Genomic DNA, 54,796 nt, shown 5'->3' on the forward strand with positions numbered 1-54,796 from the left:
ATGTTGCGGAAGAGCGCATAGGCCTGGAACACAAAGCCGACATTGCGGTCCTGCACGGATTTTGCGGACGCATCCTCCTCGCCAAAGAAGATCTGGCCGGCCGTCGGTGATTCGAGACCGGCAATCAGACGCAGCAGCGTCGTCTTGCCCGAGCCGGACGGCCCCAGCAGCGCGATGAGCTCGCCGCCTTCAATGTCGAGCGACACATCGTGCAGCGCCGGGTAGCGCGAGAATTCCTTACGGACGTGGCGGACCGAGATATCTTCCATGTCTTGCCTTTAGTGTCGCCGGGTCGCGGCGAGTTCGTCGCCGAAGCGCAACTCGAGGACAGTCTTGAGGACGAGGGTGACGAGGGCCAGGAGCGCGAGCAGCGAGGCCACCGCGAAGGCACCGGCGAAATTGTATTCGTTGTACAAGATCTCGATGTGGAGCGGCATGGTGGTGGTCTTGCCGCGAATGTGGCCGGAGACCACGGACACCGCCCCGAACTCGCCCATGGCGCGGGCGTTGCACAGCAGCACGCCATAGAGCAGGCCCCATTTGATGTTGGGGAGGGTGACGTGCCAGAACGCCTGCCAGCCATTGGCCCCGAGCGAGAGCGCTGCCTCTTCGTCGCCATTGCCCTGCGCCTGCATCAGCGGAATGAGCTCGCGCGCGATGAAGGGAAAGGTGACGAAGATCGTGGCGAGCACGATGCCCGGCACGGCGAAGATGATCTCGATATCGTTGGCCTTGAGCCAGGGCCCGATCAGGCCCTGCGCCCCGAACAGCAGCACATAGACGAGACCCGAGACCACCGGAGACACCGAGAACGGCAGGTCGACCAGGGTGATAAGGAAGGCCTTGCCCTTGAACTCGAACTTGGCGATGGCCCAGGAGGCGGCGATGCCGAAGACGAGGTTGAGTGGCACCGCGATAGCCGCAACCAGGAGCGTGAGCTGTATGGCCGCCACTGCGTCGCGCTGCGTCAGCGACTTGAGGAAGAACTCGCCCCCCTTCCGGAAGGCTTCCGAAAACACCAGCACCAGCGGCAGGACCAGCACCAGCAGCATGAAGGCGACGGCGAGTGCGATCAGGGTCATGCGCACCGAGGCCCGCTCGGTGGTCGCACTCACATGGACGTTGGGTGCGCTCGGCGCGGGACGGCTGTCATAGACCATCGCCATACCTCCTGCGGCTCCAGGCCTGGATGAGGTTGATCGCCAGCAACATTGCAAAGGCGATGACCAGCATGATCACGGCAATGGTCGATGCCGCAGGCTGGTCGAATTCCTCCAGGCGTATGACGATGAGAAGGGGTGCGATCTCGGAGACGTAGGGGATGTTGCCGGCAATGAAGATGACCGAGCCGTATTCCCCCACCGCCCGTGCGAAGGCCAGCGCGAAGCCGGTGAGAACCGCCGGCGCGAGGCGCGGCAGGATGACCCGGGTGATGGTTTGCCAGCGGGTTGCACCGAGCGTTGCGGCGGCCTCTTCGAGCTCCTGCTCGAATTCTTCCAGGATCGGCTGGACGGTGCGCACCACGAAGGGCAGGCCGATGAAGATGAGGGCGAGCGTGATGCCGGTCGGCGTGTAGGCGATCTTGATATTGAGCGCCCCGAACTGGCTGGCCCACCAGCTGCCGGGAGCGAAGAACTGCCCGATGATGCCGGCTGGGGCGAAGAGCGACCCCACCCACCCCTTGGGGGCATAGAGGGTGGACAGCGCAATGCCGGCCACCGCCGTGGGCAACGCAAAAGGTAGATCGACGATGGCATCGAGCAGCCGGCGCCCCGGAAAGCGATAGCGCACCAGCACCCAGGCCACGATCACCCCGAAGACGACATTGATCGCCGCCGCGATGAACGACGACCCGAAGCTGACCCAGAGCGCCGCCAGGGTTCGCCGGTCGGTGGCGATTTCCACCAACCGCTCGGGCGGCAGCGAAAAGGCCTTAAAGAACAAGGCCGCTATGGGGATCAGGACGATGATCGAAAGATAAAGAAGGGTGTATCCGAAGGTGAGCCCGAAGCCCGGGATGACGCTGGGTTTGACGAAGGACCAGCCCGCCCGGGCGGGCTGGTTCCCACGGTTACTGGCCGGGTGAGTAGAGCTTGTCAAAGATACCACCGTCCCCGAAGTGCTTGGGCTGAGCTACCTTCCAGCCGCCAAAGACAGGATCATCAATACTGACCAGCTTGATCGTTGGGAAGGCTTGCACCAGCGCCTGGTCGGTTACCAGCTCGGGCTTGGACGGCCGGTAGTGGTTCCTGGCGGCGATGGTCTGGCCCTCGGGCGAATAGAGATATTCGAGATAGGCCTGCGCCACTTCGCGCGTTCCGTGCTTGTCGACATTGCCGTCCACGATGGCCACCGGCGGCTCGGCCTTGATCGACTGCGGCGGGATGACGATGTCGAAATTGTCCGCCCCGAATTCGTCGAGCACGAGATAGGCCTCGTTCTCCCAGGCAAGCAGCACGTCGCCGAGTTCCTTCTGGGCAAAGGTGACCGTCGAGCCGCGCGCACCGGTATCGAGCACCGGCACGTGCTGGTAGAGCGCCTTGATGTAATCCTCGATCCTGGCTTCATCGCCCGAGAACTGGTCGTTGGCCCAAGCCCAGGCGGCGAGGTAGTTCCAGCGCGCGCCACCCGAGGTCTTGGGGTTGGGCGTGATGACTTCGACCCCGTCCTTGACCAGGTCGCCCCAGTCCTGGATCGCCTTGGGGTTACTCTTGCGCACGAGGAAGACGATCGTGGAGGTGTAGGGGGTGGAATTGTTCTCGAAGTGAGAACGCCAGTCCGGCTTGATGAGGCCGGATTTTTCGACGATGGCGTTGATGTCGCTTTCGAGCGCCAGCGTCACGACATCGGCTTCAAGCCCATCGATGACGGCCTGGGCCTGCTTGCCCGAGCCGCCATGACTGTTGTCGATGGTGACGGAATTGCCGGTCGTTTCCTTCCAGTGCGCCGCAAAGGCGTCGTTGAACTGCTGGTAGAGTTCGCGGGTGGGATCGTAGGAAACGTTGAGCAAGGTCTGGTCGTCGGCACGCGCCGTGACCGCAAACCCGATGATCAGCGCGGCTGCCAGCCCGCCATAGGCGAGAATTCGAGCGGTCGTCTTCATCTGTCCTCCAGGGCTCCTATCGGTGAAGATCGAATAAAGCCTACTGGATAGGTAGGCTTTTACAAGCCGGACACCTGCCCTCGAACCGACGACAAGGAGAAAAAGTTCCTTGCCAACCCTCGATGCGCAGAAAAAGTCCGCCGGGCACCACCCCGCCGGACAAGCTAGAGAGCAATCCGTTTCGGTTTGATCGAGACGGTCTAGAGCGTCTCGAGCTCGACATGGACCGCGTCGGCGAGCGTCGTGCGGTCGAGCACCTCGCGCGTCGCCTCGGCAACCCTGGCGAAGACATGGCGCACTTCGCAGCTTTCCTCTTCGCGGCAATCCTCGCAGCGGCGGTAGAACACCTTGGAGAGGCAGGGGAGCGGCGCGATCGGCCCGTCGATGAGACGCAGCACCTCCCCGAAGGTCACCTCGCCCGGCGTCTTGAGGAGGGCATAGCCGCCCGTGCGCCCGCGCTGGCTGGTGACAATGCCGGCGCGCTTGAGTTCGAGCAGGATCTGCTCGAGGAATTTCTTGGGGATGGCCTGCTCGCGCGAAATCTCGGAAATCATGCGCGTCGCACCCGGAGGCGCCCTGGTCAACGCGACCAGCGCCCTGAGCGCATACTTTGCCTTCTGAGAAATCATCGCCAACAGAACCTTGCGACGCCTGGCGCCGTGACCCGAGTAAAGCACATTATTGCCGCGCCGGTGAGAGGCGCAGCAATAAATTCGTCAGTCCGCTCAAGGTGTCCGCGAGGATTCGTCGTCCTGCTTCTCCTCGCCGGGCTCTGGCTCGCCCTCCTCCTGCTCGGTCTTGGGTGCCTGGGCTTGCGCCTCGCGCTCCAGAGCCTCCATCTCAGCAGGATTGTTTCCGGGCAACTCCTGCGGGCTCGGATCGACCGAAGGCAGCTCGACCGGGGTCGGCTCGATCTCGGCGGGCGGCACGGTGGGGAGTTCTGCCGGAGGCTGCGGAATCTCGGTCGGCGCGGGCACCGGCACTTCCTCGGGCGGCTTCACCGGTTCGGGCGCCGGTGTCGGTTCCGGGGACGGAGGCGGGACCGGCTCGGGGGTGGGCTCGGGTTCGGGAGCCGGCGGCACCGGCAGCGGCTCGGGAGACGGCTCGGGCTTGGGTTCAGGCGGCGTTTCCGGCGGCGGCACTGGCTCGGCCGGGTCGCCCGGCGGACCCAGGATAATCACCTCGGGCACGTCACTCTCGGGTTCTTGAGGGCTCGGTGCGACGATTACGGGTTCCTGCGAAGAAGGCGAAGCCGCCTCTTCGAGCGCAGGCTCAACCGCGAGCACCTCACCGACCGACGGCTCGGCCGCGACCGGTTCGGGCTCGACCGATTGGGCTGGCAGGTCGACCAGGGTTTCCTCGGTCACCGCAATCGCGGCCGGCGCGGCCACGGCGGCACCGGCCAGCGTGGGTTCGATGGCCTTGGTCAGGAAATTTTCCACCGGAGCCAGCTTGGGCCCGCTCGTCTCGGGCTCCTCGGGCGTGACCGGGCCGGCTTCCTCGGGACGCTTGCCCTCGAGGAAAGCCAGCATGCCCAAGCCGATCTCGCGTTCGCCCATCATTACCGTGTTGGCACCCATTCGCGTCAGATACTCCTGTTCCTCGTGCGAATGCGCTCTCACCACTATGTCGATCCCCGCATTGAGTTTGCGGCATTGCTCGACCGCCTGCCCGGCCTCGAAGGAGTTGCGCATCGCAATGACAAGGCGCCGCGCGCCCTCCACATTGGCGAGCGCCAGCACTTCAGGACTGGCGGCGTTGCCCACAACGACTTCGATGGCCAGGGCACGGGCTTCCGCAATCCTGCTATCGGAATCCTCGATGACGAGGAATGGTTCCCCGTCGGCCTTGAGGCCCTCCCCGATCACCGACCCGACCCGACCGAAACCGACCAGTATTGTATGGCCGGAAAGCGTGGTGGGCGTCGGCACGTCGTCAGGCTCCGGTGCGATGACGGGCTCTTCGGCGGCAACGCTCGCGCTTGCTTCCGTCGTGGGCTCGAGCGAAGGCTCGACCGGTGCCGACACGACCGGTTCAACGCCTGCCGGCTCGCCACGGCGCAAAGCGGCGCGGGCCTCGAGCCGTGGGCGCAGACGATCGGCGATGAAGAACATCAGCGGATTGAGAATGATCGAGATCATGGCGCCGGCCAGGATCAGGTCCCGCCCCTCCTCGGGCAGGATGTGCAGAGACACGCCCATTGCGGCGAGGATGAACGAAAATTCGCCGATCTGGGCGAGGCTCGCCGAGATGGTGAGGGCCGTCGAAACCGGCCGGCGGAACGCCAGCACGATCAGGAACGCCGCTACCGACTTGCCGATGAGGATGATGAAGAGCGCCCCCAGCACCGGGAGGGGATTCTCGATGATGACCATCGGATCGACGAGCATGCCGACCGAAACGAAGAACAGCACCGCGAACGCGTCACGCAGCGGCAAAGTCTCGTTGGCGGCGCGCTGGGACAATTCGCTTTCCGAAAGGATCATGCCGGCAAAGAACGCGCCCAGCGCCAGGGAAACCCCGAAGAGGTAGGCAGCGCCGAGCGCCACGCCGAGCGCGATGGCGAGAACGGCGAGCCGGAAGAGTTCGCGATTGCCGGTATGGGCGACGGCATGGAGCATCCAGGGAATGACGCGCCGCCCCACCACCAGCATGAAACCGACGAACGCGGCCACCTTGATGATGGTGATCGCGATGATGCCGACCACCCCGATATCGGCGCCGGTCAGCCGTTCGGCCAGCGAAACGAAGGAATCGTGCGGCACCGGCGCGGTATCGCCGCCCAGGATCGGGGCCAGCGCCGGGATGAGCACCAGGGCGAGGATCATCGCCAGGTCTTCCACGATCAGCCAGCCAATGGCCAGCTTGCCGCGCTCGGTGTCGATGAGGCGGCGATCCTGCATGGTCTTGAGCAGCACGACCGTCGAGGCGACCGACAGCGCCAGGCCCAGCACGATGCCGGCGCCGACGCCCCAGCCCAGTAAGAGGGCGAGACCCACGCCCAGGAGGGTCGCGAAGGCGATCTGAACCAGGGCCCCGGGGATGGCTAGGGTTTTGACCGTCATCAGGTCCTTGAGCGAAAAGTGCAGCCCCACGCCGAACATCAGCAGGATCACGCCGATCTCGGCCAACTGGTTGGCGATGGAGATATCGGCCACGAAGCCCGGCGAGGACGGCCCGACCAGGATACCGGCAAACAGATATCCGATGAGGGGCGGTAACCGCAGCCGGTTGGCAATCGAGCCGAAGATGAACGCCAGGACGAACGCAACGACGATCGTGGTGATCAGGGGCGTATCATGGGGCATTCAACAGGTCTCCGGCGGCGCCCGCCCGGGCGCCGTGTGTGGTCAAGAAAACGAAAATGAGGATTCGGCGGCTGCCGCGCAAGCGATAGCGCCAAAGGCATCGAACAAATTTGGCTTGTGTCGCATCGACTTCCCGCCAATCGTCCATGCGTCACTCTACCGGCAATTAGGTGCAAAACATGGCTGAACCAACCCTGCCCACAGCGATCGAAAGCCTTCGCCAGGCCATAAACCGCGGCGACACCGACGCCTTTCTCGCCTTCTTCCCGGAGGATGGGGTCGTCGAAGACTGGGGCCGGCGCTTTTCCGGCCACGCCGCCATCCTCGGCTGGAGCGACAAGGAGCTGATCGGAGCCAAGGGAACGCTGACCATCACCAAGGTGCTGTCCGTGTCACCCCAAAGGGTGGAAGTGATGACGGACTGGCAGAGCAGCTTCTTTTCGGGAACGAGCAAATTCACCTTCACGCTCGATGACGCGAAAGTGCGGGAGATGCGGATTTCGGAAAGCTAGCGAACTCCGCCTCGCTTTCCCGACAACGCCGGGGAAGTGAGGCTGGAGATGCGCCCGCTTACCCTTCGAAGACGTGCTCGATGATCGATTCGGGCTTCATCTGGATGGAGAAGCCCGGCAGCTTGGGCGGCATATAGGCGGCGTTGCGGATGTCGCAGGGTTCGATGAAGTGCTCGTGGAGATGGTCCACGAACTCGATCACACGCCCCTCTTTGGTCCCCGAAACGACCAGATAATCGATCATCGAGAGGTGCTGGACGTATTCGCAAAGGCCGACGCCGCCCGCATGCGGCCAGACCGGGAGCTTGTACTTGGCCGCCATCAGCAGCACCGAGAGCACTTCGTTGAGCCCCCCGATGCGGCAGGCGTCGATCTGGACGATGTCGATGGCGCCACGGGTGATGAACTGCTTGAAGATGATGCGGTTCTGGCACATTTCGCCGGTCGCCACCCGTACAGGGGCGATGGATTGGCGGATCTTGCGATGGCCCTCGATATCGTCGGGGCTGGTCGGCTCCTCGATGAAATAGGGGTTGAAGCGCTTGAGTTCGCGCACCCAGTCGATGGCCTGGTCGACTTCCCACACCTGGTTGGCGTCGATCATCAGGTAGCGGTCCGGCCCCATGATGGAGCGCACGATTTCGAGCCTGCGGATGTCGTCGTCGAGGTCGCGCCCGACCTTCATCTTGATGTGGTTGAACCCGGCGTCCACCGCCTCGGTGGCGAGGCGCGTCAGCTTCTCGTTCGAATAGCCCAGCCAGCCCGCCGAGGTGGTGTAGCAGGGATAGCCCTCGGCCTTGAGCCTTTCGATGCGCTCGGCCTTGCCGGTTTCCGCCTTGCGGAAGATTTCGAGGGCCTCCTCGGGGGTGATGGCATCGGTGAGGTAGCGGAAGTCGACGATCGAGACCAATTGCTCGGGCGTCATGTCGGCGACGAATTGCCAGACGGGCTTGCCCGCATCCTTGGCGAGCAGATCCCAGACCGCGTTGACCACGGCGCCGGTGGCCAGGTGCATCGCGCCCTTGTCCGGGCCGATCCAGCGCAGCTGGCTGTCGCCGGTCACATGCCGCCAGAAGCGGCCCGGGTTTTCGGCGATCCAGTCGAGGTCGAGCCCTGTCACCCGGCCCTCGAGCGCCCTGATGGCCGCGCACACCACTTCGTTGCCGCGCCCGATGGTGAAGGTCAGCCCGTGCCCCTCGTGCGGACCGTCGGTGTCGAGCACCACATAGGCCGCCGAATAATCGGGGTCGGGGTTCATGGCGTCCGACCCGTCCAGCGACTGGGAGGTCGGAAAGCGCAGGTCAAAGGTCTTGAGGCCGGTAATCTTGGTCATCGAACGAGGTTCCGCAAACGAAAAGCAATCAGCCGGTCCAGCCGCCGTCGATGACGTGGACCTGACCGGTCGTGTAGGTGGCGCCGGCGAGGTAGACGGCCAGGTCCGCCACTTCCTCGGGCTTGCCGATGCGCCCGATGGGCTGGCGCGCGATGAAGGCGGCGCGGGCGGCTTCGAAATCGCCGGTCGCCTTCCAGCGCTCGTGGAGCGAGGGGCTGTCGACGGTGCCCGGGGCGATGGCATTGCAGCGGATGCCCCTGGTCACGTAATCGGCGGCCACCGACTTGGTGAGGCCGATGACGGCGGCCTTGGAGATCGAATAGGCGGCCCGGTTCGGCACGCCCTTCACCGAGGAGGCCACCGTCGCCATGTTGACGATCGCGCCGTCGCCGCGTTCGAGCATGCCGGGCAGGATGGCCTTGATGGTACGCACCTGCGCCCAGACATTGAGGTCGAAGGCGAATTCGAGGTCCTTCTCGCTCATTTCGAGCACGGTGCCGTTATGGACGACGCCGGCGCAGTTGAAGAGCACGTCGATGCGGCCGATCTCGGCGACGGCGGCAGTGACGGCCTCGGCATCGAGCACGTTGAGCACGCGCGTGGTGACGCCGGCGAGCCCATCGAGCTCCTTGAGCTTGTCCGCATTGATGTCGGTGGCGACGACCCTGGCGCCGGCCCTGACGAAAGCCTCGACGGAGGCGCGGCCGATGCCCTGCGCCGCCGCGGTGATTAAGACGATTTTGCCGTTGAGATCGGCCATGCTGAAGCTCCCGCCCCTTAAGAAATAGAAACCCGCGACCCTTCGACGGCGAGCCTGTCGATCGCCTCGAAATCCCAGGCGATGCCGAGGCCCGGCGCGTCGCTGGGTATCGCCTTGCCATCTCGAATGGTCATTCGCGCGGAGGTCAAGTCGTCGAGTTGCGGAATGTATTCCACCCAGCGGGCATTCGGCACGGCGGCGCAGAGCGAAACGTGCAGTTCCATCAGGAAATGCGGGCAGACGGCGATATTGAAACACTCGGCCATGTGCGCGACCTTGAGCCAGGGCGTGATGCCCCCGATGCGGCCGACGTCCACCTGCACGATCGAGCAGGCATGGCGTTCGAGATATTCGCGGAAATGCAGGTGCGAGTAGAGGCTCTCGCCTACCGCGATGGGCAGGCTCGTATGCTCGACCAGCCGCTTGTGGCCCTCGATGTCGTCGGCCGGCAGCGGCTCTTCCAGCCAGCCGATATCGAGCGGCTCATAGGCCCGCGCCCGGCGGATGGCCTCGTCCACGGCAAAGGCCTGGTTGGCGTCGGTAAAGATCTCGAAGCCGGGGCCGACAGCCTCGCGGACAGCGGCGATGCGCCTGACGTCCTCGTGGATGGGCCGGCCGACCTTGAGCTTGGCGCCGGCAAAGCCATCGGCCTTGGCGCGCAGCGCGTCTTCCACCAGGGCCGATTGCTCGAGATGCAGCCAGCCGCCTTCGGTGGTGTAGAGCGGAATTTCCTTCTGCGCCCCGCCGGCCAGGATATGCAGCGGCAGCCCGAGTTTTTTGGCCTTGAGGTCCCAGAGCGCCGTATCGATGGCCGCCATGGCGATGGCGGTAATCGCCCCCACGGTCGTGGCATGGGTCAGGAACAGCAGATCGCGCCAAATCTTTTCGATGTCGTAGGCGTCCCGGCCGATGATGGCAGGCGCCAGGGTCAGTTCCAAAAGCTTCATCACCGACATGCCGCCGGTGCCGATGGTGTAGCTGTAGCCCACGCCCACCGCGCCATCGGCATCGGTGATGCGCACCATCGGCGTCTCCTGGGAGACGAAGGACTGGATAGCGTCGACCCGCTTCACCTTCGGTTTCAGGTCGACCATCAGCAGTTCGACGCGGGTGATCTTAGCCATGGCGGGCTCCGAGGGTGTGGTTGTCCCCCCACCCTTGTTCCCTCCCCACCAAGGGGAGGGAAACCTGCTGGCGCGATTCTCCCCCGGAGCCTCCCTCCCCCTTGTGGGGAGGGATCAAGGGTGGGGGTGGGCAAACCGCGCGGAGCTTGCGGCTCACCCCCTTGCGGGGGTGGGACAGGGAGGGGGGTGCCAGTTTCGCGAAAGCTGCCATCACGCCCTCAGGCTCTTTCCCGACGCCTTATCGAAGACATGCAGCCGCGTGAGATCGAGGGTGAAATCCAGCACCTCGCCCGAAGCCACATGGCGCGGATTGAGCATCTTGCCCTGGACTTCCTTGCCCCCGAGCTCGGTGAAGAGGATGGTCTCGGTGCCCAGCGGCTCGGCGATCAGCACCGGGCGGCGGAGATTTACCGTGCGCGATTCGTCGTGGAGCGCATGGCCCTTGGGCGCAAAGCTTTCGGGGCGGAAGCCGACGACGACTTCCTGGCCGGCCGTGACGGCGAGGCCCTCCGGCAGCGGCACGACCGTGCCGTCGCCCAGCCTGGCGCCGCCATCGGCGACCACCGCATCAAGCTGGTTCATCGGCGGGGAGCCGATGAAGCCGGCCACGAACGTGTTGACCGGCTTCTCGAAAACTTCGGAGGGCGTGCCCACCTGCTCGACATTGCCGTCTCGCATGATGACGATGCGGTCGGCCAGCGTCATCGCCTCGACCTGGTCGTGGGTCACGTAGATGACCGTGGTCTTGACGCGCTGGTGGAGCTTCTTGATTTCCACCCGCATCTGGCCGCGCAGCTTGGCGTCGAGGTTCGAGAGCGGTTCGTCAAAGAGAAAGACGTCCGGGTTGCGCACGATGGCGCGGCCCATGGCCACGCGCTGGCGCTGGCCGCCCGAAAGATTGGCCGGCAGGCGGTCGAGATAGGGACCGAGCCCCAGGATCTCGGCGGCCTCGGCCACCCGCTTTTCGATCTCGGCTTCCGGGGCCTTGGCGATCTTGAGCCCGAAGCCGAGATTCTCCTTGACCGTCATGTGCGGGTAGAGCGCGTAGGACTGGAACACCATCGAGATGTTGCGCGAGCGCGGCGGCAGGTCGTTGACCACGCGGTCCCCGATCGAGATGGTGCCGCCCGAGATTTCCTCGAGCCCGGCCACCATGCGCAGCGTCGTCGACTTGCCGCAGCCCGAGGGGCCGACCAGGACCACGAACTCGTTGTGGGCGATGTCGAGATCGATGCCATGCACGATCTCGAGGTTCCCGTAGCGCTTGACGACCTTTTGGAGGCGAACTTCCGCCATTGGACTAACCCTTTACGCCGCCGAACGTCAGGCCGGCGATCAGATGTTTCTGGACGATGAAAGTGAGGACGAGAGCCGGGATGATAATGAGCACGGCCATGGCGCTCATGCCGGTCCAGTCCACCGTGAATTGGGCGGTGAAATCCATCAGGCCCACCGGCATGGTCTTGCTCGCCGTGGTGCGGGTGAGCTGGCTGGCCAGCGCATATTCGTTCCACGAGGTGAGGAAGGCGAAGATCGCCGCCGAGGCGAGGCCCGAACGGGCGAGCGGGAACTCGACCTTCCAGAACGCCTGCCAGCGCGTGCAGCCATCGATCTGGGCAGCTTCGGAAAGATCGACCGGGATCTGCCGGAAGAAGCCGTCCGTGAGCCAGATGGTGAAGGGGATGTTGACCGCCATGTAGACGAGGATCAGCCCGAACGGGGTATCGATGAGGCCAACGCGTGCCCAGAGGATGAAGAGCGGCAGCGAGAGCGCCACGCCCGGCACGGTGCGCGACAGCATGAAGGCGAGGAACAGCGCCCCCTTGCCCTTGAACCTGTAGCGCGCAAAGGCGTAGCCGCCCGCCATGCCGATGACGATGGCCACCACCGTCGAGGTCACCGAGATGACGATCGAGTTGATGAAGTACTGGGCGACCGGCAGCCCCTGCTGTGTATCGAGGAGGCCGAAGATACCCTTGAAGTTGTTGAGCGTAAGCTCCTTGGGGATCCACACCGCCGGTCGCGCCAGGATTTCGATATTGGGGCGGAAGGCGGTGAGCACGACCCAGACGCCGGGCACGCACAAGATCACCATGGCCACCAACACGCCCAGTCGGATCAGCCAGCGCTGCCACGGCTTTTCGATTGTTCTCTGCCGGCTCATTGCGCGCCTCCCATGAAGGTCCGCGCAGCCACCAGCTTGCGGTAGAAATAGAAGGTGAAGACGATCGAGAGCAGGATCGAGATGTAGCCCATGGCGTTGGCCATGCCCATCTGGCTGTTCTGGTAGCCGGTGCGGGTCATGAGCGTCCACAGGAGCTCGGTGCGCCCGGCCGGCCCGCCATTGGTCATGATGCGCACCATGTCATAAGCGCGGGCGATGTCGAGCGAGCGGATGGTCATGGCGATATAGACGAAGGGCATCAGGAACGGCAGCGTGATGTGCCGGAAGACCTGGACGGGATTGCACCCATCCACCTTTGCCGCCTCGATCGGCTCCTTGGGCAGGGCCATCAGCCCCGCCAGCAACAGGATCGCGAACACCGAGGTCGACATCCAGATCTCGGCGAAAAGGATGGAGAAATTGGCGAGCGTGCCGTCGACGAGCCAGGGGATCGGCTCCTTGATGAGCCCGAGGTCGAAGAGCGCGTTGTTCACGAGCCCCACCGAGTCGTTGAAGATGTACTTGAACTGGAAGCCCACGAGGATGGGCGAGAACATCATCGGGAACATCATGATGGTGCGCAGCGTGCGCTGGCCCCAGGTGATCTTGTTGATGAGCAGCGCCAACCCGAGCCCGAGGATCATCTCGACATTGAGCGCGATGGTGACGAACAGCAGCGTGCGTCCGAACGCCCACCAAAACTCGGGATTGACCATCAGGCGCTGGTAGTTGCGCAGCCCCACGAACTGAAACAGCGTCGCCGGCTTGGTGAGGTTATAGGCCGTAAAGCTCGTCCAGAACGAAACGAGGAGCGGCACCAGCACCACGGCCAGGATCACCACGATCGCCGGGAGCAACAGAAGATAGGGTATCGCCCGGGGCGATCGGAAGAAGCGCATGCGCGTTCTCTAAACTTGATGGAAGAACCCCCCGGCCCTCCCCCGCAAGGGGGAGGGAGAAGAGGCAGCGGGAATCGAGCCACAACTCGCCCCCCCTTGCGGGGGAGGCCGGGAGGGGTGAGCCGCCCGCACAGGACAGGCGGCTCCTCACATCGCTTACTGCAGCAATCCGGCGTCCTGCATGATGGTCGTCGCCTGGGCGGCGGCATCATCAAGGGCCTGCTGCGGGGTCTTTTCGCCAATGATGGCGGCCTGGACGTTCGGCCAGATCACGTTGGAGACTTCGATCCACTGCGGAATCAGCGGCGGGGTGCGGGCTTCATCGAGCGACTTCTGCCAGATGGGGAACATCTGGGCGAGGGCCGGCTTATTGTTGGCCTTGAACCACTCGACCACTTCGTCGAACGTCTTGGTGCGGGTCGGGAGGTTCCCGGCTTCCGCTTCCATCATCTCGCTTTCGTCATTGGTGAGGAACACCGCCAGGGACACCGCCGCTTCCTTGTTGTCGCACTGCTGCGTCACCGAGAAGGAGTGCGAGCCGGACCAGCCGCCGCGATGGCCGGAAGTACCGACCGGCGCCACGGCGAAGCCGAGATCGTCGGCGATCTTGGACGAAGCCGGGTCCGAATAGAAACCGGCGAAACCCGGCCAGTCGAGGTCGACCGCCAGCTGGCCGGCAGCCATGGCCTGGCCGATGTCGTCCCAGGTGTAGTTGACGGTGCCGGCGGGAACCGCCTTGGCGTCATAGATGTCCTTGAACCACTGGACGGCGGCAACGCCGGCTTCCGAGTTGAAGATCGGCTTGTTGTTCTCGTCGAAGATATCCCCGCCATTGGCGCGCAGGATTTCCATGAAGCGGCCGGACATGCCTTCGTCCTTACCGGCAAAGGCAGTGCCGTAAAGGTTCGGCGGATCGGCGAAGAAGATGATCTGGTTCTTGAAGTCCTCGAAGGTCTCGGGGGGAACCAGGTCCTTGCCGAACTTTTCCTTGTAGGCCGCCTGCCTGGCAGGATCGGCGTAGAGCGACTTGCGATAGTAGATGTTGGAAACGTCGGTGACGCGCGGCAGCTGCACCAGGCGCCCGTCGACTTCGGAGGACTTGAGGGTACCCGGCACGTACTTGGCCAGCTCGCTCTCGGGAATGTAGTCCTTCAGGTCAATGTAGAGATCGCCATATTGGGGGGCGAACGAGGTGTGGTTCGAGCCCACGCACCAGTTGATGGTGCCCGAGGCGATGTCCTGCTTGATCTCGCGGTCGAGATCGAAATGGTTCTTGGACGAAACGATCTCGACCTTGGCGCCGGTGAGCTTTTCCCATTCCGGAATGCGGGTATAGAGCTTTTCGTACTGGGTACCGCCGATCAGCTTCACCTTGAGGGTGTACCCGTCGAATTTGCCGTAATCGAAGTCCTGCGCTGCGGCGATGCCGGTCAGGCTCGCGAACGCAACCGACGCCATGAGCGCGGTTTTCATCAGTTTCGATGACATAACTTTCTCCTCCTGAGACCTCTCTGCATATCGCCTCCACCCGAGGCTTGATTATGCATATATGAAAAGTCTATTCGTAAGTAAGCAGGTTGACGCGCCGCCGTCAACAGCTAGCATCGCGCCGCAATCAGTAAGGACGCTCGCACGTGGACACCGAGGAAAGCGATCGCTACCGCGCTCCGGCGCTCGACAAGGGGCTCGATATCCTCGAGCTGCTCTCGGGCACCGAGGAGGGCCTGAGCCAGGCGGAGATCGCCAAGTCGCTCGAGCGCTCTCCCAACGAAATCTACCGCATGCTCGATCGTCTGGTTCGGCGCGACTACGTGCGGCGCACGCCCGGGGACCGCTACGAGCTGACGCTCAAGCTCTTCGAGCTGGCCCATGCCAGCCCCCCGGTTTCCCGGCTCGTCAGCCAGGCTTTGCCGATCATGCGCCGGTTCGCGCGCGAGGCGCAGCAGGCCTGCCACCTGGTCATCCAGGATCGCAACATCCTCGTGGTGGTGGCGCAGGTAGACAGCCCCGGCTACTGGAACGTCTCGATCCGCGTCGGCTCGCGCATTTCCATGGTCAATACCGGCTCCGGCCATGTCTTCCTGGCCTTCGCCTCGCCCGAGGAGCGCCGGATCATGCTCGAAGACGTTGCGGGCGCCGATGAACTGCCCGCCGATTTCGCGACGCGCCTCGCCAAGGTGCGCGAGCAGGGCTTTGAGACCATGGCGAGCCTGCAGGTCGCGAGCGTCACCAACCTCACCGTCCCCATCCTCGGCCCGGTCGGCACGATCCTCGCGGTTCTGACCAGCCCGTTCACCAGCCGGCTCGACAAGAGGGATGCGCCCGACCAGCGGGCGGTTCTCGACCTGCTGATCGCGGCGGGCGAAGAGATTTCGAAACGGCCGATCGCGGCCCCGAGGGATTGACCATGCGCATACTCGATACGCACCTGCACCTGGTTTACCAGGATCGGTTCTCCTACCCCTGGCTGGCCAACGCCGAACCCCTCAACCGGCAATGGACGGCCGAAAGCTACTTCGCAGAAGCCGAAAAGCTTGGCATCGAATCGGCCATCCACATGGAAGTGGACGTCGCCGAACCCGACATCGCCGGAGAGACCGCCTTCGTCACCCAGGTGCATCCCCGCGTCATCGGCGCCGTCGCCTCGGGGCGCCCGGAGCACGAGGGATTTGCCGAGTACCTGGACCTGCTGGTGCGTAACCCCAAGGTGCGGGGCGTCCGCCGCATCCTCCACGAATCTCCCAACGAGCTGTCCCAGACCCCGCTCTTCGCCGAGAACCTGAGGCGTCTCGCGCCCTATCACCTCAGCTTCGATCTCTGCCTGCGCGCCGACCAGCTGCCCATCGGCGCCGACCTTGCCGACAAGGCCCCCGAGGTACACTTCGTGCTCGACCATTGCGGCGTGCCCAAGGTCGCCGCGATGGAGCTCGATCCCTGGCGGCAATATATCAGGGAACTGGCCAGTCGTCCGAACGTCAACGCGAAGATCTCGGGCATCGTGGCCTATGCCAAGCCCGATTGGACGGTCGACGACCTGCGCCCCTTCGCCGAGCACGTCATCGAAAGCTTCGGCTGGGACCGCGTCGTCTGGGGCTCGGACCATCCGGTCTGCACGCTCACGGCCAATCTCACCCGTTGGGTGGAAGCGACCCACCAGATCCTCTCGGGCGCCAGCGACGACGAGAAGGCCAAGCTCCTCCATCGCAATGCCGAGCGCATCTATCGGGTCTAGAAAGGGGAGCCTTGCGGCTCCCCCTCGAAACTAGGCGCGATACTTCTGGACGGCGCCGGGAAGCTTGCTCCATTCGGCATACCAGGCGACGAACTGCTCGTACTGGCTCTTGGCCCAGGCCCGCTGGCTCGGGGAGAGTTCGTCGGTCGCGTTGAAATGGAGCTTGTAAGCTGCCTGCCCCTGCAGCTCGAGCAGGTACTTGTAGTAGAGCACCAGGTCGGTGCCCTCGTCCCAGGACGACAGCACCTCGAACGCTTCGCTCAGTTCGAGCGCGCGCGAACGCGCCTCGAGATCGCCGGCGGCCGCGGCCTTGGCCAGGGCCACAAGGTGCAGCACCTGGCGCGGCAGGGCATTGCCGATGCCGGTGATGGTGCCCGCGGCGCCGGCCTTGACGTAGCCATGATAGACGCCGGTATCGACACCGGCCATCATCACGACCTCGGGGTCGGCGCTGGTGATGTGCTCGGCCACGTAAGTCATGGCCTCCGGACCTCCGAATTCCTTGAAGCCGACGAGGTTCCTGTGCTTGGCGCGCAGGGCGAAGAAGAGTTCGGCGCGGGTTTCGAAGCCGTAATGCGGGCTGTTGTAGATGACCGCCGGCGTGTCCGACGCGGCCGAGAGGATGGCCTCGAAATGATGCCGCTGCGCCGTCGGCTGGTTGCCCCGCGAGAGTACCCGGGGAATGACCATGAGGCCGGCGGCGCCGACCTTCTGGGCATGGGCGGCATGGGACACCGCCGAAGCCGTGTTGACGGCGCCTGTGCCCACGATGACGGGAATGCCGGCCTTGACCAGGCGCTCGACGCCTTCCTGGCGCTGCGCATCCGTCAGCAGCGGCCAATCGCCCATCGAGCCGCAATAGACGACGCCCGACATGCCGATTTCGATCAGTTCCTTGGCCTTGCGGACCAGCTCGTCATAGTCGGGCGTGCGGTCGGCTTTGCAGGGTGTCATCAGGGCCGGGATCACGCCCGTAAAGATGCTCGTGTTCATGATGTCCTTGTCGGTCTTGGCGTCTGCCCGCAGATTAGTCCTTTGTATTCTGTTTGTCGACAGAAACGAAACCGGCGCACGAAACCCGGCTGACGCCACGAAAAAGCCAGATCGATAAACGGCTTATGAAGGAAGAAGCCCCGCGAAGCGGCCTATTCGGCGGCCTGATCGGCCTCTAGGTCCGGACCGTTGGGATCGCCGGGCGCGGTTTCGACGCCGATATCGGGGAAGGCCACGATACGCTGGCCGTGGAAATCGGTGCGCACCACAACGAGGCCGCGTTCCTCGAAATAGGTGAGGAGGCGCCGGGCGCGCCCGATCGAGTGCGTGCCGTAGACGCGGGCAAGCGTGGCGTCGGGCGGGCAGGGGGCGCCGGTGACGGCGGCCTGGGCGACGATGAGGAAGACCCCCTGCACGTCGTCGGTCAGCCGCTCGGAAAGAGCGAGGGCCTGCTGCCAAGTATCGGAGGAGGCGGTTTCCTCATCGACACTGGCCTTGGCGACGGCGAGGCGCCGGCGGAAGGCGGGAAGCGCCAGCGGCTCGCCGGGAACACGGCGAATGCGGCAGCGGACCAGAAAGTCCTGGTAGAGCACGGCGACGGTGCGGAAGCCGGCATCGGGATCATCGAGCAGTTCGCGCATGACCTGGTCGAGCAGCGCTTCGCGCTCGGCCTCGTCGATCTCGGGAAAGAGCGACACCGGCATAGGCTCGTGCTCGGGTTTCTTGCGGGCGAGCTGGGTCAGGATATCGGCGGTGGGCGTGGGCGGAGGCGGGGCCGGGCGGCGCACTGGCGGCTGGCGGATTTCCTCGGCGACGGCCGAGAAGATGAGATCGGCGGCGTCCTGCGGCGCTTCGGGGAGCGGGGTCAGCTTCGGGCTGGTGGAGCGGGCGGAAGTCTCGACCGGGCCGATGGCGATGGGCAGCGGTTTTCGCGACAGGGCCGGGCCCAAGGCGACGAAATTGCCGCGCGGCAGGTCGCGGAACATTTCGGCCTGGCGGCGGTCCATGCCGAGGAGATCGGCGGCGCGCGCCATGTCGATATCGAGAAAGGTGCGGCCCATGAGGAAGTTGGAGGCTTCCGCGGCGACGTTCTTGGCCAGCTTTGCGAGGCGCTGGGTAGCGATGACTCCGGCAAGGCCGCGCTTGCGGCCGCGCGACATCAGGTTCGCCATGGCGCCGAGCGAGAGCTTTCGCGCTTCGTCCGAGACGTCGCCGGCGGCGGCGGGGGCGAAGATCTGGGCCTCGTCGACGACGACGAGCACGGGATACCAGAAGTCGCGGTCGGCATCGAACATGCCGCCGAGAAAGGCGGCGGCGCAGCGCATCTGCTGCTCCATGTCGAGGCCTTCAAGATTGAGCACCACGGAGACGCGGTGCTGGCGGATGCGGCCGGCAATGGCGGTGAGCTCGCGCTCGGTGCGGGCGCCGTCGACGACGAGGTGCCCGTATTTGTCGGCAAGGGTAACGAAATCGCCTTCGGGGTCGACAACGCAATGCTGCACCCAGGGCGCGCTCTGTTCGAGCAGGCGCCGCAAGAGGTGGGACTTGCCGGAGCCGGAATTGCCCTGGACCAGGAGGCGGGTCGCCAGCAGCTCCTCAAGATCAAGCATGGCCGCCGCGCCGCCGGCGGCTTTTCCCATGTCGATCGAGACGTTCATGTGAGCTGGGGAATCCTGCGGGGAATCGGAAGGGTCAGGGTTCCTTAGCATTTTGGGCGGGGGTTGGGAGTCCCGGCGCGGGAAATGCACAGGGGGGCGGTGATTGTGTTCACCCCCCCTGCCTCCCCCGCAAGGGGGGAGGTGTTTCGATCCAGTTGCTGGCGCGCTAGACGTCCCACAATCGCGGTCAGCACCTCCCCCCTTGCGGGGGAGGTTGGGAGGGGGGGGAGTGAAAGGCGCGGATGGTGTGCGCGCCCTCTCCCGCCGCTGCGCGGGGGCGAGGTGCGGGTGGGTCGTTCGCGCGCTAGCCCCGTCGTTCCGCCAGATAGATATGATCACACGCCAGCACCGTCTCGCCGCGCTGGTTGAGTACGCGCACCTGTTCGGTGATGCGGCCATGCGTGGCGCGCTTGGGGTCGGGGTCGAGCCCGGTAATGGTGAGCTCGGTATGGATGGTGTCGCCGATGAAGACGGGTTTGGGAAACCGCAACCGCTCGTAGCCGTAAGTGAAGGCCAACGGGTTGATCTCGCTGGCGGTCAGCCCGATGCCGATGGCGAAGGTCATGGTGCCGTGGGCGATGCGCTGGCCGAAGGGCGTCGCCTTCATCGCCTCGGCGTCCATGTGGTGGGGAAAGAAATCCCCGGTATGGCCGGCATGGACGACGAAGTCGGTCTCGGTGATGGTGCGGCCGTAGGTCGATCGGGTTTCCCCGAGGACGTAGTCTTCAAAGTGCCGTGGTCTGTCCATCAGAAGGACTCCGCGAAGAGGGCGTTGAGGGCGGCGACGATGGCAGCCGGGGATTGGCGCGACAGCAGGCCCTGGTTGAGGCGCTGCGAGGCGGCCTCCTGGAAGGCCATGTAGCCGTCGTGGCGCGGGCGCACCCAGGCGCCTTCGAGGGTTTTTCGCGTGTCGCGATAAAAGTCATGGGTGGCGGCGTTGACCTTGCTGTCCTCCCAGGCGGCTGCATGGCCGGGCTGGCCGCCGGAAATGGCGTAGATGGTCTTCTGCACCGGGGGGCTGGCCACCCAATAGGCGTAGTCGATGGCCTGACCGATGCGTTTGGAAAAGGCCGAGACGGCAATGCCGGTGCCGCCGAGCGCCGAGCCGACCGGGCCGTTGCCGCCAGCGGCGGGGATGTCGGCGAAGGCGAGGCGGTGGTCGCGAAAACCGTCGATGGCGTAGTTCACGTAGCCATAGCCGAGCGGCATGACGGCGAGGTTGGTGTCCTCGCTGGCCAGCAGCTCGGAGGAGGCGATGGGGTCGCGGGAAAAGTCATCGGGGTCGATGAGGGCGACGAGTTCGGCCAGCATGGCGACGGCGCGTTCGCCCGCTTCGGGAGCGATGAGCTGGCCGGTGACGTTGCAGGGCGTGCCGAGATTGGCGGCGAGGGTGTAAAAGCTCATCAGCGAATGCGGCGGGCGCATGGGAATCGTGACTTTGCCAGCCCGCGCCAAAGTGAGCACTTCGCTCCAGCGGGTCAGTGGCTTTGGCAGCCTGTCGGCGCGAAAAGCCTGCACCTGCGTGGCGGCATCGATGGGAAAGGCCCATTGGCGGCCCTGCCACTGGTAGCTCTCGAAGGATTTTCCGACCGAGCCGGCCCTGATGTCGGCGAAGCCGCGTTCGCGGCCGGCGACGTCGAGGGGGGCGAGGCATTTCTCGGCGGTGATCTGGCCCACATGGGGATGGTCGATGACGATGAGATCGTATTGGCGCGCCAGGTCCTCGACCGGAAAGCTCTCGAAATCCTGGAGGCTGCGCTGGTCCCAGGAAATCTCGACCCCGGTTTCGGCCAGCCATTGGCGGGAGGTGGCGACCATCGGCTCGTAACCGCGCGGATGGCTCCAGGTCATGCCCTTGAGTTTGATGCTCACAGGCCGAACTCCGCGCGGATCTTTGCGCTCTGTTCGCCGATGAGAGGGGCGGCCCGCGAGGTCCTGGGGCGCTTGCCGTTGATGCGGAGCGGCGCGCGGGTAGTGGTGATCGAGACGTTGTCCTCGCGGGTGACGGTCTGGAGCATGTCGAGGATCTTGAAACCCTCGCTCTCCATCAACTCGTCCCAGGTGAGAACCTTTGCGCACCAGATGTCGGCGGGCTCGAGGATACTGAGCCAATGATCGGTGCTCTGCGTGGCGACATGCCCGGCGATGATGCGCTTGATGGCGTCGCGATCAGAGAACCAGGTTTTTGGTTTGTCCTTGTAGGGGGCGAGAGCTTCGAGGCCGAAGAGGTCGGCCAGTTTGGTGATGGGGGTCATAGCGATGGCGAGGTACCCGTCGGCGGTGGGGTAAACGCCGTAGGGGGCGGAGAGGTAGGCGTGGGCCGAGCGGAATTCCGAGCGCTTTGGCATGCGCTGGCCGTCGTTGAGATAGGCCGTCAGCACTTCGAACTGGAAGTCGACGAGGGCTTCCATGAGACTGGTCTCGACATGGGCGCCCTGCCCGGTGATGCCGCGGCGGACGAGCGAGGCCAAAATACCCTGGCAGGCGGCGGAGCCGGCGAGCATGTCGGCGACGGCGAGCCCGAACGGCACCGGGCCCTGGTCGTGGTCGCCATTGAGCCACATGAGGCCCGAACGGGCCTGGGCGAGAAGGTCCTGCCCCGGACGCATGACCCAGGGGCCTTCTGTGCCGTAGCCGGTAATCGAGGCGTAGACGATGCGCGGGTTGATGGACTTGACCGCTTCATAGTCGAGCCCGAGCCGCTCGATGACGCCAGGGCGGAAATTCTGCAGCACCACGTCGGCCTGGGTCAGGAGCTTCCTGAGCGCCACGAGATCGTCCGGGTTCTTGAGGTCGAGCGCCAGGCTTTCCTTGGAGCGGTTGATGGCGTGGAAATTGGTGGAATCGCCGCCGATCTCGGTGTCGGTGAGATAGAGGCGACGGGAGAGGTCGCCTCCGTCCGGACGCTCGATCTTGATGACGCGCGCGCCAAGATCCTGCAGGCGCAGCGAGGCATAGGGGCCGGAAAGGAACTGGCACATGTCGATGACGACGAGGCCGGTGAGCGGAAGATCCTGATCCATTCTTTTTGTTACTTTTCGGTCTTGCCGGCGAAATCGGCAGGGTTTTGGTATTTCACCGTCTGCAAGTGCTCGCAGTAGAGGACGAGTTCGCCTTCGCCCTTGAACACCTCGTAGCTGGCGCGGATGAGGCCGAGCTCGGCATATTTCGGGCGTTTATCGAGGTTGGTGCGGATGGTGTAGATGGTGTCGCCGACAAAGGTCGGCTTGATGAAGCGCAGCTTGTCGTAGCCGTAGGAGAAGGCGTTGACGCAATTGGTGGCGACGAGGCCGAGGCCGGCGGAAAAGACGAAGGCACCGGCGACGAGACGCTTGCCGAACTGGCCTTCGGTCGTGGCAAAAATATCGTCGGCGACGTAGGGGTGCATGTCGGTGACGAGGGCGTTGAACGCCATGGACTCGCCCTCCGAAATGGTGCGCCGCAGCGAGCGGATCTTCTGGCCGACCGGCCAATCCTCGTAGAACCAGTTTTCGCTGTTCCACACGGGAATGTCGGCATGCTCTGCCGGCATAGTTTTGGGATGGGTGGACGAAACGCCGATGGTACTCATGGCTTGGCCTCGAGGGGGGTGGCCGGGGCGGCGGCGGAGGCAAAGGCGGCCTCGGCGAGTGCCATCGTGTACCAGGCATCCTCCACCGAGGTGACGAGCGTCTCATCCTCGCCGGCGGCGAAGCGCTGCAGGTTGCTCATGGTGCCGCGGAAGGCGTGGGGGAACCAGCCGCCCTCGAGCGGCACCTGCGTCCAGTCCTCGCCGCGGCGCGTGATCCAGAGTTCGTCGGGTTCGCCCTTGGGATAGTCGAGAAGCACCCCGAGCTTGACCATGGCCGCGCCCTCGCTGCCCTCGATGCGGAAGGAGGCGTCTTGGAATCTGCGGCCGAAATCGTGGTTGTGGTTGATGGAAAGCGTCACCCGCTGGCCCGGAGCGAAATCGATGAGAGCCGAGGTGCGGGTCTGGGCGAGGTCCGTCGAGGGATGGCCGAGCGTGCGGGCATGGACGCCGCCCGGATTGCCCAGGAAGAAGCGGATCGCGTCCAGGTAATGGATCGAATGCACCGCGATCTCGATGCGCGGCAGGCCCTTGAGGAAGGGGAAGAGCTGCCAGGGGGTGACGAGATTGAGATGGACTTCGACATCGACGATGTCGCCCAGCCAGCCGCGATCGACGGCATCCTTGAGGGCGAGGAACATCGGGGAGAAGCGCAGCTGGAAATTGACCGCCGCCCTGAGGTTTTTCGCCCGGCAGAGTTTTAGAATTTCGGTGGCTTCGGCGAGGTCCGAGCCCATGGGCTTTTGCAGCAGCACCGCCGCGCCATCGGGCAGGCTCGGCAAAACCTTGAGATGTGCGGAGGGCGGCAGCGCCAGGTCGTAGACGGCATTCGGGGTGGCGATGGCCTCTTCGAGCGTCGAAAAGGCCCTGATGCTCCACTTTTCCGCCAGGGTTCCGGCCTTGGCGAGATCGAGGTCATAGACGCCGGCGACGGGCAGGCCGGCCAGCCGGTAGGCCGGCAGGTGGGCATCGCCAACGATGCCGCCGCCGCCGATGATGACGATGGGTTTTGGCGCAGATGGCATCGGCCAGTTCTGGGCCAGTTGATCGACCGGGATCACGCGTCCTCCCTCGCGGCCGCGTCCCGACCGCAATTCTTATGTGAATGATATTTTCACATATGGGGAAAGCGCGCAAGCGCCATGGGTCAATCCATATGAAAGACCTCGGGCATTTCCGCCCACCATTCGCCATCGTTGCGGGTATCGAGCGGGGATTGCAGGGGCTTGCAGACCGCCCACCAGTCCTGGGTGCGCGGGTCGGCGGCCATGGCCGCCATGTCGGCCTCGTAATCGCTGCCGTGATACTCGAAGTACGAAAACAGCAGGTTCTCCGGCTCCTTGAGGTAGATCGAGTAGTTGGAGATGTTGGAGGCCTTCAGCTGCTTGAGCACGTCCGGCCAGACAGCAGCGTGCAGGCGTTTATACTCGGCGATGGACTCGGGCTTGATGCCGATGACCGATGCGTAGCGGGTCATGCTTGGTCCTTTCAGGCGACGGTGAAGCCCTTCACGAAGGGATCGCGATCATCGAGGAAGATGGTGTTGTAGCCGGTGATCCAGGCCTGGCCGGCGATCGAGGGCACGATGGCCTTGTAGGGCCCGACCTGCGTCTCGGCCTCGACCTTGCCGACGAAGAGGCTGCCGATGATGCTTTCGTGCACGAACGTGTCGCCGACCTTGAGATCGCCGCGCGCCGCCTTCTGCGCCAGTCGCGCCGAGGTGCCGGTGCCGCAGGGCGAGCGGTCGATGGCCTTCTCGCCGTAGAACACGGCATTGCGCGCATCGGCCTTGGGGTTCTTGGGGCTACCGGTCCACATCACGTGGCGCAGGCCGTTGATGGTCGGGTATTCAGGGTGCTGGAAGGTGTATTTCTCGTTGATGAGTTTTCGCGCGATCGGGGAAAGCCGCTGGATTTCGGCGGCTGAGAATTGCTCCATATCCTCGAAACTCGGCTGGCTCTCGAAGATGGCGTAGAAATTGCCGCCATAGGAGACGTCGAACTTGAGCGGCCCGATGCCGGGGAGGTCGATCTCGAGGTCGGTTGCGTAGAGGAATGACGGCACGTTGGTGATCTTGACGTCGATGACGTGCCCGGCATTGTCCATGGTGTATTCGGCTTCGATGACCCCGGCCGGCACTTCGAGGCGCAGCTTGCCCGGCACCTTGGGGGTCACGAGCCCTTCCTCGATCATCACCGTCACCGTGCCGATGGTGCCGTGCCCGCACATAGGCAGGCACCCCGAGGTCTCGATGAAGAGGATCGAGCCGTCCACGTCCTCGCGCAGCGCCGGATAGAGGATCGAGCCGCTCATCACGTCATGGCCGCGCGGCTCGAACATGAGGCCCGTGCGGATCCAGTCGTATTCGGCCAGGAAGTGCTCGCGGCGCTCGTTCATGGTGGCGCCCTTGAGGTCGGGGCCCCCGCCCGCGACCACGCGCACCGGGTTGCCGCAGGTATGGGCGTCTATGCAGAAAAAGCTCTTCTTGGTCATTGGAACCGCGCGATGTCGAAAGGTGAAAGATCGGCCGTGTCGCGGCCCGCGACAAGGTCTGCGACCCTGCGGGCGGTAACGGCGGAAAGCGTGAGGCCGAGATGGCCATGCCCGAAGGCGAAGACGATGCGCTCGTCCTTGGGGTGCCGGCTGATGACGGGCACGGAATCGGGCGTCGACGGACGCCGCCCCATCCACTCCTTGCCGCCCTCGGGAAGCGATGGCACGTAGCGGCGCATCTTGGTGCGCATGGCCTTGGCGCGCCCGAAATTGGGCGCGGCCTGCGGCTTGGCCAGCTCCACCGCCCCGCCCACGCGCAGCCCATCGACCAGCGGGGAGGCGATGAAGCCGTGATCGCCGAAGCCCACCGGCATGGGGAGGTTCCACCCCAGCTCGGTAAAGCCAAAAGTGGTGTTGTAGCCCCGCTCGGTCTCGAGCAGGATCCTCAGGCCAAGCCCGCGGACCAGTTCGCGCGACCAGACGCCCGAGGCCACCACGACCTTGTCGAACACGGATTCGCCGTTTCCTGCTACGACCACGATGCCGTTTTCGGTCTGCCGCAGCGCCTGCGCCCGGCTCGCAACGAAGCTGGCGCGTTCGCGCCAGAAGGCCTGGTAGCGGCGCAGCACCGTCAGGGGATTGGAGACCATCCAGTAGACCGGCTGGCGAACGGCGCCGAAGAACGGGCCCTCCAGCTGCGGGACCAGTTGCCGGGCCGCCTTCGGCGAGATCCGCTCGAATTCGTAGCCTAGAGCGGACCTAACCTTTTCGGCCTCATGGACCGCCGCCGCAGTACTTGCCTCGTCGTCATGGACCGAGACGAAGCCGGTCTGGCGCAGGTGCCCGAAGACACCCGCCTTGCGTCCCAGTTCCTGATGATCGGCGAGAGCCGTCTTCATGAGCCCGGTCAGCGCCAGGCGGGTGCGCGCTTCCTGGCGCGAATTGGCGTTCATCAGGAAGGCCAGGAGCCAGGGTGTCAGGGCCGGCACGTCGGTCCAGCGCACCGTCAGCGGCCCCAGCGGATCGAGCAGCCAACGCGGCACGGTGGTGAAAATGCCGGGACTGGCGATCGGCGCGATCTCGGGCAGCGCCAGCAGCGCGGCATTGCCCGATGAGGTCGGCAGGCCATCGATATCCGGCTCGAAGACGGTGACTTCGTGGCCTTCATCGATGAGCCAGGTGGCGGCGGCCGACCCGATGATGCCGGCGCCGATTACTGCAACGCGCGCCATCTAGCGATCCTCAAGGCGAATGCCGCTGGCGGTCGTGCGCACCAGGTAGGACTGAATCTGCTGGACGATCTGGGCCCCATGGACGGCGCCGAGCTCTTCGCACAGATCCGGGTCGCGGGCCGCGATCGCATCGACGATGGCCTCGTGCTCATCGACGTATTGACGCGGCAGACGGTCATCGAAGCTCGAATAATAAAGCCGCAGAATGCGCCGTCCCTCATCGAGCAGCCGGGTAAACAGGCCGCTGAAATAGGGATTGCCGCCGGCCTGGGCGATGGCGACATGGAAGTCACGATTGGCCCCGATCATGCCCAGGGCATCGCGCCGCGTCACCGCTTCGGAAAAGGCGGCCTGCTGGCTGCGGATGGCAATGAGGTCCTCGGCGGTATGGTGGATCGCCGCCGAGCGCGTGGTGACGCGATACATCAGCGTCAGCGCTTCGAAATAGACAGGAAGCTGCGTGAAATCGATCGGCGAGACAATGGTGTTCCGGTTCGGTAGCGTCGTAACCAGCCCTTCGGCCGCCAGCCGCACCAGCGCCTCGCGAACCGGGGTGCGCGACATGCCGAACTCTTCGGAGAGCCCGACCTCGTCGAGCGCGCTGCCCGGTTCGATCGCCAGCTCGAGGATCGACTGGCGCAGCCGTTCATAGATGGTCTGGGCGCCCGACCCACGTGGGCGTGCGACCGTTTCGGACTTGTCCTCGGGTGCTGTCATGGGGTTCTCCAGAAGGCCCCACACTATCCCGTATCCAATTTGTCGACAACTAGTCCTGTGGCGCCAGCCCTTCGATCTGGGCGTTGACCTGGACCTCGCTCACCTCTTCGAGGAATTCAGCGATGCGATCGAGTTCGGCGTCCGAAAACTTGTCCATCACCGCCCCATAGGATTGGCGCATGTACCGGTAGAACGCGATGGGCTCGGCGGCCTTTTCGCGGTTGAGCTCGATGAGCACGCTGCGCCGATCGGTGGGATGGGGAACGCGACTGATGAACCCCGAGCTTTCCAGCCGATCGAGCAGAGCCGTTCCCGACCCGGAAGAGAGCCCGAGGTGGCTGATGATCTGCTTGGGGCTGAGCGCCTCGTCGGAATCGTAAAGATAGCCGATGCAGGCAAGGTCGGTGGGATGCAGGCGCAGTTTCTTGGCCGCGAAGGCGCTGGCGTGATCGGACCAATAGACGATGCGCCGCAGCCCCAGTCCGACGCGACGCATGCGCTGGGCGCGGGTCAGCTCCACTCTTGACGATCTACCTGCCATCAACTATCTCGACCATAGAGTAATTCGGCAATAGAGATATAGCCGATCTTCCCATTGAGCAACACTCCGGAAACACAGATGTCGCGTCTTCAAGCAGTTCAGTCAACCGGCGCCGCCCTAGAGGACAAGCTGCCCCGTGCAAATGCCGTCGAAGCCGTACCTGCCCCTGCGACGCCCGAGACAACACCGGCGGCCGAAGGCAAGGCCGGACGCAAGCGCCCGCCTGCCCGCAAGATCGCACGCATCCTCGTCGTGTTTCTCCTGCTGCTCCTGGGTTGGTACGTGGCCACCGATCGCCTGGCGCCTTCGAGCTCCGGGGGCGCCGTAACCGCCTTTACGACGCAGATTTCTCCCCGCGTAGCGGGCGTCGTCACCGAGGTGCTGGTCGCCGACAACCAGGAAGTGAAGTCGGGCGACGCGCTCTTCGTGCTCGATCCGCGTCCATTCGATCTCGCCGTGCTGCAGGCCGAGGCCAATCTGGCCCAGGCCAACCAGGGCGTGGATGCCTCGACGGCCGCCCTCTCCTCCTCCCAGGCCCGCGTCACCCAGGCCGAGGCGGCCCTCGAAAACACCCGCGCCAGCGTCGCGCGCACCCAATCGCTGGTGGAGCGCGGCGTCGCCGCCCAGGCCATGGCCGACAAGGCCACCGCCGAGCTCAAGTCTGCCGAAGCTTCACTGGAGGCCGCACGTGCCGACCTCGCTGCCGCCCTCCTCAAGGCGGGCGGCAAGGGCGTGAGCAATCCGCAGATCCAGCTCGCCCAGGTCCAGCTTCAGCAGGCCGAACTCAACCGCACCTTCGCCACTATTACCGCGCCGACCGATGGCGTGATCACCAACCTGCGCCTGGCGCCCGGCCAGTTCGTCAATGCCGGCTCCCCTGCCCTGACCTTCATCGGCAGCGAGCGCCCATGGATCATGGTGGACATGCGCGAAAACCAGCTCGCCAACGTGCAGCCGGGCGCCGAGGTCAGCATTCTCTTCGACGGTCAGCCCGGCAAGATCTTCAAGGGGCGCGTCCAGGGTATCGCCTGGGGCATCGATCCCGGCCGCACCTCGGCCAACGGCCTGCCGCAGAACCAGTCCTCGACCCGCTGGTTCGAACCCGCCCGCACCATGCCCGTCCACATCGAACTCGTCGAAGGCGACTGGCCCGCCAATGTGCGCGTCGGCTCCAAGGTCAACGTGGTGGTCTATGCGGGCGGCCAATCCAACCCCTTCGCCTGGATCGCGGGCGGCCTGCAGCACGTCCATTCCTACCTCTCGTTCCTCTACTAGGAGAGGCGCCCCATGTACGTCGCCCCCAGGCCCAGAGAAGAAGACGATCCGAACTTCGCCATCCGCCTTTCCATCATCCCGGTGGTCGGACTAGCCCTGGGTATCGTCCTGCAATCGCCCATGGCGATGATCTACCCGACCCTGATGTATTCCCTCATGGCCGGGCAGCGGAAGGCGCTCAATGTCGGGCGCGCCCTGGGCGGCCCGCTCGCCTTCATCGTCATGCTCTGGCTCATGTCCTGGGTGGTCTCGCTGACCATCAACCTGCCGCTGGTCATGGTCGCGGTCATGACGCTGATCTTCTTCGCCGGTTTCTACATGATCGGCAAAACCGGTAAGCCTGCCGGCATGTTGGTCATCGTATCTGCGCTCATGATGTCGATACTGGGTACGGGCAGCTACATGGCCATGACGGTTCTGCGCGACGAGATGTCCAAGGCCGCGCTGGCCTCGACCGTCATCACGCCGCTGCTTTATCTCCTCATTCCGCCCGGGACCCGCGAGAAGGCGGTCGACGTCTATGCCCCCTTCCATGAGGACCAGCTCGCGCTGCGGGCGGCCATCCGCGCCGGCGTGCTGCTGCTGTTTTCCCTCTGGCTCTACGCGGTGATCGACACCACCAACCTGATGCTCGCGGTTTCGGCGGTGTTCGTGCTCACCTTCCCCACCAGCGAAACCATCTTCGCCGAGGCCAGGGAGCGCAGCCTTTCGACCGTGATGGGCGGCATCGCCGCGCTTGCGGTTCTGGCCGTTCTCACCTTCATCGCGCAACTGCCGGTGCTGCTGGTGCTGGCCTTCCTCGCCACGCTGTTCTTCAGCCAGAAGATGATCACCGGGCGCCATCCCGCGATGGTCTATCAATATGCCGCCTCGGCGATGATCTCGATGGTAGGTGGCGCCCTTGCGACCCAGGAACCGGGCTATGCCTTCCTCACCCGCGCGGTCCTCACCATCGCCGGCGCCATCGGCGCGGCCTTTCTCACCTCGCTCCTCGAAGCCCTGCTGCTCAAGCCCGCGCCCGCTGCCGTAGATGCCGCCCCAGAAGCGATCTCATGAGCGGGGAGCGGCGCATACCCAACTTCCGGCTGAAACTGCGCCGGCCGGACATGGTGATCGACGCCGCCCTCGAGGTCTTCGCCCGCGATGGGTTCGAGAAGGGGCGCGTCGAGGAGATTGCCCGGCGCGCCGGCGTCACCAAGTCGGCGGTCTACCACCACTTCCCCTCCAAGCTGGCGATCCTGGAGGCCCTGATCAGGCGCTATTGCCTGCCCGAGACACCCGGCGCCACTATAGAGGTCCTGATGGTCGAACTGACCCTGGGCAAGGCGCGCGCCGTGCTCGACCTGGTCCTGGCCGAGTACCGCGTCTTTCCCGAACTCGCCCGGCTCTATTGGGACGAAACGACAAGGCGCGTTTCCGAGCGCGCCGCACTCAGCCTCGAGGACGCAGCCGCGCTGACCCGCGCCGCGCTCTCCCGCATCGTCCTCGAACGCGTCTTCGGTCCCGTCGCTAGAGCCTGACGGCCGCCCTGCCGATCGTGAAGCCCTCCACGATCCGGTCGAGATCTCCCGCCTGCGCCTCGGTCTGCTCGATAGCGGCGTTGGTCTGCTCGACCAGAGCCGCGTTGTGCTGGGTGATCTCGTCGAGCTGGCGCACCGCCGCCGAAACCTCCGAGATCGCCGACGCCTGATCGCGGCTGGCGCGCGCGATTTCGATCATCGCCTCGCTGTTGGCCTTGATGGTTTCGAGCATGCTCGAAAGCGTCTGGGTGGCGTCCGCCACCAGCCGGGCGCCGGCTTCGACGTCGCGCCCCGACCGCTCGATCAACCCCCCGATCTCGGCCGCCGCTTCGGCCGCCGACTGCGCCAGACGGCGGACTTCGACCGCCACCACCGCAAAGCCGCTCCCCGCCTCGCCGGCCCGCGCTGCCTCGACCGAGGCGTTGAGCGCCAGAAGGTTGGTCTGGAAGGCGATGCCCTCCATGGTCTCGACGATGGTGGCGATTTGCGCCGACGATTGCGTGATCTTCTCCATCGCCGCCGTCGCTGATCGCATCACCTCGTTACCCGCTTCCGCCCGGCGCGAAGCGAGCTCGGCCTTGACGCCGGCTTCCTCGGCGCGCCGGGCGTTTTCGGCGACCGTGCCCGCCACCTGTTCGATGGCCGCCGAAGCCTCTTCGATCGTCGACGCCTGGCGCGAGGTGCGCCGCGAGAGATCATTGGTGCCCACGAGGATTTCGGAGGTCGCGGTACGCACCGCGCTCGAAGTCGCCCGCAATTCGCCGACGATCGACGATAGCCTGTCCCCTACCGCGTTGACGTCGGCCTGCAGGGTCGCGAACGCGCCCTTGTAGTCACCGCCCATACGTTGCGTCAGGTCGGCGCGTGCCATCGAGGCGAGTACCGCCGTGGTCGCCGATATCCCCGATTCCACCCCCGCCATGAGGTTGTTGACCGAGCCGGCCAGACGCGCAATCTCCCCGCCGGCATCGCTGATCGAAACGCGGCCCGAAAAATCCCCCATCTCGGCCGCCGACACCACGCGCCCGATCTCCTGGTTGAGCTCGGCCGTCTGGGCACTGATGCGGTCGAAATAGGTGCTGACGGCAATATCGATATCGATGAGCACCGCCTTGACCAGGGCGGAGAGGGATGCGGCGAGCGCCTCCTGCTCGGCCTCTGCCTTCCTGGCCCACCCCGGCGCCCACCCGGCGCGACGCTTCGAGAACCCGCGGACGACCCCGCCCAGCAGCGTCTCGATGATCAGCCCGTACCCGCCGATATACCACCGGGGCGCCAGCCCGATCCGCGCATGGACATTACCCACCACATTGGCGCTGGCGAAGTAATCCGCATCCAGCGCCCCGCGCGCGATGGCGCTCCAGTGGCGCCCCTGGCGCTGGCGCGCATGCTCGAGCTGGGCGGGGCCCGAGAAGTGGTGCGCCACGTCCGAAACCGTGGCGATCTTCTGGTAGAAGCCGACCAGGGCATGCGGCAAGTGCTCCTGGAGCAGCGGCTCGATAGCGCGGATGCGCCCCAGCGCCGCCTCGTCCAGTCCGATGAATTGCAGCCGCTCAGCGAGCGCGGCTGGGGAAGTGATGGTCTCGGAGGCAGTCATCGTAACGCTTTCTCTGGTTTCGGCGCCCAGCCGGCCGCAACCCGCGCCCTATGCGCGGGCGGCCGGGCGCCCAGGCGATTGGTCGAGAAGTCTAGAAAACGACAAAGTACGGTACCGTACATATATTTAGGTTAACTGTGGACTAACGCCGAAACCGGTTCGACCGGCCCGGGTGCTGGACTAAGCCTTGGGCGTATGGGAACCTTGCCACTCTCGGACCGCCCCGTTTTCAACCGCGTCATCCTGGCCCTGCGGCCGGAGGCGCAGGCCTTTATCGCCTCGCGCGTCGAGACCAGGGCGATCGAGGCGGGGATGGTCCTCAAGGAGGAAAACGAACCCCTCACCCATGCGATCTTCCCCCAGCTCGGCATCCTTTCGATGATGGCCGAGATGAGGGACGGACGGACCGTGGAGAAGGCCTCGATCGGCAATGAGGGCTTTGTCGGCTTCACCTACCTGATGGGCGGTTCCTCGGCCGTCTCGCGCACGGTCGTGCAGGTCTCGGGCTACGCCTCCTGGCTCTCGATCGAGGATCTCGAAGAAGCCATGTCGCGCTTCGTCTGCTTTCGCGAAGCCATGCTGCGCTATGCCAAGGCGCTGATCGTCCAACTGATGGAAACGGTAGCCTGCAACAGCCTGCATACCGCCGAGCAGCGCGTCAGCGGCTGGCTGTTGATGGCGAACGACCGAATGCAGGGCGGCTCCTTCAACCTGACCCAGGAAGCGCTGGGCCGCGCCCTGGCGCTACGCCGCGCCACCATCTCGGAGATTTCCTCGGACCTTTTGCGCGACGGGGCCATTTCCTATTCGCGCGGCCAGGTGACGGTGCTCGATCGCGACCGGCTCCATGCGCATGCCTGCGAATGCTACGACCGCATCGCCAGCGCCCAGCTCCCGCCCGGCTAGGCCTCCCCGAGGAAAGGGCTCCTCACTCGAATCTCTGGATGGCCGCCTCTGGCAAGGCGAGCGCATTCGAAGGCGCGTCTGGAATGACCTGCCGGACGCAGGAAGAGATGAGACGATGAGCGTTGAGAGGAAGTGGCGGAGAGAGAGGGATTCGAACCCCCGATAGAGTTGCCCCTATGCCGCATTTCGAGTGCGGTGCATTCAACCACTCTGCCATCTCTCCGCGAGACGCTTGTTCCCGCGCTGGGTGCACGGGTGGTCGACAGGATCGGGCTTATGGCATAGCAAAGGCCGGCCTGCAACACCCAATCCCAGCAAAATGGACAGGTCTTTGTCCCAACCGCTTTTCGTCTATGGAACACTGATGGATGGCGACATGCGCCGCGCCGTGCTGGGGCGCGAAACGGCGCTGTTCCGGGCCGAGGCGCCGGGCTTCCGGACGGTGTTCTTTCCCGGGCGCGTCTACCCCGCCCTCATCGCCACTGAGGGCGCGAGCGCCGTTGGATTTCTCCTCGACGGCCTCACCTCCGGCGACTTCGACGCGCTCGATCGCTACGAAGAGGACGAATACGAACGCCGGCCGATCGAGGTGCTGGAGGGCACCCATCGCCTTCTTGCGCAAACCTATTGGCCGCTGGCGTCCATCCCTGCCGATTCGCTTCCCTGGATGCTCGAGGACTGGCAACGGAACCACAAGGTGCGCGCCCTTGTTGAGGCGTTCGAAGTTCACAGCCGTTAGCCGCATGCGTTCACAAGCGCTTGCACGCCTTGATCACGCGCGCTTCCTCACGTCACTGTGAGCCCATGCAAGCAAGGGAGACACGCAAAATGACCCAACGTCGTTCTGTCATCGCCGGACTGGCTGCACTTCCCCTCATCGGCCTGCTGCCTCGCGGCATGGCTTTCGTCCAGGCTGCGGCCCTGGGCGGGGACACGCTCGCTACCGCCTCGGGCGATGTCACCATCCATCCCATCCATCACGCCAGCCTCATCATCGCCTGGGGCGACCAGGTGGTCTATGTCGATCCGGTCGGCGGCCCGTCGCTTTACCAGGACCTTCCTTCGCCCACGGCCATCCTCATCACCCATGCCCATGGCGACCATTTCGATCCGCCTACGCTCGAAGGCATCGTGGGTGACGCCACCATCCTCACCACCGACCAGGTGCTCGGCAAACTGCCGGCAGGCCTCAAGGACAAGGCCAGCGCCGCCGCCAATGGCGATAGCGTCGATTTTGCCGGCATCAAGCTCGAGGTGGTCCCGGCCTACAACACCACCCAGGATCGGTTGCAGTATCATCCCAAGGGCGTGGGGAACGGCTACATCCTCAATATTGGGGACAAGCGCGTCTACGTCGCCGGCGACACCGAGGACATTCCCGAGATGCGCGCCCTCACCAATATCGATATGGCATTCATTCCAATGAACCTGCCCTATACGATGGACATCAACCACGCGGCCGACGCCATCAAGGCGTTCAAGCCCAAGATCGTCTACCCCTACCACTACCAGGGCACGAAAGTGGAAGACCTGCCCGCCCTGGTCGGCGATGCCGCCGAGGTCCGCCTGCGCGACTGGTACAAGGAGTCCTGAATGCAACAAGCCGATATCCTCGCAAGCTCGGCCGGCGACATCACCATCACGCCGGTCCACCACGCCAGCCTGGTGCTCGGCTTTGATGGGCTCACCGTCTATCTCGACCCGGTCGGCAGCCCGGACCGCTATTCGGACCTGCCGCGCCCCGACCTCGTGCTCCTTACCCACGAGCACGGCGACCACCTGAGCCCGGAAACCCTGGCGGCCCTGGTCGGACCGCAAACCCGCCTCATCGGCGCCAGGGTGGCGATCGAAAAGCTCGATGGCGCGCTGGCCGACAAGGCGGAGATCATCTCCCATGGCGAGACGGTCGACATCGACGGCCTGGGCATCACGGCGGTGCCCGCCGAAAATATCTCGCCCGAAAAACTCAAATACCACCCGCCAGGGGTCGGCAACGGCTACCTGCTGCGCTTCGGCGGCAAGACCATCTATGTCTCCGGCGACACCGAGGACACGGCCGAGATGCGCGCGCTCACCGATATTGCGGTGGCGTTCCTGCCCATGAATCAGCCTTATACGATGACCGGCCAGCAGGCCGCCGACGCCGTGCGCGCTTTCCGCCCGCAAGTGGTCTACCCTTTCCACTACCTGGGCGGCGCCGAGAACGAGGTTTTCGCCACCGAGCTCCTGGGCGAGCCGGGCATCGAAGTGCGCCAGCGCGATTGGTACGTGGAGGACTGACCGCCCCCCGAGCCTCACTTGACTCTTGGGGCGTTTGCCGCGATAAGCCCATCCGAATTGCGTGCGGGGCAACCCGTGCGCTTTTTGAACTTGAAACCGCTGCTTGAGGCCGCCGGCCGGATGCAAATCCGGCAAGACGATCCGAAGTCCGCAGGAAGGCGTTTGGCCTGCGGCGCCGCAAAGCGCGAAAAAGGGACCGGAGCTATTGCTGTTCCGGCATGTGAACAATGACTTTCGCAGTCATCAAGACTGGCGGCAAGCAGTACAAGGTTGCCGCAAACGACGTTCTCAAGGTCGAAAAGCTCGACGCTGAAGCCGGCACCATCGTGACCTTCGACCAGGTCCTCATGGTTGGCGACACCGTCGGCGCCCCGATCGTGGAAGGCGCGCTCGTCGCCGCCGAGCTGATCGAGACCCGCAAGTCGAAGACCGTTATCGTCTTCAAGAAGAACCGTCGCCACAATTACCGCCGTCGCAACGGCCATCGTCAGCTGCTCTCGACCGTGCGGATCACCGAGATCCTCACTGGCGGTGCCAAGCCGACGATCGCTGCCAAGCCGGCCAAGGCCGCTGCTGCCACCGAGACCGTGACCGAAGCCAAGCCGGCCAAGAAGGCCGCCGCCAAGGCCGAGGCCCCGGCCGCAGAGGCCAAGGCTCCGGCCAAGAAGGCTGCGCCCAAGAAGGCCGCTGCCGAAACGACTGAAACCGAGGCCAAGGCCCCGGCCAAGAAGGCTCCGGCCAAGAAGGCCGCCCCGAAGGCCGACAAGGAATAAGGACGAACTCAGATGGCACATAAGAAAGCAGGCGGTTCATCCCGCAACGGTCGCGATACCGCTGGCCGCCGTCTCGGCGTCAAGAAGTTCGGTGGTGAAGCTGTCATCGCCGGCAACATCCTGGTCCGCCAGCGCGGCACCAAATGGCATCCGGGTACCGGCGTGGGCCTGGGCAAGGATCACACGATCTATGCCCTGGTGGACGGCACCGTCACCTTCCGCACCCGCGCCAATTCGAAAGTCTTCGTGTCGGTCCAACCGGCAGAAGCAGCTGAATAACCCGGTGAGGACGCTGCGTACCCTGCCGGAGATCGATCCCCGGCAAGGCGCGCGATAGCCCAACGCGGCCAGAAAAATCCGAAAGGGGAATCGGTCTTCCGGTTCCCCTTTTGCTTTTGGATGGTTGAAATGAGTGGGATCGACCTCAAGACTGCCCTGCCGCTGCGGATAGAGACCGAGCGGCTCACCCTGAGGCCGCCGATGCGTGCGGACGTGTTCGACCTGGTGGACCAGGCCAACAATCCCCGTATCGCCCGCATGCTCAAGCGCATGCCGCACCCCTATACCAAGGCCGACGCCATCGGTTTTGTCGACATCACCGCCCAGCGCGAAGCCGAGCGCGCCTATGTGGTCACCATGAAGCGCGGCACTCTGGTGGGAGTGGCCAGTTTCATGTTCGCCCACGGGCATCCACCCGAGATCGGCTACTGGTTCGGCGAATATTACTGGGGCCGCGGCTTCGCCACCGAGGTGGTCAGGGCAATGGTCTGCACCGCCCACGATACCGGCCATTTTCCGGTAATCTGCGCCCAGGCCCTGGCCCACAACTACGCCTCGGCCCGCGTCCTTGAAAAGGCCGGCTTCGGGCGCACCCATACGAGCGTGGACGCCGAAGGCGTCACCAAGGGCAAGTCCGTCATTCACTTCCGGCTGGAGAAAGCGGAGGAGGCAGCATGAGCGAAGTTCTCAAGACCGAGCGGCTCGTCTTGCGTCCCCAGGCGGCGCGAGACGCGGATGCCATTGTAGCTGGATTGTCCAATTTCGAGGTGGCCAAGTGGTTGCCCCTGGTTCCCTATCCCTATACCCCGGCAGGTGCCGCCGAATGGCTGGCTCAACTGCCCGACGCGCCTCACGCCGGCAAGGCGATCTTTACGATCGAACTGCCCGGCACGGGCATGATCGGCACCGTCAGCATCGCCGCCGAACTCGGCTACTGGCTGGCGCAGCCCCATTGGGGGCGCGGCTACATGACCGAGGCCGCCCAGGCCTTGCTGCGCTGGTATTTCGCACAGCCCGAATGTGCTGACGAGGTGCTCTCGAGCGCCGATGCCGACAATGCAGGATCGCGGTCGGTGCAACGCAAGCTCGGCTTCGTCGAGACTATCCGCGAGACGCGTTTCTCCAAGTCCCTCAACGCTCAATACGAATGGGTCGGCACCGCCCTGACCCGCGCCGCCTTCGAGGAGCGTTTCCGATGAAGGCCACGCTCAACACAGAGCGCTTGATCCTGCGCCTGCCCGAGGTCGGCGATGCCGAGCGGATCGCGTTCTATCTCAACAATCTGGCGGTCTCGGGCAACCTGGCGCGCGTACCCCACCCCTATTTCCTGGGCGACGCAAAGGCCTGGCTGCGCACGCGGCGCGACGACCTGCCGCCAGAGGAAACCAACTTCACCATCGAAGTGCCCGGCCAGGGGCTGGCGGGCGCCGTCGGCTACCATATCGGGCTGGGCGGACAGCCGGTGATCGGCTATTGGCTGGGCCAGCCCTTCTGGGGGCGCGGCTACATGACCGAGGCTGCCCGCGCCGCGCTCGACTGGTATTTCGCCGTCACCGATGCCGACCGTATTCTCTCGGGCGTCTTCGAATTCAACATCGCCTCGCTCAACGTGCAAAAGAAGCTCGGATTTACCGAGATCGGCCGTTCCTCCATGCATTGCCTTGCGCGCAACGCCGAGGTGCGCCATATCGACACCGAACTCACGCGAAAAGCGTGGATTGGACAGCAACGATGAAATTTCTCGACCAGGCCAAGATTTATATCCGCTCCGGCGACGGCGGCGGCGGCTCCGTCTCTTTCCTGCGCGAAAAATTCGTCGAATTCGGTGGCCCGAACGGCGGTAACGGCGGACGCGGCGGCGACGTCGTCGTCGAATGCGTCGACGGCCTCAATACGCTCATCGACTATCGCTACCAGCAGCACTTCAAGGCCAAGACCGGCACCCATGGCATGGGCAAGAACCGCACCGGCGCCAATGGCGCCGACGTGGTGCTGCGCGTGCCCGTCGGCACGCAGATCTTCGAGGACGACAACGAAACCCTCATCGCCGACATGACCGAGGTCGGCCAGCGCGTCGTGCTGCTCTCGGGCGGCAATGGCGGGTTCGGCAACGCCCATTTCAAGACCTCGTCCAACCAGGCCCCGCGCCATGCCAATCCCGGCCAGGAAGGCACGGAAAAATGGATCTGGCTGCGCCTCAAGCTCATCGCCGATGCAGGCCTTGTCGGTCAGCCCAACGCCGGCAAGTCGACATTCCTGGCCGCGGTCTCGGCCGCCAAGCCCAAGATCGCCGACTACCCCTTCACCACCCTCCATCCCAACCTGGGTGTGGTCAAGATCGGCGAGCGCGACTTCGTCCTGGCCGATATTCCCGGGTTGATCGAGGGCGCCCATGAGGGCATCGGGATCGGCGACCGCTTCCTGGGCCACATCGAGCGCTGCAACGTGCTCATCCACCTGATCGACGGCACCCAGGACGACGTCAAATCCGTCTACAAGGGCATCCGCAACGAGCTCTTCCTCTATGACGAGCTGCTCGCCGAAAAGCCCGAACTGGTGGTGCTCAACAAGATCGACGCCATCCCCGAGGACGAGGCCAAGGAAAAGCTCAAGACCTTGAAGCGCATTTCCAAGGCGCCGGTCTTCGGGATTTCCGCGGCAACCCACCAAGGCATGGACGCCGTGCTCTACGCCGTCGTCGACGTCATCGACCGGACCAGGGCCGAACGCGAGGAAGCGGCGCGCCGGGCCATCGAGCCGAACTGGGCGCCGTAAAGCAAATGTCTGGGGGGAACAATGCTTTGGCGCCCTACCGGCGCCTCACGGTCAAGATCGGCTCGGCCCTTCTTGTGGACGGCCAGACCGGCAAGCTGCGTACGCAATGGCTGCGAGCCTTGGCCAGCGACATCGCCGCGCTCAAGGCCGAGGGACGGGACATCGTCATCGTCTCTTCGGGCGCCATCGCGCTCGGACGCCGGCTCCTCAAGCTCGACGCCATTGCCCTGACGCTCGAGCAGAGCCAGGCCGCCGCCTCGGCCGGCCAGATCGCGCTGAGCCAGGCCTGGGCGGAAACGCTGGGCGAACACGGCATCATCACCGGCCAGATTCTGATCACGCCCAATATCACCGAGGAGCGGCGCTACTACCTCAACGCGCGCACCACCGTCACCACGCTGCTCTCGCTCGGTGCAGTGCCGATCATCAACGAGAATGACAGCGTCGCCACCGCCGAAATCCGCTATGGCGACAATGACCGGCTCTCGGCGCGTGTCGCCACCATGATCGAGGCCGATTGCCTGGTGCTGCTCTCCGATATCGACGGGCTCTATACCGCCCCGCCGAGCAAGGACCCTTCGGCCACGCACCTGAGCGAAGTCGCTGCCATCACCCCGGCGATCGAGGCCATGGCCGGCGGCGCCGCCAGCCACCTGTCGCGCGGCGGCATGACCACCAAGGTCGAGGCCGGCAAGATCGCGACCCAGGCTGGAACCGCCATGATCATCGCCAAGGGCACCGCCGACCACCCGCTCAAGGCGCTGGTCGAAGGCGGCAAGCATACGCTTTTCCACCCTGTGCAGTCGCGGGCCCAGGCGCGAAAGCGCTGGATCATGGGGACGCTCGAGGTCGCCGGCTCGCTCGAGGTCGACGCCGGGGCCGCCCGCGCCCTCATGACCGGCAAGAGCCTCTTGCCTATCGGGGTCACGCGGGTGCGCGGCGAGTTCTCGCGCGGCGACGCCGTTTCGATCCTAGACCCGAATGGGCACGAAGTGGCCCGGGGCCTGGCGGGCCTCGACAGCGACGAGGCCAACCTCGTCAAAGGCAAGAAAAGCGCGGTGGTGATCGAACTGCTCGGCATCGGCAACAGAGCCGAGTTGGTGCATCGCGATAATATGGTATTGCTCCTGGGGGCGGAGGCAGCAACGAGATGAGCGTACACAACCTGGCCGAGAAGCACGACGTCAAGGCGCTCATGGCCGATATGGGCAAGCGCGCCCGCAGGGCCGCTGCCGTGCTCGCCACGGCGAGCGCCGAACGCAAATACGCCGCGCTCATCGGCGCCGCCCGCGCGATCGACAAGCACCGCCCCGAGATACTCGCCGAGAACCAGCGCGACATGGAAGCCGGCCGCCAGCGCGGCATGACCAAGGCCTTCCTTGACCGTCTGCTGCTGACCGAAGCGCGGCTCGACGGCATCGTGGACGGCCTGCGCACCATTGCCGACCTGCCCGATCCGGTAGGCACCGTGATCGCCGAATGGGACCGGCCGAACGGGCTTCACATCCAGCGCGTCCGCACTCCGCTTGGCGTCATCGGCGTCATCTTCGAAAGCCGGCCCAATGTCACCGCCGATGCGGGCGCACTGACGCTCAAGTCGGGCAACGCCGTGATCCTGCGCGGCGGCTCGGACTCCGTGCACTCGGCCATGGCGATCCATGCCTGTCTCGTGGAGGGCCTGACCTCCGCCGGCCTGCCGGCGGATGCCATCCAGTATGTTCCCACCACCGACCGCGAAGCGGTTGGCGAGATGCTCAAGGGGCTTGGCGGCAATATTGACGTCATCGTGCCGCGTGGCGGAAAGACCCTGGTCGCCCGCGTCCAGGAAGAGGCGCGCGTCCCGATCTTCGCCCATCTCGAGGGCCTGGTTCACACCTTCATCGACAAGAGCGCCGACCTCGACATGGCGGTGAGCGTCGTGGTCAACGCCAAGATGCGCCGCACCGGCATTTGCGGGGCCACCGAAACCCTTCTCGTGCACCAGGACATTGTCGAGTCCCATCTCAAGCCGGTCATCGATGCGCTGATCGCCAAGGGTTGCGAGATTCGTGGCGACGAAACGGTGACGCGCCTTGTCCCCGCGGCCATCGCGGCAACCGAAGAGGACTGGCGCACCGAATACGAGGACGCCATCATCTCGGTGAAGGTCGTCCCCGACATCGATGACGCCATCGCGCACATCAACACCTATTCCTCCCACCACACCGAAGCGATCATTTCCGAGGACCCGGTATCGGTCCAGAAGTTCTTCAGCCGCATCGATAGCGCCATCCTGCTGCACAACGCCTCGACCCAGTTCGCCGATGGTGGCGAGTTCGGCTTCGGCGGCGAGATCGGTATCGCCACCGGCAAGATGCATGCGCGCGGCCCTGTGGGCGTTGAGCAGCTGACGAGCTTCAAGTACCTGGTGCAAGGCACGGGGCAAACCCGTCCTTGAGGTTCCCTGTCCAGAAGATCCCCGGTATCACCGAGCTGCCGCTCTCTGCGCGCGGCATGAAGATCGGCCTCTTCGGAGGCAGCTTCAATCCCATCCATGACGGGCACCTGCTGGTAGCCGAGCAATGCCTGCAGCGCCTGGGACTGGACGCCGTCTGGTTCCTGGTGTCGCCCGGCAATCCGCTCAAGAACCATGACGAACTGGCCCCGCTCAGGGATCGCGTGGAGGACGCCCGCGCCCTCCTCGACCATCCGCGTATCAAGGTGACGGGCTTCGAGGCCGCGCACGGTTTCCGCTATACCTACGACACTCTCAAATTCCTGACCCAGACCCTGCCCGACCGCAACTTCGTCTGGATCATGGGCGCCGACAACATGGTGAGCTTCCACAAATGGGACCGCTGGCGCGAGATCGCCAACATGCTGCCCATGGCTGTCTATGTGCGCCCCGGGTCCTCGCGCAAGGCCCCGGGATCGCTGGCCGCCACCGCCTTCGCCCGCTACCGGCTGGACGAGGACGACGCCCCGCTCCTCGCCACCTGCGAACCGCCGGCCTGGGTCTATCTGCACGGCATCATGTCCGGGCTTTCCTCATCGGTCATCCGGGCGCAACGCAAGGATGCCAAAATTGCCAAATGACGCGCCGACCCTTGCAGAGCGCACAGGCAAGGCGCATATTGGCGATGTGACTTTGGAAGTCACTGAATGGGATGAAGCGCAATTCTTACTGCACAACGACCCCTTCGAACCCGAAACCAAGGAATGATCGACCACGCATGACCCATGCTCGTGAAGCAGGGGAACAGGCCATTTGCTGATGACCACATCCCCCAGACCATCCTTCGAACCATCTGCCGCCGCCGCGGAACGCCCAATGATCGACGTAATTCTTGAGACCCTTGACGACGCCAAGGCGGAGCAGACTGTCTCTATCGATATCACCGGAAAGTCCTCGCTCACCGACCATATGGTGGTGACGTCCGGACGCTCGCACCGTCACGTCGGCGCCGTCGCCGACCAGGTGGAGAAAGCCCTGCGTGGGGCCGGCTACGGCAAGCCGCGCATCGAGGGCCTGCCCCATTGCGACTGGGTGCTGGTGGATGCCGGCGATGTCATCGTCCACATCTTCCGTCCCGAAGTTCGGGAATTCTACAACATCGAGAAGATGTGGCAGGCAGAGTTCGCCGCCGACGCGCACTAATCTCCGCGTGACCTGACCCGTCATGCGGATTCAGATCGCCGCCGTCGGGCGCATGAAAGCCGGGCCCGAACGAGAACTTGTCGCGCGCTATCTCGAGCGCGCGGTAGCCGGCGGCAAGCCGCTGGGCCTGACCGGGTTCGACGTGGCCGAGCTCAGCGAGTCACGCGCCGGCAGTCCCCCTTCCCGCAAGCTTGAGGAGGCCAAGGCCCTCACGGCCGCCTTTCCGCAAGGAACGGTCGTGGTGGCGCTCGACGAGCGCGGCAAGGGTATCGGCTCGGAAGATCTCGCCAACCGGGTCGCGCGCTGGCGCGACGACGGCAAGCCGGCCGTGAGCTTCGTCATCGGAGGCGCAGACGGGCTGGACCCCGATTTCGTCAGGCGCGCCGACCTAGTGCTGAGCTTTTCCCCACTGACCTGGCCGCACCAGATGGTGCGCATCATGCTGGCCGAACAGCTCTATCGGACCACGACGATCCTCTCCGGCCACCCCTACCATCGCGGCGACTAGCGCCGGAATACCCCGACCAGCTCCACATGGGTCGACCAGGCGAACTGATCGACAGGCGTCACGCTCTCGAGCCGATAGCCGCCCGCGATGAGGATTGCCGCGTCACGCGCAAACGTCTTGGGATCGCACGAGACGCCGACGATGGTCTTGACCTTGCCCTTGGCCAGTTCCCGGGCCTGCGCCTCAGCCCCGGCGCGCGGGGGATCAAAAACGATGGCGTCGTACCCGCCCAGTTCGTACTGGGTCAGCGGCTCCCGGAAAAGGTCGCGCACCTGCGCGGTGACCGCCTTGAGCCCCTGCGTATTGCGAACGGCCTTGGAGAGGGCCGCGATACCCGCCTTGTCGCTGTCGGCGGCAAAGACCTTGGCGCTCTCCGCGATGCGCAATGCGAACGGGCCGATGCCGCAAAAGAGATCGGCGACCGACTTGGCCTTGCCCAGCGGCTCGAGCACCAGCCGGGCCAACGTCTCCTCGGCGGCCTCGGTAGCCTGAAGAAAGCTGCCGATCGGCAACTCGACTTGCGCCTTGCCCATGCCGACCACCGGCATGCGGTTGAGCAGCAGCATCTCCCCGTTGAGCGAGAGCCGCGCCAGGCTGAACCTCTCTGCGATCGGGGCCACGCGCTCGGGCCTCGCCCGGGCCTTCTCGGCACGGATCGCGACGTCGAGCCCGGTGCGGGTCGCGGTGATGGCGACATCGCACTCCCCGATTGCGGTCTGGATCGCCCGGCAGATATCGCTGGCCTTGCCGAGCCCCGGCACCAGGATCGGGCAGCGATCGAGATCGTGCACCTGATGGCTGCGCGCCTGCATATAGCCCGAGCCCTCCTTGCGCGCATGAAGGGTCGCCCGCCGGCGGCCCGTCCCTTGTGCATCGATGAGGTCGCCGACCGCAGTGTCGATGCCCGCCCGGCGCAACGGCAGTTCGACGAGGCCGCGCTTGAAGTCCCTATAGAGCCCAGGCCCCAGATGCTGGAGTTGGCAGCCGCCACAGGCCCCGAAATGCGGGCAGATCGGTTCCACGCGCTCGGCGCTGGACTGGAGAAGGCGCACGAGGCGCGCATGGTCGCCCTCCACCTCGACCTCGGCGCTTTCGCCGGGCAGTGTAAACGGCACGAACACTCTCTGGCCCGCGACCTCGGCGATCCCCTCGCCGCGCGCCCCGATTCCGGTAATGGCGACTTCGCTCATCAGGGCCGGCTCACCGCTTCGAGCAGGCTCGCCACCGAAACGAAGGGGATGCCGGCGCGCTCGGAAAGACCCGACGCACAGGTCGAAACCGTGGAAATGCCGATCTCGCAATCAGGCGGAATGTCGTCCTTGGCGAAGCGTGTGGCATGGGCATTGAGCTCGGGGATGAAGAGCCCCTTGTCTCCCGCATAGCCGCAGCAGGTGACCGAAGAGAGCACCGCCATGCGCCCGGCCATGGCCTTGGCCAGGGCTTCGGTCGCCGACTGCTCCCTGAGGCGCTGCGCCGAGCAATTGTGATGCACCGCGACTACCGGCACCGGCCGGGTGATCCTGAGGCGCGGCAACACTTCGGCCAGCAGGAATTCGGAACTGTCGAGCGCCTTGACCTGGCCGTGCTCCTTCATGTGCTTGGAACAGGTCGAGGCATCTGTCACGACCCGCACGGCACCATCGTCGGTGAACTTGCCCAGATGCGCATCAAGGCGGGCGCCGACCCGGTCGGCCTCGTCGGGAAAACCCTTGGAGAGGAAAGGCTGGCCGCAGCACTGGCCGTCCAGATGATCAGGCACGATAACGTTAAAGCCCGCGCGCTTGAGCAGCGTCACCATCGCCTCGGTCGTCGGCAGGAGGTCGAGGGTGGTCTTTGGCGCGCCGAACATGCGCGTGGCGCAGGACGGGAAGTAGACGATGGTGTTGTCGGTCTGCTTGGCGATGGGCACCGGAAAGCCGGTCTCCCGGGGATGGTCGCGCAGTTCGACGCTTTCCGCTTTCGGCGCGCCCGGCCCCCGCAGCAACGCTTCCGAAACGCGCGGAATGCGGTTGCCCGTGAGTTTTCGAGCCGCTTCCGAAGCGCCGTCGACAAAGGCGTCGCCCACCACCTTGCGGGCCAGCGACTGCGCGCCCACACCCGTTCTCATGAAGCCTTCCACGACCCCGGTATTCCCTGCCACCCAATGGGCCACGGTGTCGGCAACGCCGCCGCGGCGCTCGGCGCGCTGGCCGAGGATCATCGTGCCGGTCTCGATGCCGACCGGGCAGCGCAGCGAACAGAGATTGCACGCCGCGCAGGTATCCATCCCCGGATAGACGAACTGGTCGTCGAGCGCTTCAAGTCGGGCATCGTCCTCCCCGCTCGCCCGCAGGCGGGCCCGCTCGCGCGTCACCGCAATGCGCTGGCGCGGCGAAAGCGTCATGCCTGCCGAGGGGCATGCCGGCTCGCAGAAGCCGCACTCGATACACAGGTCAACGAGAGGATCGGCCAGCGGCATGGTCTTGAGATGCTTGATATGGACCTGCGGGTCCGGATTGATCAGCACGCCCGGACTGAGCAATTGCTCGGGATCGAACAACAGCTTGATGCGGCTCATCAGCAGATAGGCTTTCCGGCCCCATTCCGCCTCGACGAACGCGGCGATGGCGCGGCCAGTGCCATGCTCCGCCTTTAGGGAGCCCTGGTACTTAATCGACACCAGTTCGGAAAGCGCGTGCGAGAAGGCGTCGAACTTTTCCGCCGAACCTGGCTTGGAGAAATCGTCCGCCATCTGGAAGTGGAGATTGCCCGCCAGCGCATGGCCGAAGATGACGGCATCCTCATAGCCGTGGTCGTCGAGAAGCTGGCGCAGGTCGATGACGAAATCCGCCAGTCGGTCGATGGGCGCCGCTACGTCTTCGGTGAGCATCGAGGTGCCCTTGGGACGCGCCGCCCCCGCCGAGGTGAAGAAGCCCTTGCGGATATCCCAGAGCGCCCCCGACTTTTCGGCATCGGTCGAGAAGTCGATGTTGGTGGCCCCTTCGCTGGCGAGGATCGCCACCGCCTTGGCCACTTCCATCTCGAGCGTGGTGGCGTCGGGCGCCGTCACGTCGATGAGCACGGCCGGCGAATTGGCTGTGAGATAGGGCAATAGCGGGGCCATGGCCGGCAGGTGGATGACGGTTTCGAGCGCGCGCCGCTCTATATATTCCGCCGCCGTCACGCCCGTGGTCACATGCACGCCGCCATTGGAGAGCTTGGTGATGGCCCGGGCGCACGAATGCGGGTCGGGGAACGGCACCAGCGCCGTTGACTTGAACGGATGCTCGGGCACCGTGTTGTAGGTAACCTCGGAGACGAAGCCGAGCGTGCCTTCCGACCCCACGATCAGGCGAATCAGGATGTCGATCGGATCGTGATAGTCGACCAGTGCATTGAGCGAGTAGCCAACCGTGTTCTTGATCCGGTATTTCTTGCGGATAAGCGCCACCAGTTCGGGGTCCGCCATCACCTCGTGATGGAGGTCATGCAGCGCCGAGAGCAGGTCGGGGCGCATGGCGCGGAAGGCCTCGCGGCTCGCTGGGTCGCCCGAATCGAGCACGGTGCCGTCGGTCAGCATCACGCGCAACCGCGCCATCGTATGATAGGTGTTCTGCGCCACCCCGCAGCACATGCCCGAGGAATTGTTGTTGACCACGCCGCCGATCTTGCAGGTGGCCTGGCTCGCAGGGTCCGGCCCGATCTTGCGGTCGAAGGGTTTTAGCGCCTTGTTGGCGTTGGCGACGATGATCGAGGGCCCCAGCGTGATCTGGTCGGCGCCTTCGTGGATGCGCATCTTGCGCCAGCCGTCGCCGAGAACAGCGAGCACGCCGTCGGTGACGGCCTGGCCCGAGAGCGAGGTTCCCGCGGCGCGGAATGTCACCGGCAGCCCCTCTGCCCGCGAGGCTTCGAGGACGGCGCGCACTTCATCTTCGGTATTGATGATGACCACCAGCGCCGGGATCATCCGGTAGGAACTGGCATCACCCGAATAGGCGTAGGTGTAGAGCGGATCCATCATCATCCGCTTGCTTTCGAGGCGCCCTTCCAGGCGCGCGACGATGCGGCGGGCGGCTTGCTGCTTATCGGTCTCGATACGGGTAACGACGTTCACGGCCTAATCCTAACCCCTCAACGGTCAGGACGGTGGTCTATCACCAATTGGATAGGCATGGCCAATAGTGATGATCGCACCAAACCCGAATTTGGGCACCGGACCCAACATGCAAAAAAGGGGCCCGGCACGGCCGAGCCCCTTCCGTCGCCGACCGGCAACCTCTTACAGGTCGACGTCGTCCTTGCCGATTTCCTCGGCGGCGCGGCGCAGGACCTCCGCCAGGCGCCGCTGCTGGTCCTCGCTGCCGCGCACCGCGCTCGCAATGGCGGATTTAAGTGCCCGGCGGGCCTCATTCACTTCGGGCAGCACGCCCGGGATGTCGCGGTCACGGCCGCCGCGGGCTTCCATGTGCTCGCGCATCTCCTTGGCGCGCTCGCCGGCCTTGCCCAGGAAATCGAGGGTCGAGGCCACGGCCTCGCGGTTGTCGTTGAGATAGGTCCGGCCTTCCTCGGTAATGGTATAGGCCTTCTTGTTGCCTTCCTGGCTGGCGGTCGCGTAGCCGGCTTCCTCGAGATAGGTGAGGGCCGGATAGATGACGCCCGGGCTGGGGGAATAGAGCCCGTGAGACTTTTCCTCGATGGCCTTGATCAGGTCATAGCCGTGGCGCGGCTGCTCCTCGATGAGATAGAGCGCTACCAGGCGCAGGTCGCCCGAGGCGAGCATGCGGCCGATGCGCAGATTATCCCCGAACCGGCCCCAGTCGCCGCCGAAGCCACCGGCCCCACCGGGACCTCCCGGGCCACCACGACCGCCGAAGCCGCGCCGCCCCATGGCCTCGAAACGACGCCAGTTGAAGCGCTCGTCGCCATGATGATGGTGTTTGTCAAATCGCATGATGTGTTCTCCGATATATCTTACGTTAGCCGTAAGATGGTATCGGCCATTACATTCGTCAAGATATATCTTACGATCTGTCTATCACCACGAAACGGGCAAGAAAAAACCCGGCCTCGCGACCGGGTCCTTCCAATGCCTGCCTTGCGGCGAAAGCTTATTCGCTCTTGTTCTCGGCAGCAGCGGCTTCGGCGGCAGCAGCGGCTTCGGCAGCTTCCTTAGCTGCGACTTCAGCTGCCAGGGCCTGGGCGGCGGCGACCTTTTCGGCCTCGCGGGCTTCCTTGGCGGCCTGAGCGGCGCTGCGCTCGTCGTCCTGGATCTTCTTGGTACGCGCGTTGGTCGATTCGAAGATACGAGCCGACTTGCCGCGACGATCGCGCAGGTAATAGAGCTTGGCGCGACGGACCTTACCGCGCTTGAGGACTTCGATGCGGTCGACATTGGGCGAGAGCACCGGGAACACGCGTTCCACGCCTTCGCCATAGGAAATCTTGCGAACGGTGAAGCTCTCGTTGAGGCCTGCGCCGTTGCGAGCAATCACCACGCCTTCATAGGCCTGGAGACGTTCCTTTTCGCCTTCGCGAACCTTCACCCACACCTTGACGGTGTCGCCGTGGGTGAATTCGGGAATGGCACGCTTGGCCGCAAGAGCGTCGGCCTGCTCTTTTTCGAGCTGTTCGATGATATTGGTCATGATCCGCCTGATCTTTTCACAGGAGCGATTGAGGGGCTTTCGCCCTGTTTCGCCCGGTCTTGGTTGCACGGAGGTTTTGTGTGAGGCGGCCTATAGAGCAGAACGGCCCGCGAGTCTAGGCTTTTCGGGCAATTCGGCATGTGCCGCCCGCCAGGGGCGGCACGCTCTTGTCAGAGCCAGCCCGCCAGCACACCCAGGCCGCCCGCAGCGAAGGCGACGCCGGCTATCCGCGCCGCGGCCTTGCCGTACCGGCCCAGGAGCCCGGCAACCGCAAAGGACGCGCCAATGCCGGCTGCGTGCAGCAGGGCGGTAGCGAGGACGAAGCCAGCCGCATACTCGAGCCCGGCGCTGGTCTCGGGCATTTCGGCACCATGCGCATGGCCATGGAAGATAGCGAAGACGCCCACAAGCGACATGGCCGCGGCAACGGGCATCGGACGACCCAGCGCCGCAGCGCCGCCGATCACCACACTCGAAAGCGCAATGCCCAGTTCGACGAATGGCACGTCGACCCCGGCAATGCCGAGCCCGAAACCGACGATCATCATGCCCACAAAGCTCAGCGGCACGAGCCAAAGGGCCTTGCCGCCCAGCACATAGGCGAAGACGCCCACCGCCACCATCGCCAGAATGTGATCGAGGCCGCCCACCGGGTGCATGAAACCGTGGATGAAGCCGGACGTGTCCCCGTGCCCCGTATGGGCGAACGCGGCTGTCGGAACGAGAACCGTAACGAGGAATACCAAAAGCGCGCGCATGCTGCTCCTTGCGGGGCTCTGCCCCATTATCAGTGCCAACGGCTTCCCAACTCTCGCAAGCGGAGTCTTGGCAGGTCTGGGCCACCATTTCAACGCCCTGCGCCATTTTTGCCGCATGACAGCGATAGGCGCTTGGGATACACGTCCGCCCGTCCATGGAGACCGCCCTTGCGCCTGACCGAGCGGACATTGCTGGCGAAAGACCTGATCCGGGCCCTGCTCGTGATGGCGCTGGTCTGCCTCAACTTCACCGGTCACGATCATGGCCTGGCTGTCGCCTATGGCGAGGACCTCACGCCCTATGTCGTGGCCGACGGGACCATCCCGGTGCTCTGCGCCCAGGACGTCGATGGCGACCGTGGCCCGCATGCGCCCTGCCATGCCTGCCGCATTGGCTTCGACCTCGACCTGCCGCCGGCGCCCTCCTGTGCAGAGCCGGCGTTCCTGGCGGTTGCCGGCGTCCGCTACGACGCTTCCGCGGCTGGCACCGCCCGGCAGATTCTCCGTCCCGCCCACAGTGCTCGGGGCCCGCCACTCGCCTGATTCCTCCGGCCTAACGACCTCTTTCAAGACTCAAGGAATCGTCGAAATGAACAAGCTCTCCCTTGGCGCCGCGATGGGCGTCTCCTTCCTGATTTCCGCTGCCGGCATTGCCCAGGCTCACGACCACGCCCAGCGGGTTGGCGGGTCGGCCATGGTCATGGCCCAGGCCGACGCGGGTGACAACAAGGTGGCCGGCATGGATATGGCCGCGCCGGTCAAGCTCGGCGATCTCGAAATCTCCGGCCCCTTCGCCCGCGCCACCCTGCCCAACCAGCCCGTGGCCGGCGGCTATGTCACCATTACAAATAATGGCTCGGCCGCTGACCGCCTGGTTTCGGTCACCTCCCCTGCCGCCGCAATGGTCCAGATCCACGAGATGGCCATGGAAGGCGATGTCATGAAGATGCGCGAGCTGCCCGACGGCCTCGAGATCCCGGCGGGGCAATCGGTCACCTTGTCTCCGGGCGGGCTGCACCTGATGTTCATGAAGCTCAACGGCCCGTTCGAGCAGGGCAGCAAGGTCCCGGTGACGCTGACCTTCGAAAAGGCGGGTTCGGTAGAGGTTGAGCTTCCTGTCATGCCTGCCAACGCCGAAGCGCCCGCCGGCCATGACCAGATGAAGATGTAGGAGTATTTAGGCAATGACCCTGCGCACTATCCGTATCGGGCTCTGGGCGGCCGTTGTCGCCCTGGCCCTCATCGCGACAGCGGCCTATTTCCTGGTCAAGGTCCCCGGCCCGGGCCAGCCGGGCACATTCGGTGCTGGCAGCTATAGCCTCGTGGACGGCAATGGCGGGCCAGTAACTGAGGCCACCTTCAAGGGCGCCCCCTCGATGCTCTTCTTCGGCTACACCCATTGCCCGGACGTCTGCCCGACCACGCTCTCGGACATGGCTGTCTGGTTCCAGGAATTGGGCGACGAGGGCAAGCCGCTCAAGGCCTATTTCGTCACCGTCGACCCCGAGCGCGACACCCCTGCGGTGATCAAGGACTATGTGAGCTCGGTGACCGACCGCGTCACCGGCATCACCGGCACGCCCGAGGAAATCGCCAAGATCATCTCGGCCTGGCGCATCTACGCCAAGAAAGTGCCGGGAGAGGACGGCGAATACACCATGGACCACACCGCCTCGGTGTTCCTGCTCAATTCCAAGGGCGAGTTCGAAGGCACGATCGCCTACCAGGAAGCTTCAAGCGTCGCCGTCGAGAAACTAAGGAAACTGCTGGCCAAGGCATAGCGCCTAACCGCACCCATAGGGATCTTGCCCGGCCGTCGCGCCGGGTAAGTCCGGCGGTTTAGTCGCCCAGCAGGTCCGGCCGGCGGGCCCTGGTCAACTCGACGCTCTGCGCGCGCCGCCACCTTTCGATCTTGCCGTGATCACCCGACGTCAGTACTGCCGGGATCTCGCGGCCCTCGAAGACCTGCGGGCGGGTGTATTGCGGGTATTCGAGCAGCCCGTTCTCGAAGCTCTCGTCGGCATGGCTGTCGGCCCCGCCCAGGACGCCCGGGATGAGCCGCACCACGGCCTCCAGCAGCACCATCGCCGCCACTTCCCCGCCTGCCAGCACGTAATCGCCGATGGAAATCTCTTCGAGCGCGCGCGCCTCGATCACCCGCTGGTCGACGCCCTCGAAACGTCCGCAGACGATCACCGCCCCCGGTCCCAGCGCCAGTTCCCGCGCCCGCGCCTGCGTCAGCGGCTTTCCACGCGGGCTCATGAGGATTTTCGGACGCAGATCACCGGCCGGCGCGATCGCGTCGATGGCGGCGGCCAGGATATCGGGTTTGAGCACCATGCCCGCACCACCGCCCGAAGGCGTATCATCGACGGTATGGTGCCGGTCGTGAGCGAAACTGCGCAATTGCGTGGCCTCGAGCGACCACAGGCCATCGGCCATGCCGCGCCCCAGTACCGAGGCCCCTAGCGGGCCCGGGAACAGGTCCGGGAACAGCGTGATGACATCGGCGGCAAAGCTCAATTCGGCTCCTCGTGCTCGCCCGGCTCGGTCTCGACCGGCGGCTCGATGACGAGATAGCCCTCGGCCACGCGGACCTCGGGAACCACCGTGCGCGTGAAGGGGAACAGGAACGTGTCCCCGCTCTGCCCGTCGCGCACTTCCAGGATATCGCCGGCGCCGAAATTGGGCACGGCGATGACCTCGCCGAGCACACGCCCGTCGCTGAGCCGGGCTTCGAGCCCGATAAGGTCGGCATGATAGAAATCGTCTTCGTCGTCGGGCTCGGGCAGCCTGGAGCGATCGACATAGAGGTCGATACCGTTGAGCTTTTCAGCCTCGTTGCGGTCCGAGACGCCCTTGATGCGGGCGATGACGACGGTCTTGTTGAGCCACGCGGAGGCAATCTCCACTACCAGGCCCGGTTTGCTGGTTTCCAGCGGCCCATAGCCGGCAATGGCCAGCGGCTCGCCGGTAAAGGGGGTTATGCGCACCTCGCCCTTGATGCCGTGGGCCGCACCGATGCGGCCCAGCAGCAGGCGGTTCTTGTCGTCCGCTTTGCCCCCTTCCATGGCGGATTAGGCCGAGGCTTCTTCGGCGGCTTCGGCCGGAGCGTTCTTGGCCTCTTCGGCGGCGGCAGCGGCAGCAGCGCGGGCCTCGGCGCGCTCGGTCGCCTTGGCGCCCGGCACGGCCTTTTCGGGGTTGTTGCGGGCTTCGCGCTTCAAGAGGCCCGCGGCGTCAAGGAAACGCTCGACGCGGTCGGTCGCCTGGGCGCCGACGGAGAGCCAATGCTGCGCGCGCTCGGTGTTGAGCACGACGCGGTTCTCGGCATCCTTGTTGAGCAGCGGGTTGTAGGTGCCCAGCTTCTCGATGAAGCGGCCATCGCGCGGCGAACGGGCGTCGGCGACCACGATGTGGTAGAATGGGCGCTTCTTGGTACCGGCGCGGGCGAGGCGAATCTTGAGGGCCATGGGTTACTCCTGAATCTGGCTTTGTCTGTTTTCGCGTTGGTTATTTCTTCTTGGGCACGAAGCCGCCACCGAGCCCTGGAAGGTTCGGGAAGCGAGAGGCGCCGCCAAGCCCGGGCAATCCGCTGCCCGAACCCGATTTCAACAGCTTGCCGACATCGGTCGGCAGCTTGTCGGAAATGTCGCCCGGCATCTGCTGCGGGATCGACTTGGGGTCGATACCGGCGCGCCGCGCCATTTCCTCGATCTGCTTGGGATCCATCTTGGAGATATCGGGTATCTGGCCGAGGCCGGGCATCATGCCGCCCATCTTGCCGCCGAACATCCCGGCGAGCGAGCCGAGGCCGCCCTTGGACACCTTCTTCATCATGTCCGCCATCTGGCGGTGCTGCTTCATGAGCTTGTTGACTTCGGAAACCTCAACGCCCGCGCCGGCAGCGATGCGCTTGCGGCGGGAGGCGTTGAGGAGGTCGGGCTCGGCCCGTTCCTTCTTGGTCATCGAATTGATGATGGCGACCTGGCGATCGAAGATCTTCTCGTCGATATTGGCGCCCGCCATGGCCTTCTTGAGCTGGCCGACGCCGGGCATCATGCCCATCAGCCCGCCCATGCCGCCCATCTTCTTCATCTGCAGCAGCTGGCCGCGAAGGTCTTCGAGGTCGAACTGACCCTTCTTGAGCTTCTTGGCCATCTTCTGCGCGTCTTCGGCAGAGACGGTTTCGGCGGCCTTCTCGACGAGCGAGACAATGTCGCCCATGCCCAGAATGCGGTCGGCGATGCGGCCGGGATGGAAATCCTCGAGCGCATCCATCTTTTCGCCGGTGGCGATGAGCTTGATCGGCTTGCCGGTGGCCGCGCGCATCGAGAGCGCCGCGCCGCCACGGCCGTCGCCGTCGACGCGGGTCAGCACGATACCGGTGATGTCGACGCGCTGGTCGAACGAACGGGCCAGATTGATGGCGTCCTGGCCGGTCAGCGCATCGGCAACCAGCAGCACTTCGTGTGGATCGGAAACCGCCTTGATCTCGGCGGTCTCGGCCATGAGTTCTTCATCGATATGTGTGCGGCCCGCCGTATCGAGCATCAGCACGTCATAGCCGCCGAGCTTGCCCTCGCGCGCGGCGCGCCTGGCGATCTGCACCGGCGTCTCGCTCGGCACGATCGGCAGCGTATCGACCCCGATCTGGGTGCCGAGCACGCGCAGTTGCTCCATCGCGGCCGGGCGGCGCGTATCGAGCGAGGCCATCAGAACTTTCTTGTTCTGCTTGTCCTTGAGGCGCTTGGCGATCTTGGCGGTGGTGGTGGTCTTGCCCGAGCCCTGCAGACCCACCATCAGGATGGTCGCCGGGGGCGTCGTGGCGGTATCGAGCGGCACGGCGGTTTCACCCAGCACCCGCACCAGCTCGTCGTGAACGATCTTGACGACCTGCTGGCCTGGGGTCACCGAGCGGGTCACCTCGACGCCGACGGCGCGCTCGCGCACCTGCTCGACGAAGGCGCGGACCACTTCGAGCGAAACGTCAGCCTCGATCAGCGCGCGGCGAACTTCGCGCAGCGCTTCGTTGACGTCGTTCTCGGAGAGCGCGCCACGGCCCCGCAGGCCATCGAAGATTTTCCCTAAGCGGTCGCTTAGACTTTCAAACATGCTCTTGGTCCTTTTCTTCGTGGGCGCCCACGAAGATATGGGTAATCGCGTCCAAAACCAAAATGCACCCGTGGGCGCAACGCGCTGACGGATGCTGACCGCCTGCCTCCCGGGC

59 protein-coding genes, 1 tRNA gene and 1 pseudogene (1 of these 61 cut by a window edge) are annotated in these 54,796 nt (G+C 64.9%); 25 read left to right on the forward strand and 36 right to left on the reverse strand.

The genetic code is table 11. The features are described 5' to 3' along the window. The 6 genes and pseudogenes from FNA67_RS19495 to FNA67_RS19525 form a co-directional block, all read right to left on the reverse strand. Window positions 1–269, reverse strand: the beginning of a protein-coding gene (locus FNA67_RS19495; protein ID WP_147657741.1) for a sulfate/molybdate ABC transporter ATP-binding protein. 784 nt of this gene lie to the left of the window's left edge; 269 of the gene's 1,053 nt are visible here — the first part of the coding sequence; the start codon lies at window positions 267–269; its stop codon lies beyond the left edge, outside the window. 9 nt (window positions 270–278) lie between these two features. Further along, window positions 279–1,160: a sulfate ABC transporter permease subunit CysW gene (cysW, locus tag FNA67_RS19500; protein WP_147657742.1), complete on the reverse strand. Its 882-nt coding sequence runs from the start codon at window positions 1,158–1,160 to the stop codon at window positions 279–281. After that, window positions 1,150–2,100 carry an ABC transporter permease gene (locus tag FNA67_RS19505; RefSeq protein ID WP_147657744.1) on the reverse strand — a complete coding sequence of 317 codons (951 nt, stop codon included), beginning with the start codon at window positions 2,098–2,100 and terminating at the stop codon, window positions 1,150–1,152. The genes cysW and FNA67_RS19505 overlap by 11 nt, the downstream gene beginning before the upstream one ends. Beyond that, a complete protein-coding gene (locus tag FNA67_RS19510) occupies window positions 2,072–3,103 on the reverse strand; it encodes a sulfate ABC transporter substrate-binding protein (RefSeq protein WP_147657746.1) in 1,032 nt (343 codons plus the stop codon). Before FNA67_RS19510 ends, FNA67_RS19505 begins: the two co-directional genes overlap by 29 nt. A gap of 200 nt (window positions 3,104–3,303) precedes the next feature. After that, complete coding sequence (locus FNA67_RS19515) at window positions 3,304–3,732, reverse strand: RrF2 family transcriptional regulator (protein ID WP_049706756.1); 429 nt, start codon at window positions 3,730–3,732, stop codon at window positions 3,304–3,306. A gap of 789 nt (window positions 3,733–4,521) precedes the next feature. Further along, window positions 4,522–6,411, reverse strand: a pseudogene (locus tag FNA67_RS19525) (cation:proton antiporter domain-containing protein); the annotation flags it as partial. Between the two features lie 179 nt (window positions 6,412–6,590). Here FNA67_RS19525 and FNA67_RS19530 point away from each other — a divergent pair. After that, window positions 6,591–6,923 (forward strand): Cif family virulence factor, encoded by a 333-nt coding sequence (locus FNA67_RS19530; protein WP_147657748.1) that lies wholly within the window; start codon window positions 6,591–6,593, stop codon window positions 6,921–6,923. 58 nt (window positions 6,924–6,981) lie between these two features. Here FNA67_RS19530 and FNA67_RS19535 read toward each other — a convergent pair whose 3' ends face one another. The 7 genes from FNA67_RS19535 to FNA67_RS19565 form a co-directional block, all read right to left on the reverse strand. Continuing rightward, on the reverse strand, window positions 6,982–8,256 hold the full coding sequence (locus tag FNA67_RS19535; RefSeq protein WP_147657750.1) for an L-fuconate dehydratase: 1,275 nt from the start codon (window positions 8,254–8,256) through the stop codon (window positions 6,982–6,984). A 28-nt stretch (window positions 8,257–8,284) separates the two neighbouring features. After that, window positions 8,285–9,016 (reverse strand): SDR family oxidoreductase, encoded by a 732-nt coding sequence (locus FNA67_RS19540; RefSeq protein WP_147657752.1) that lies wholly within the window; start codon window positions 9,014–9,016, stop codon window positions 8,285–8,287. Window positions 9,017–9,033: 17 nt separating this feature from the next. Then, the gene (locus FNA67_RS19545; protein WP_147657754.1) at window positions 9,034–10,140 is read right to left on the reverse strand and encodes a mandelate racemase/muconate lactonizing enzyme family protein; all 1,107 of its coding nucleotides are present in this window, start codon (window positions 10,138–10,140) and stop codon (window positions 9,034–9,036) included. Between the two features lie 210 nt (window positions 10,141–10,350). Further along, a complete protein-coding gene (locus FNA67_RS19550; RefSeq protein ID WP_147657756.1) occupies window positions 10,351–11,436 on the reverse strand; it encodes an ABC transporter ATP-binding protein in 1,086 nt (361 codons plus the stop codon). A gap of 4 nt (window positions 11,437–11,440) precedes the next feature. Then, entirely contained in the window at window positions 11,441–12,304 is an 864-nt protein-coding gene (locus tag FNA67_RS19555; RefSeq protein ID WP_147657758.1) for a carbohydrate ABC transporter permease, read from the reverse strand. After that, a complete protein-coding gene (locus tag FNA67_RS19560) occupies window positions 12,301–13,203 on the reverse strand; it encodes a carbohydrate ABC transporter permease (protein ID WP_049706763.1) in 903 nt (300 codons plus the stop codon). Before FNA67_RS19560 ends, FNA67_RS19555 begins: the two co-directional genes overlap by 4 nt. A 156-nt stretch (window positions 13,204–13,359) precedes the next feature. After that, window positions 13,360–14,691, reverse strand: a complete 1,332-nt coding sequence (locus FNA67_RS19565) for an ABC transporter substrate-binding protein (protein ID WP_244616403.1) — start codon at window positions 14,689–14,691, stop codon at window positions 13,360–13,362. 146 nt (window positions 14,692–14,837) lie between these two features. On the opposite strand from FNA67_RS19565, the gene FNA67_RS19570 reads away from it, so the two are divergent. Both FNA67_RS19570 and FNA67_RS19575 read left to right on the forward strand, forming a co-directional pair. Further along, window positions 14,838–15,608, forward strand: a complete 771-nt coding sequence (locus tag FNA67_RS19570) for an IclR family transcriptional regulator (RefSeq protein ID WP_049706764.1) — start codon at window positions 14,838–14,840, stop codon at window positions 15,606–15,608. A gap of 2 nt (window positions 15,609–15,610) precedes the next feature. Beyond that, window positions 15,611–16,435: an amidohydrolase family protein gene (locus tag FNA67_RS19575; RefSeq protein ID WP_147657760.1), complete on the forward strand. Its 825-nt coding sequence runs from the start codon at window positions 15,611–15,613 to the stop codon at window positions 16,433–16,435. Between the two features lie 30 nt (window positions 16,436–16,465). On the opposite strand, the gene FNA67_RS19580 is transcribed toward FNA67_RS19575, so the two are convergent. The 12 genes from FNA67_RS19580 to FNA67_RS19635 form a co-directional block, all read right to left on the reverse strand. Beyond that, entirely contained in the window at window positions 16,466–17,428 is a 963-nt protein-coding gene (locus tag FNA67_RS19580) for a dihydrodipicolinate synthase family protein (RefSeq protein WP_049706766.1), read from the reverse strand. Window positions 17,429–17,580: 152 nt separating this feature from the next. Then, entirely contained in the window at window positions 17,581–19,086 is a 1,506-nt protein-coding gene (locus FNA67_RS19585; RefSeq protein WP_147657762.1) for a helicase HerA domain-containing protein, read from the reverse strand. A 304-nt stretch (window positions 19,087–19,390) separates the two neighbouring features. Next, a complete protein-coding gene (locus tag FNA67_RS19590; RefSeq protein WP_049706768.1) occupies window positions 19,391–19,834 on the reverse strand; it encodes a MaoC family dehydratase in 444 nt (147 codons plus the stop codon). Then, on the reverse strand, window positions 19,834–20,958 hold the full coding sequence (locus FNA67_RS19595) for an extracellular solute-binding protein (protein WP_147657764.1): 1,125 nt from the start codon (window positions 20,956–20,958) through the stop codon (window positions 19,834–19,836). Before FNA67_RS19595 ends, FNA67_RS19590 begins: the two co-directional genes overlap by 1 nt. Then, on the reverse strand, window positions 20,955–22,109 hold the full coding sequence (locus tag FNA67_RS19600) for a CaiB/BaiF CoA transferase family protein (RefSeq protein WP_147657766.1): 1,155 nt from the start codon (window positions 22,107–22,109) through the stop codon (window positions 20,955–20,957). Before FNA67_RS19600 ends, FNA67_RS19595 begins: the two co-directional genes overlap by 4 nt. An 8-nt stretch (window positions 22,110–22,117) precedes the next feature. Further along, a complete protein-coding gene (locus tag FNA67_RS19605) occupies window positions 22,118–22,657 on the reverse strand; it encodes a MaoC family dehydratase (protein ID WP_147657768.1) in 540 nt (179 codons plus the stop codon). Continuing rightward, a complete protein-coding gene (locus tag FNA67_RS19610; protein WP_147658258.1) occupies window positions 22,654–23,679 on the reverse strand; it encodes a Gfo/Idh/MocA family protein in 1,026 nt (341 codons plus the stop codon). Before FNA67_RS19610 ends, FNA67_RS19605 begins: the two co-directional genes overlap by 4 nt. Before the next feature lie 122 nt (window positions 23,680–23,801). After that, window positions 23,802–24,131, reverse strand: coding sequence for an L-rhamnose mutarotase (locus FNA67_RS19615; protein WP_147657770.1), 330 nt, complete (start codon window positions 24,129–24,131; stop codon window positions 23,802–23,804). Window positions 24,132–24,142: 11 nt separating this feature from the next. Next, a complete protein-coding gene (locus FNA67_RS19620) occupies window positions 24,143–25,147 on the reverse strand; it encodes a 4-hydroxyproline epimerase (RefSeq protein ID WP_147657772.1) in 1,005 nt (334 codons plus the stop codon). Then, complete coding sequence (locus FNA67_RS19625) at window positions 25,144–26,379, reverse strand: NAD(P)/FAD-dependent oxidoreductase (protein ID WP_147657774.1); 1,236 nt, start codon at window positions 26,377–26,379, stop codon at window positions 25,144–25,146. Before FNA67_RS19625 ends, FNA67_RS19620 begins: the two co-directional genes overlap by 4 nt. Then, window positions 26,380–27,096, reverse strand: coding sequence for a GntR family transcriptional regulator (locus tag FNA67_RS19630; protein ID WP_147657776.1), 717 nt, complete (start codon window positions 27,094–27,096; stop codon window positions 26,380–26,382). 49 nt (window positions 27,097–27,145) lie between these two features. Next, window positions 27,146–27,637, reverse strand: a complete 492-nt coding sequence (locus tag FNA67_RS19635; RefSeq protein ID WP_082202280.1) for a MarR family winged helix-turn-helix transcriptional regulator — start codon at window positions 27,635–27,637, stop codon at window positions 27,146–27,148. Between the two features lie 78 nt (window positions 27,638–27,715). On the opposite strand from FNA67_RS19635, the gene FNA67_RS19640 reads away from it, so the two are divergent. From FNA67_RS19640 to FNA67_RS19650, 3 genes are read left to right on the forward strand one after another with little or no spacing between them, the layout of a single operon-like run. Continuing rightward, window positions 27,716–28,912 carry an HlyD family secretion protein gene (locus FNA67_RS19640; protein WP_147657778.1) on the forward strand — a complete coding sequence of 399 codons (1,197 nt, stop codon included), beginning with the start codon at window positions 27,716–27,718 and terminating at the stop codon, window positions 28,910–28,912. Between the two features lie 12 nt (window positions 28,913–28,924). Further along, a complete protein-coding gene (locus FNA67_RS19645; RefSeq protein WP_147657780.1) occupies window positions 28,925–29,968 on the forward strand; it encodes an FUSC family protein in 1,044 nt (347 codons plus the stop codon). Further along, entirely contained in the window at window positions 29,965–30,432 is a 468-nt protein-coding gene (locus FNA67_RS19650) for a TetR/AcrR family transcriptional regulator (protein ID WP_147657782.1), read from the forward strand. Before FNA67_RS19645 ends, FNA67_RS19650 begins: the two co-directional genes overlap by 4 nt. Here FNA67_RS19650 and FNA67_RS19655 read toward each other — a convergent pair. Further along, window positions 30,422–32,029 carry a globin-coupled sensor protein gene (locus FNA67_RS19655; protein ID WP_147657784.1) on the reverse strand — a complete coding sequence of 536 codons (1,608 nt, stop codon included), beginning with the start codon at window positions 32,027–32,029 and terminating at the stop codon, window positions 30,422–30,424. The genes FNA67_RS19650 and FNA67_RS19655 overlap by 11 nt on opposite strands. Window positions 32,030–32,224: 195 nt before the next feature. Between FNA67_RS19655 and FNA67_RS19660 the strand changes: the two genes are divergently transcribed. Next, window positions 32,225–32,935 (forward strand): Crp/Fnr family transcriptional regulator, encoded by a 711-nt coding sequence (locus FNA67_RS19660; RefSeq protein ID WP_147657786.1) that lies wholly within the window; start codon window positions 32,225–32,227, stop codon window positions 32,933–32,935. A gap of 133 nt (window positions 32,936–33,068) precedes the next feature. Here the strand turns inward: FNA67_RS19660 and FNA67_RS19665 are convergent. Next, window positions 33,069–33,158, reverse strand: a tRNA-Ser gene (locus FNA67_RS19665). Between the two features lie 108 nt (window positions 33,159–33,266). On the opposite strand from FNA67_RS19665, the gene FNA67_RS19670 reads away from it, so the two are divergent. From FNA67_RS19670 to rlmH, 15 genes are all read left to right on the forward strand, one after another. Beyond that, a complete protein-coding gene (locus tag FNA67_RS19670) occupies window positions 33,267–33,674 on the forward strand; it encodes a gamma-glutamylcyclotransferase family protein (RefSeq protein ID WP_170267370.1) in 408 nt (135 codons plus the stop codon). Window positions 33,675–33,763: 89 nt separating this feature from the next. Next, window positions 33,764–34,528, forward strand: coding sequence for an MBL fold metallo-hydrolase (locus FNA67_RS19675; RefSeq protein WP_170267371.1), 765 nt, complete (start codon window positions 33,764–33,766; stop codon window positions 34,526–34,528). Then, on the forward strand, window positions 34,529–35,215 hold the full coding sequence (locus tag FNA67_RS19680) for an MBL fold metallo-hydrolase (RefSeq protein ID WP_147657792.1): 687 nt from the start codon (window positions 34,529–34,531) through the stop codon (window positions 35,213–35,215). It begins immediately after the preceding gene. A gap of 227 nt (window positions 35,216–35,442) precedes the next feature. Further along, window positions 35,443–35,988: a 50S ribosomal protein L21 gene (gene rplU, locus FNA67_RS19685; RefSeq protein ID WP_049706783.1), complete on the forward strand. Its 546-nt coding sequence runs from the start codon at window positions 35,443–35,445 to the stop codon at window positions 35,986–35,988. A 12-nt stretch (window positions 35,989–36,000) separates the two neighbouring features. Next, window positions 36,001–36,267 carry a 50S ribosomal protein L27 gene (gene rpmA / locus FNA67_RS19690; RefSeq protein WP_035038179.1) on the forward strand — a complete coding sequence of 89 codons (267 nt, stop codon included), beginning with the start codon at window positions 36,001–36,003 and terminating at the stop codon, window positions 36,265–36,267. 129 nt (window positions 36,268–36,396) lie between these two features. Beyond that, entirely contained in the window at window positions 36,397–36,945 is a 549-nt protein-coding gene (locus FNA67_RS19695) for a GNAT family N-acetyltransferase (protein ID WP_049706784.1), read from the forward strand. Beyond that, entirely contained in the window at window positions 36,942–37,466 is a 525-nt protein-coding gene (locus FNA67_RS19700; protein ID WP_147657795.1) for a GNAT family N-acetyltransferase, read from the forward strand. Before FNA67_RS19695 ends, FNA67_RS19700 begins: the two co-directional genes overlap by 4 nt. Continuing rightward, window positions 37,463–38,002: a GNAT family N-acetyltransferase gene (locus FNA67_RS19705; RefSeq protein ID WP_170267372.1), complete on the forward strand. Its 540-nt coding sequence runs from the start codon at window positions 37,463–37,465 to the stop codon at window positions 38,000–38,002. Before FNA67_RS19700 ends, FNA67_RS19705 begins: the two co-directional genes overlap by 4 nt. Next, the gene (gene obgE / locus FNA67_RS19710) at window positions 37,999–39,042 is read left to right on the forward strand and encodes a GTPase ObgE (protein WP_147657800.1); all 1,044 of its coding nucleotides are present in this window, start codon (window positions 37,999–38,001) and stop codon (window positions 39,040–39,042) included. Before FNA67_RS19705 ends, obgE begins: the two co-directional genes overlap by 4 nt. Before the next feature lie 5 nt (window positions 39,043–39,047). Then, window positions 39,048–40,196, forward strand: a complete 1,149-nt coding sequence (proB, locus tag FNA67_RS19715; RefSeq protein WP_049706787.1) for a glutamate 5-kinase — start codon at window positions 39,048–39,050, stop codon at window positions 40,194–40,196. Then, on the forward strand, window positions 40,193–41,479 hold the full coding sequence (locus FNA67_RS19720) for a glutamate-5-semialdehyde dehydrogenase (RefSeq protein ID WP_147657802.1): 1,287 nt from the start codon (window positions 40,193–40,195) through the stop codon (window positions 41,477–41,479). Before proB ends, FNA67_RS19720 begins: the two co-directional genes overlap by 4 nt. Then, window positions 41,476–42,117, forward strand: a complete 642-nt coding sequence (locus FNA67_RS19725) for a nicotinate-nucleotide adenylyltransferase (protein ID WP_244616404.1) — start codon at window positions 41,476–41,478, stop codon at window positions 42,115–42,117. The genes FNA67_RS19720 and FNA67_RS19725 overlap by 4 nt, the downstream gene beginning before the upstream one ends. Continuing rightward, a complete protein-coding gene (locus FNA67_RS22010) occupies window positions 42,107–42,244 on the forward strand; it encodes a hypothetical protein (RefSeq protein WP_170267373.1) in 138 nt (45 codons plus the stop codon). Before FNA67_RS19725 ends, FNA67_RS22010 begins: the two co-directional genes overlap by 11 nt. Before the next feature lie 108 nt (window positions 42,245–42,352). Continuing rightward, window positions 42,353–42,679: a ribosome silencing factor gene (rsfS, locus tag FNA67_RS19730; RefSeq protein WP_147657804.1), complete on the forward strand. Its 327-nt coding sequence runs from the start codon at window positions 42,353–42,355 to the stop codon at window positions 42,677–42,679. A 22-nt stretch (window positions 42,680–42,701) separates the two neighbouring features. Beyond that, window positions 42,702–43,187 carry a 23S rRNA (pseudouridine(1915)-N(3))-methyltransferase RlmH gene (rlmH, locus tag FNA67_RS19735; protein ID WP_147657806.1) on the forward strand — a complete coding sequence of 162 codons (486 nt, stop codon included), beginning with the start codon at window positions 42,702–42,704 and terminating at the stop codon, window positions 43,185–43,187. Here rlmH and FNA67_RS19740 read toward each other — a convergent pair. From FNA67_RS19740 to FNA67_RS19760, 5 genes are all read right to left on the reverse strand, one after another. Beyond that, complete coding sequence (locus tag FNA67_RS19740; protein ID WP_147657808.1) at window positions 43,184–44,377, reverse strand: class I SAM-dependent RNA methyltransferase; 1,194 nt, start codon at window positions 44,375–44,377, stop codon at window positions 43,184–43,186. The genes rlmH and FNA67_RS19740 overlap by 4 nt on opposite strands. After that, a complete protein-coding gene (locus FNA67_RS19745; RefSeq protein ID WP_147657810.1) occupies window positions 44,377–47,280 on the reverse strand; it encodes an FAD-binding and (Fe-S)-binding domain-containing protein in 2,904 nt (967 codons plus the stop codon). The genes FNA67_RS19740 and FNA67_RS19745 overlap by 1 nt, the downstream gene beginning before the upstream one ends. A gap of 165 nt (window positions 47,281–47,445) precedes the next feature. Next, a complete protein-coding gene (locus FNA67_RS19750) occupies window positions 47,446–48,117 on the reverse strand; it encodes a PadR family transcriptional regulator (protein ID WP_170267374.1) in 672 nt (223 codons plus the stop codon). A 157-nt stretch (window positions 48,118–48,274) separates the two neighbouring features. Next, window positions 48,275–48,811 (reverse strand): 50S ribosomal protein L19, encoded by a 537-nt coding sequence (rplS, locus tag FNA67_RS19755; RefSeq protein ID WP_049706793.1) that lies wholly within the window; start codon window positions 48,809–48,811, stop codon window positions 48,275–48,277. Window positions 48,812–48,981: 170 nt separating this feature from the next. Next, complete coding sequence (locus tag FNA67_RS19760; protein WP_244616405.1) at window positions 48,982–49,569, reverse strand: HupE/UreJ family protein; 588 nt, start codon at window positions 49,567–49,569, stop codon at window positions 48,982–48,984. Window positions 49,570–49,737: 168 nt separating this feature from the next. Here FNA67_RS19760 and FNA67_RS22350 point away from each other — a divergent pair, with 168 nt between their 5' ends. From FNA67_RS22350 to FNA67_RS19770, 3 genes are read left to right on the forward strand one after another with little or no spacing between them, the layout of a single operon-like run. Next, window positions 49,738–50,112, forward strand: a complete 375-nt coding sequence (locus FNA67_RS22350) for a hypothetical protein (RefSeq protein WP_244616406.1) — start codon at window positions 49,738–49,740, stop codon at window positions 50,110–50,112. A 46-nt stretch (window positions 50,113–50,158) separates the two neighbouring features. Further along, on the forward strand, window positions 50,159–50,740 hold the full coding sequence (locus FNA67_RS22355) for a copper chaperone PCu(A)C (protein ID WP_244616407.1): 582 nt from the start codon (window positions 50,159–50,161) through the stop codon (window positions 50,738–50,740). Window positions 50,741–50,759: 19 nt separating this feature from the next. Beyond that, window positions 50,760–51,350, forward strand: coding sequence for an SCO family protein (locus tag FNA67_RS19770; RefSeq protein WP_170267406.1), 591 nt, complete (start codon window positions 50,760–50,762; stop codon window positions 51,348–51,350). Window positions 51,351–51,408: 58 nt separating this feature from the next. Here the strand turns inward: FNA67_RS19770 and trmD are convergent, their stop codons facing one another. Genes trmD through ffh form a run of 4 tightly spaced genes read right to left on the reverse strand, consistent with a single transcriptional unit; the run spans window position 51,409 to window position 54,681 of the window. Further along, the gene (trmD, locus tag FNA67_RS19775; protein ID WP_147657816.1) at window positions 51,409–52,092 is read right to left on the reverse strand and encodes a tRNA (guanosine(37)-N1)-methyltransferase TrmD; all 684 of its coding nucleotides are present in this window, start codon (window positions 52,090–52,092) and stop codon (window positions 51,409–51,411) included. Then, window positions 52,089–52,640, reverse strand: a complete 552-nt coding sequence (gene rimM / locus FNA67_RS19780) for a ribosome maturation factor RimM (protein ID WP_147657818.1) — start codon at window positions 52,638–52,640, stop codon at window positions 52,089–52,091. The genes trmD and rimM overlap by 4 nt, the downstream gene beginning before the upstream one ends. A 6-nt stretch (window positions 52,641–52,646) precedes the next feature. Then, window positions 52,647–53,039 carry a 30S ribosomal protein S16 gene (rpsP, locus tag FNA67_RS19785; protein WP_049706798.1) on the reverse strand — a complete coding sequence of 131 codons (393 nt, stop codon included), beginning with the start codon at window positions 53,037–53,039 and terminating at the stop codon, window positions 52,647–52,649. Window positions 53,040–53,079: 40 nt separating this feature from the next. Next, window positions 53,080–54,681, reverse strand: a complete 1,602-nt coding sequence (gene ffh / locus FNA67_RS19790) for a signal recognition particle protein (protein WP_147657821.1) — start codon at window positions 54,679–54,681, stop codon at window positions 53,080–53,082. Window positions 54,682–54,796 lie beyond the last annotated feature (115 nt).

Source organism: Youhaiella tibetensis (assembly GCF_008000755.1).
In the GTDB taxonomy this organism is placed as follows: Bacteria; Pseudomonadota; Alphaproteobacteria; order Rhizobiales; family Devosiaceae; genus Paradevosia; species Paradevosia tibetensis.

Excerpts from the sequence above, each read along its gene's own strand:
- FNA67_RS19555 (WP_147657758.1), bottom strand. The coding sequence starts at position 12,304 with ATGAGCCGGCAGAGAACAATCGAAAAGCCGTGGCAGCGCTGGCTGATC.
- FNA67_RS19580 (WP_049706766.1), bottom strand. The coding sequence starts at position 17,428 with ATGAACACGAGCATCTTTACGGGCGTGATCCCGGCCCTGATGACACCC.
- rpsP (WP_049706798.1), bottom strand. The coding sequence starts at position 53,039 with ATGGCCCTCAAGATTCGCCTCGCCCGCGCCGGTACCAAGAAGCGCCCA.
- FNA67_RS19640 (WP_147657778.1), top strand. The coding sequence starts at position 27,716 with ATGTCGCGTCTTCAAGCAGTTCAGTCAACCGGCGCCGCCCTAGAGGAC.
- FNA67_RS19740 (WP_147657808.1), bottom strand. The coding sequence starts at position 44,377 with ATGAGCGAAGTCGCCATTACCGGAATCGGGGCGCGCGGCGAGGGGATC.
- FNA67_RS19590 (WP_049706768.1), bottom strand. The coding sequence starts at position 19,834 with ATGGACAGACCACGGCACTTTGAAGACTACGTCCTCGGGGAAACCCGA.
- rsfS (WP_147657804.1), top strand. The coding sequence starts at position 42,353 with ATGATCGACGTAATTCTTGAGACCCTTGACGACGCCAAGGCGGAGCAG.
- cysW (WP_147657742.1), bottom strand. The coding sequence starts at position 1,160 with ATGGTCTATGACAGCCGTCCCGCGCCGAGCGCACCCAACGTCCATGTG.
- FNA67_RS19720 (WP_147657802.1), top strand. The coding sequence starts at position 40,193 with ATGAGCGTACACAACCTGGCCGAGAAGCACGACGTCAAGGCGCTCATG.
- FNA67_RS19680 (WP_147657792.1), top strand. The coding sequence starts at position 34,529 with ATGCAACAAGCCGATATCCTCGCAAGCTCGGCCGGCGACATCACCATC.
- FNA67_RS19510 (WP_147657746.1), bottom strand. The coding sequence starts at position 3,103 with ATGAAGACGACCGCTCGAATTCTCGCCTATGGCGGGCTGGCAGCCGCG.
- FNA67_RS19695 (WP_049706784.1), top strand. The coding sequence starts at position 36,397 with ATGAGTGGGATCGACCTCAAGACTGCCCTGCCGCTGCGGATAGAGACC.
- FNA67_RS19610 (WP_147658258.1), bottom strand. The coding sequence starts at position 23,679 with ATGCCATCTGCGCCAAAACCCATCGTCATCATCGGCGGCGGCGGCATC.
- FNA67_RS19700 (WP_147657795.1), top strand. The coding sequence starts at position 36,942 with ATGAGCGAAGTTCTCAAGACCGAGCGGCTCGTCTTGCGTCCCCAGGCG.
- FNA67_RS19705 (WP_170267372.1), top strand. The coding sequence starts at position 37,463 with ATGAAGGCCACGCTCAACACAGAGCGCTTGATCCTGCGCCTGCCCGAG.
- obgE (WP_147657800.1), top strand. The coding sequence starts at position 37,999 with ATGAAATTTCTCGACCAGGCCAAGATTTATATCCGCTCCGGCGACGGC.
- FNA67_RS19545 (WP_147657754.1), bottom strand. The coding sequence starts at position 10,140 with ATGGCTAAGATCACCCGCGTCGAACTGCTGATGGTCGACCTGAAACCG.
- FNA67_RS19535 (WP_147657750.1), bottom strand. The coding sequence starts at position 8,256 with ATGACCAAGATTACCGGCCTCAAGACCTTTGACCTGCGCTTTCCGACC.
- FNA67_RS19750 (WP_170267374.1), bottom strand. The coding sequence starts at position 48,117 with ATGCGATTTGACAAACACCATCATCATGGCGACGAGCGCTTCAACTGG.
- FNA67_RS19615 (WP_147657770.1), bottom strand. The coding sequence starts at position 24,131 with ATGACCCGCTACGCATCGGTCATCGGCATCAAGCCCGAGTCCATCGCC.
- FNA67_RS19560 (WP_049706763.1), bottom strand. The coding sequence starts at position 13,203 with ATGCGCTTCTTCCGATCGCCCCGGGCGATACCCTATCTTCTGTTGCTC.
- rplU (WP_049706783.1), top strand. The coding sequence starts at position 35,443 with ATGACTTTCGCAGTCATCAAGACTGGCGGCAAGCAGTACAAGGTTGCC.
- FNA67_RS19660 (WP_147657786.1), top strand. The coding sequence starts at position 32,225 with ATGGGAACCTTGCCACTCTCGGACCGCCCCGTTTTCAACCGCGTCATC.
- proB (WP_049706787.1), top strand. The coding sequence starts at position 39,048 with ATGTCTGGGGGGAACAATGCTTTGGCGCCCTACCGGCGCCTCACGGTC.
- FNA67_RS19760 (WP_244616405.1), bottom strand. The coding sequence starts at position 49,569 with ATGCGCGCGCTTTTGGTATTCCTCGTTACGGTTCTCGTTCCGACAGCC.
- FNA67_RS19550 (WP_147657756.1), bottom strand. The coding sequence starts at position 11,436 with ATGGCGGAAGTTCGCCTCCAAAAGGTCGTCAAGCGCTACGGGAACCTC.
- FNA67_RS22355 (WP_244616407.1), top strand. The coding sequence starts at position 50,159 with ATGAACAAGCTCTCCCTTGGCGCCGCGATGGGCGTCTCCTTCCTGATT.
- FNA67_RS19585 (WP_147657762.1), bottom strand. The coding sequence starts at position 19,086 with ATGAACGTCTCGATCGACATGGGAAAAGCCGCCGGCGGCGCGGCGGCC.
- FNA67_RS19605 (WP_147657768.1), bottom strand. The coding sequence starts at position 22,657 with ATGAGTACCATCGGCGTTTCGTCCACCCATCCCAAAACTATGCCGGCA.
- FNA67_RS19650 (WP_147657782.1), top strand. The coding sequence starts at position 29,965 with ATGAGCGGGGAGCGGCGCATACCCAACTTCCGGCTGAAACTGCGCCGG.
- FNA67_RS19635 (WP_082202280.1), bottom strand. The coding sequence starts at position 27,637 with ATGGCAGGTAGATCGTCAAGAGTGGAGCTGACCCGCGCCCAGCGCATG.
- FNA67_RS19515 (WP_049706756.1), bottom strand. The coding sequence starts at position 3,732 with ATGATTTCTCAGAAGGCAAAGTATGCGCTCAGGGCGCTGGTCGCGTTG.
- rimM (WP_147657818.1), bottom strand. The coding sequence starts at position 52,640 with ATGGAAGGGGGCAAAGCGGACGACAAGAACCGCCTGCTGCTGGGCCGC.
- FNA67_RS19540 (WP_147657752.1), bottom strand. The coding sequence starts at position 9,016 with ATGGCCGATCTCAACGGCAAAATCGTCTTAATCACCGCGGCGGCGCAG.
- FNA67_RS19630 (WP_147657776.1), bottom strand. The coding sequence starts at position 27,096 with ATGACAGCACCCGAGGACAAGTCCGAAACGGTCGCACGCCCACGTGGG.
- FNA67_RS19600 (WP_147657766.1), bottom strand. The coding sequence starts at position 22,109 with ATGGATCAGGATCTTCCGCTCACCGGCCTCGTCGTCATCGACATGTGC.
- ffh (WP_147657821.1), bottom strand. The coding sequence starts at position 54,681 with ATGTTTGAAAGTCTAAGCGACCGCTTAGGGAAAATCTTCGATGGCCTG.
- FNA67_RS19675 (WP_170267371.1), top strand. The coding sequence starts at position 33,764 with ATGACCCAACGTCGTTCTGTCATCGCCGGACTGGCTGCACTTCCCCTC.
- rplS (WP_049706793.1), bottom strand. The coding sequence starts at position 48,811 with ATGACCAATATCATCGAACAGCTCGAAAAAGAGCAGGCCGACGCTCTT.
- FNA67_RS19620 (WP_147657772.1), bottom strand. The coding sequence starts at position 25,147 with ATGACCAAGAAGAGCTTTTTCTGCATAGACGCCCATACCTGCGGCAAC.
- FNA67_RS19625 (WP_147657774.1), bottom strand. The coding sequence starts at position 26,379 with ATGGCGCGCGTTGCAGTAATCGGCGCCGGCATCATCGGGTCGGCCGCC.
- FNA67_RS19530 (WP_147657748.1), top strand. The coding sequence starts at position 6,591 with ATGGCTGAACCAACCCTGCCCACAGCGATCGAAAGCCTTCGCCAGGCC.
- FNA67_RS19565 (WP_244616403.1), bottom strand. The coding sequence starts at position 14,691 with ATGTCATCGAAACTGATGAAAACCGCGCTCATGGCGTCGGTTGCGTTC.
- FNA67_RS19645 (WP_147657780.1), top strand. The coding sequence starts at position 28,925 with ATGTACGTCGCCCCCAGGCCCAGAGAAGAAGACGATCCGAACTTCGCC.
- FNA67_RS19575 (WP_147657760.1), top strand. The coding sequence starts at position 15,611 with ATGCGCATACTCGATACGCACCTGCACCTGGTTTACCAGGATCGGTTC.
- FNA67_RS19655 (WP_147657784.1), bottom strand. The coding sequence starts at position 32,029 with ATGACTGCCTCCGAGACCATCACTTCCCCAGCCGCGCTCGCTGAGCGG.
- rlmH (WP_147657806.1), top strand. The coding sequence starts at position 42,702 with ATGCGGATTCAGATCGCCGCCGTCGGGCGCATGAAAGCCGGGCCCGAA.
- rpmA (WP_035038179.1), top strand. The coding sequence starts at position 36,001 with ATGGCACATAAGAAAGCAGGCGGTTCATCCCGCAACGGTCGCGATACC.